Origin of the sequence: Hymenobacter crusticola, assembly GCF_002154225.1 — a bacterium.
GTDB lineage: Bacteria > Bacteroidota > Bacteroidia > Cytophagales > Hymenobacteraceae > Hymenobacter > Hymenobacter crusticola.
On record NZ_MTSE01000006.1, the window covers coordinates 115,343 to 173,013 of the forward strand.

Sequence of the window (57,671 nt, forward strand, 5' to 3'; positions counted from 1 at the left end):
TCCCACAGCAATTGCTTGTCGGTACCGGTTTGCTTTAGCTCCGTCACGAGCACCGGCACAGCTTTCTCGTTTGAGAGATTTACCCAAGCCTGAAGTTTTATCTTTTTTGGAATTTGGGCAGCCACCTTCCCCAACTGCTTGCTATACCCGGCGCTGAACTCAACCGCTGGATCTACTTTTGCCGAATACTTGCCGGAGTGTGCTTGATCCGTCGTGAGCGAAGCTAGGTATTGGTCGCTCCCCATCCACCCATCTAGTTGCTCAAAATCGTTGTGGGTGAGCAGGTTGTCGGGCAATTGCGTTTTTTTCTCGGCACAGGCTGCCACTCCTAAGATAAGCAGGAGACAAAGCAGTTTTCTCATAAAAGAAGTGGCTATTTGTTGGTTAAGCTTTTAAAGTAAGCTAAATGCTGGCACTATCAGCGGACAATAGTGACTTACCTGATGCGGAATATCGACAGCACCCGCCGCCGTCCGGCTTCCAAACGGGCTACTTCTTCTTGATATGGATAAGGGTCTGGGTGCCAACGATAGGTAGTCATGAAATAGTTAGCTTTCTCAGGATCAGCTACAAATTTTACTCGCTCAGCCGCAAATTCATCGAGCATCCAACGGTTGATCTCGACACTTCCCTCCATAGGGGCATTCACATAAATCACGGGGCGGCTGTCGTGACTAGTAATCCATTCTAGCCCCCAACGGTAACTGAGCGACCAATAGTCCATCTCAAACTTCTGCTCGATGTGGCGCCCAGGCAGAAAGTTGAAGTATACCTGCTGCTGCGGATGAAACCACGCTATTTGGGCGGCAGTAGTAACTAGCGTAACGATCAGCACACCCCGAATAAATGTTGACCAGTAGGCTCCCCAAAATGAGCCTTGTGGCTGCCACTGCAATAGCGCGACCAACCCGCGCATGGCAACTAGCAAGAAAGTAGGATAAACAAAGTATAGCTGACGCCAGCCATCGTATAGCACTGAGTGCAGTGCTACTACCGCCAACAAAGGAGTGACTGTAAGACCAAGGAAAAACAGATCTTGCCACTCCTCTTCCGAAGCATATAACGTTAGGCCCCGCCGGACTAGGTCCCATACAATGCGAATGCCCCCGGTCACGAAAGCTAATACATACAGCACGGGGGTAGTGATGCAAATCCAAACTAAAGCGTAATGCCAGGGCAGCTCCGTCGCTGTCACCATATGGCCCATATACAGTACTTGCCCACCCCAGCGGAACTGCGCCATTTTCCGAAAAGCGTCCAGAAAGTTGTCTATTGGAGCATCCCACAGATAGGGCCACAGGGCAACAACCAATGTTGGTAACAGCAGCAGATAGGTACTACTGCCCAGAGCTAAGCGCCCGGTACCTAGCGCCCGGTACTCGTCCCGGATGATGCGTAACGCTAGCATAGCCAAGGTAGCCATTGGCAGTAGCACACCCATGATGCGCACATCAATAGTGATAGCACACGCCAGTGCATGCCAGAAGGCCCGTTTCAGGGTAGGACGTTCAATAAAGCGAATGGCAGTATTCGTTGCTACGGCAAAGAGGGCCATAAACACGGCATCCTTATCATTATAGAACGACTCAGCGAACAAGCGCGGGCTCAATACTAGCAGTAAGGCACCTAACAATCCTAAGCGCCAGTTCTTGAACCTGCGCTTAGTAAGCTGATAAACGGCTCCTACCCCACCCATACAAACCAGGAAGGTGCACAGGTGCCGAAACCAAAAAATAGCCCGTTGGCTTTCCAACCTCAATAGCCGCTCGAAAAACGAGACTGGCATTTCAAAAGCTACTCCATAATCGCGATCATAGTAGTCACGTAAGTCGAACTGTTGGTAGTAGGCAAATGCGTTCTGATCACGTTGCACGAACTCTGGCCAGAACAAGTCGCACACATGCTTCAACGACAGCATGCCATTATGGCGACTCTGGTTTTCGTCGACGGATAAGCCGTAATCACGCACTAGCAATAAACCTACTAGTAGCAATAAACCGAAGAAAGCACCTACTATTGGCCGCCGCCACCGATCAGCTGCGGAGAGTGTATAATTGATCATAACCTCATTACTGTTCTGCAAAGTAACTAGGCTAAGCTTATTTGGCTAGGTATGCGCCGAATTATCCTCCTGTCGCGACCCTCTACACTACTACCTGCTACTTACTAGCTTACCCTTTGCTTCAGCTAGCTTCATTGCATTCAGAATCCTGTTCCTATCTTCGTTCCAGCTCTTTTCTACCTGGCTCGCTTTATCAGCACCACTTCCTGCTAGTTACTAGTTTACAATGTTATTACCCAAACGCTACGCTTCCGCACAGTTCACTTGGGCGGGTATATTCTGCTTCTTCGTATTACTAGTACTTGCTAGCCATTTTTATTTAGAGCGCATCGCTTATCTGGATTTATCGATGCACATGTTTGAATATCTTACCAAGGATCATCTCTTTATTCAGAACAATCGCTTTGTAGCAGCTATAACCCAGATATGGCCCCTGCTAGGGATACGCAGTGGCCTACCCTTGGATGTAGTGTTACGGCTATACTCTCTGGTGTTTATTGGTTACTATTTCGCTGTATTTCTCATTAGCGCCTACTTATTTCGCAATGAACATGTAGCAGTAGCAGTAGCTTTACTATATACACTACTCATATCTAACACCTTTTACTGGGCCCAATCTGAGTTTCCGCAAGCCTTGGCCATGCTGCTGCTATATTATGCAGGCATTTCTCGGCTAGCACCGTTGCCATTCGACTGGCGGACGCTGTTATTACTTCTACTCATTCCTGTCAGTATTTATGGCCACCCGCTACTGCTTTTGCCTTTTCTGTTCTTGTGGGGCTACGATTATCTGCTTACTCGCCGCTTTACCGATTGGCTCTATTATTTAACGGCACTTATCGCCCTGTTTTGCTACTGGCTACGCACGCACAACATCGCAGCTGATTCGTACGAAGGGCAAAGGCTAAACCTGTGGGACAATCTTGTCCAGTTTTACCCCAACTACTTATCGTTAGCAAGCAATCAGGAGCTTTTATTGCTCTGCCGAACTCGTTACTACATGCTTCCGGTGCTGCTGGTGCTTATCACAGGCTATTACATTTGGCGTAGACCCGCCGGTTGGGGACTACGCTTAGTGTGGATTTGGGCATTCGTAATAGGCTACTCGCAGATCGTTGCCATTACGCACCCCGATCATACCGATTTCACCTACCTCGAGAACTTACATTTGCCTTTGGGGCTATTTGTAGCTATACCGCTGGCCATGGAAATACTACCAGCCATAGGAACTCGCTGGTACCGGCTGGCGACCATTGCGCTGGTTGTTGTGTTTTGCGCTCGCTTTTTCGCGATTTGGCAAGCCAATCCTCCTTTCACGAAGTATGTTCATTGGTTAAAGAACACGATTGCTTACACCCGACAATTCCCAGAATATAAGTTTATCGTTGCCCAGGCAAACCTTGATCCTTACCACCAACGATCTGAGTCGTGGGCTCCTTCCTTTGAGTCCCTGCTACTTAGCGCCCGGTATAGCCCCGATTCAGCACGACAGGTATATGTTGCTAATGATGTACCCGACTTTATTGCATATTCAAACGCTACCCCGCCCAATGTTCTTTTAACTCAGTTCGGTGGTAAAATTCCCTACGACCAGCTCCCCTGGCAGTACATTCACTTGCCGTCGTCCTCCTATCGCAACCTTAATACCCCACCTCCCGCTGACTCCACGACGCTTACGACTTATATAGCTGAGCGCCAAGATACTAAATTAACTTTCGTCGAGCTTTCCGCTCCGCTACGGACCAACAAGACCCGTTCGCTTACCCTTCGAATCAGCAGCCCACCTGGCAAGGTGTTGCATTCGGGTTTGCAGACGCCGCATCCTACTGTACTGTCTTACCGCTTCTCATCTTCCGAAATTTGGGCGCCTTCTGCTGATGTACTCACAACGCCGCTGGAGTTAGATATCATAAGCAACTGGACGCAGGATATGACTATTGTGGGTCCTAATGAGCCTGGTGATTACATGCTGGAGGTATTCCTTACCAGTAAGAACTACCATGATTGGCCTGTTAAGCTGCAAATTCCGGTGAAGGTAAAGCCCTAGAAAAAAGATAGCCGCTCATAGAAGCGGCTATCTTTTTTCTAGGGTTATGTTCAGCCTAGTCGGCAATCGTCAGGTTCACATCATCAACGTAAGTAGGCTCGGAACCAGCCCCGCGCCACAAGAATAACCGGAGATGCTGCGTGTATACCAAGTTGTCAGGCAGTGTAATGTCTTTGCTGACCTTTACCCACTTGTTAAACTCCTTCACGTCGCTCTCTAAATAAATACCATCACCAGCAACATCTTTGTTATTCTGCGCTGGATCTACAATTTGAATACCGAGTACGCCCTTGGCATTTGGGTTAGGTCTGAATGCCCAGGCTTCCAAATGAATTTTTTTGAGTTTGCGTGGGCTAATTTGTCCTAGTACTGCATCGTAAGTCAAACTAAAATCGTGGTCTTTATTTACTTCCAGCGCATACTTGCCAGAGTGAGCTCGTGTTTTAGTAAGTGTAGCCTGATCTCCTACCCAACCGGCGAGTGATTCAAAGTCGTTTACTGTAATTGTATTAGGACCGACAGTTAACTTATCGTCAGATGAGCAAGAACTAAATAAGCTTGCTAGCACCAAAAAACGTACAAAGTTTTTCATGCAATGAACTAGTATATTAAAAATGAACAGGCGAAAGTAGGGAGAAAAGCTTCAGAGTCAAAATCCTATTCCTGATAGACTTAAGGTCAAAAAATGAGCTGGCTAGGCTACATCCGTAGGCTCACGTTGGGCCGAAGTAGCCAAGTGATGTAAGTACTGTAGCACAGCCGGCCCATGCTCCGCTACGACCAAAAGGGCAACAAAAGGCAGCAACCATGAGACTCGCCCCTGCAAACGATCGAGCACGTTGGCTAACGCCCCGGTTACAAATGCATTGCTTACGATACCTAGCCCTAGCACCACCACCACTATTAGTAGGTCTAGGCTAATACGCTTGCGCAAAGGGGTAGCCAGCACCAAGCCCAATGCCACCAAGGCCCACAGGTGAGTGCCGTATGTACGCTCATTGAGCGTAGCAAAATTGAGCTGTCCCCGGTTTTGCAGGGAGTTCATGTACTTCTTTAATTCGAACGGGGCAAAATCTCTTATCCGATCATAAGGGGTAGTACCTTCACGACTAACCTGCAATCCATCACCATGGCCAATATGGGTGAGTTGACGCAGTGTAGATTGAATTCCATCTGAGATCAAGTAAGGGTAGTAGCTTGGTGAAGTCAAAATATCTTGAATAATCAGCTTGTATTCATCGCGCACCACATCCCAACCACCTGCCTTATTCATCGGGCTATTGCCGTCCCACAGGAAGGCGATGGCATCATTTGGCAGGTTATCGCGGTAAGGACAAAGACTGTAGCTGTTGGCCGGTCCGCAATTATCCTTCAGGAACTTGTCCATCACGCCTGACTCAACCAAACGCGCCATCAGAAAAGCATGCGACGAGCGCGAAACCGCAAAATCTCCACCCAAAGACTTGTGGAGAGCTGGCAACACAACCCAGCCAGATAGTACGACAGTAGTGACGATCAGCCAAGTTACCCGCCGAACGATTTGCTGCTTGAATAGCTTTTTCACCCCCGCTACTATTCCAAACCCTAGCACTACCATAGTGTAGATGAGCAGATTGGAGTTGTGCATCATCTCTGAGGCCAATACCACAAATAGTAGAAAGCCGGTTTCGGGCTTAGAACGACTGCGCCCTAATAATACCAGTCCGAGGGCTAATAAACCGATGGAGGTAAATATATCGGGCATCAGCTGACTGGAGTACCACGAGATACCGGTTGCCCAAGCAGTAAGTGCTAGCAATGCTACCCGCCAAAAAGCACTGGTAAAACGTGGAACGAATTCTTCCACGTAACGAAGCATCAGCCAAGCGAGCAGCACGCTTTGGGCGAAGATCACAAACCAGAGCGTCTTCTTGAAGAGGCTGGTGTAGAGGATGAACAACCCGTACGTCACGGGGCGGTCATCGGGCACATTGAAGGATAAAGCGCTCTGAACATACGTTCCCGTATCGGGCGTTACGAGCGGGTAGCCATTGTATAAACCGGCACTGACAAGTACTAGTCCACCGAGTAGCAGCCAAAGCAGCTTCGTGGAGAAATTAGAAGGGCGCATAAAAGAATCTGTATAGTCGCTTTAGCAACGGTGCTTCTAGGCAGCTACCACCTAGACTCCGAGCTACCACGTTATTGCTCGTCGGGCTGCCACCAAGATTTAGCTAGCCAGATGATAGAATAGAGCCGCACCCCGTCTGTCTCAAAACTCTTGATCTCGGGTCCTTCAGTGTAGGGTTCAGGGTGCCAGCGGTAGTTTGTTATTAAGTAATCAGCAGGCTCCCCTGACGCAAACTGCACAACCGTTATGCGCTTACGATCTTCGGGAGGCAGCATGTTAACGCTTAGCTCGATGGGCTGCCAAGCAGGCGCCATCAACCTGATTTGGGGCCGATGATCAACGGAAACGATATACTCCACTCCTTTCCGGTAGCTCAGCCCCCAATAATCTACTTCTAAACGGCTCTCGATATTCTTGCCAGCGAAGGCGTTGAAGTACACATTTTGATAAGGATGAGCCCGCACCATACGTAGCAGCACATAGCCCATACTAGCTCCTACAACCAGTAAGACTACGGATGACCAATTTCTTGACAAGAAACCTAGGTTAGTAGGCCGCCAGTGCCATAGCATCACCCAACCCCGCAGCGCAACCAGCAACATTGCCGGGTAGATAAAGTAGAGCTGTCGCCACCCATCATATAGCACAGAATGAAAGAAAATAACGGCGAACAAAGGGCCCACAACCACTGCCAAGAACAGTATATCCTGCATTTCCTCTCCTCCTCGCCAAAGCCGCCAATTGCGCTGCAGCAACCGAAAGAGAATTGCGCCTGCCCCGAGCAGAAACCCGGCTAAGTATACAATGGGCGTAGAGACACTAATCCAAAACAAGGCATAGTGCCAGGGTATATTGGTGGCTGACATCGCCTCCCCGAGGTATAGCACTTGACCGTTCCAACGGAAGTTCTTCATGTTGTTGAAGGCGAGCACCAAGTTGCCTACTGGATCAGGCCAGAGGTAAGGCCAGAAAGCAACTACCAGCGCACTCGTCAGCACGAGATAAAACACCCCTGTTTGTAGTGCCTTTCCTAGCTTCACTTCGCCATGTAGCACCTGCACGATTAGAAAGCTCACGGTGAGCATGGGCAGCAGCACGCCCATGATACGCACATCGATTGCTGCCATGCAGGCTAGTGCATGCCAAGCAGCCCGCTTGAAAGATGGCTGCAACAAGAATCGAACACCTGTATTAATCGCCACTGCGAACAATGACATAAATACAGCATCCTTATCATTGTAAAAGAACTCCGCAAAAAGCCGCGGACTTAGCACAAGCCATACAGCGACTAGCAGGCCAACTCGCCAATCGTTGAAGCGGCGAGCTCCTAGTTGGTAGAGCGCTACCACTCCCCCAAAGCACACAAAGAAGGTCATGAGATGCCGGAGCAAGAATTGGCTCCTAAAATCATCTACATGAAACAGGCGCTCAACGAGGCACACTGTTGCTTCAAATAGAACGCCATAGTCGCGGTCGTGGTAAGTAGCTAGCTCTTCTACATTGTTGAAAGCAGGATCATTGGCCACAAAGGAGGGCGAGATGAGCTTTGCAACGTGCTTGAGCGTTACCATGCCATTATCGCGGCTTATGGCTTCGTCAACTGAAATTCCGTAGTCGTTATAGATAAATAAGCCGAGAATAAATAAGAAGCCGAAGAAGACCAGAACTACTGGATGCCCCCAGCCTTTGTTGCGGTCAAAACTATTCGTCATGGTAATCTTGAATGAAGTAGATAGGCCGGTTCTGGTTTTCACGATAAATCCGGAAAACATATTCACCTAGCACCCCCAGAAACAACAGTTGGATAGAACCGATAAAATAGATGCTGAGCTCTAATGACGACCAGCCGAACGGAGCTACATTCAAGGCTTTACTGACCAACACCCAAATACCCCCCAGGAAAAAGACGATCATGCCGAACAGCCCCGTATAGAGGCAAATCTTAATAGGCAGATCAGAAAAGGAAAACAAAGCGTCGAGGGCTAGCGCAAACAGCCGCTTGTACGACATCTTAGGCAGGGTACCATCATGCCTAGCTTGGCGAGCATAAGGTACGGGCAGTTGCCGAAAGCCAATGAAAGCTCGCAGGCCGGGTAAGTAGCGGTTTTTTTCGTGCAGCGACAGAAAAGCATCCAGCGCTTTGCGGTTCAGCATGGAAAAATTACCCACGTTGTCGCTCTGCTTCATGCGCGAAAAGCTGCTGAAGATACCATGGAACCCTTTAATCAGCAGCTGCCGCCCCCAACCTTCGGCCCGGTCGGTACGCTGACCGTAGGCAATGTCGCATTGGTTTGTACGTAGTAGCTCATACATGCTCGGTAGCAACTCAGGTGGGTCTTGCAGGTCGCCATCCATCATGGCTACGTACTGACCTTTGGCAGCGTGCAACCCAGCCGTGTAAGCCGATTGATGTCCAAAATTGCGTGATAACACTAAAACCTTTAGGCGTGGTTCAGCAGCACGCGCTGCCAGCAAGCGAGGTAAAGTTTGGTCACGGCTGCCATCATCTACGCAAATCAGTTCGAACGCTGCTGTGATACTTTCCAATGCTGCGAAACAGCGTTGAAGCAGCGTATCAATAAGCCCTTCTTCGTTAAAAACAGGGACAATTACTGATAGAAGAGGCTCAGGCATGTAATTTAACAATAAGTAATTATTGGGTAAAGGTAAGCAGACGCATGATATTGAAAGACTTCATCCTAGATCGGAACAGAATATTCGTCCTGCTAAAGCGCTGCTAGCGTGACACAGTATACTTAGTTATGGCCAAAGAACCATTTTCCGGGCACCGATACTCCTTTAAATGTTGTAGCTGAATGCTTCGTGTAAAGTGCCACATCGTTGGCTGACTAGTGCAGAATACACTCGCAAGTAAGCGCGCGACAAATTACGGGCTGCGACCGTGGAGTATTATTCGCTAAAACATTTTAGCTTTAACACTGAAAGCGCTTTTGAGTGTGTGCTGAACGCCTCAACCGTTGCTTACTCCGTATTTTGAAGCGCAAGTAGCACTCTAGTTTTGACGTTACGATCTTTTTGCAAGCCAGCCTTGAAGGAAGAGCGTCCTGCTGCCAGAAACGCTACTTTGGGCACTGGTAAGCTAGATGCTTGGGTCCTATTTTCTTTCGCGCTTTTGCTTTCTACTCAGTTCCACCTAACTATTCTTCCACTCTTTCATGGCTTCTGCACCCCCTGTTCTAAACTCCCGCCCCACTGCTGGTAATGCTTCGGCTCAAACGCAGCGCTACACCTCGGCCCTAGCCGCGGTTACCACGTTGTTCTTCCTGTGGGGGTTTATTACCTGTCTGAACGACATCCTGATTCCTTACCTGAAGGCGATCTTTCAACTGTCGTTTGCCCAAGCAAACCTTATCAACCTGTGTTTTTTCGGGGCCTATTTCTTGATGAGTATTCCTTCGGGCAAGCTAGTGGCGCGCCTAGGGTATAAGAAGGGTATGCTGCTCGGGTTTGTCGTGGCGGCTATTGGAGCTTTCTTGTTTTATCCGGCTGCGGCTCAACGGGCTTATGGGCTCTTTTTAGGGGCGCTGTTTGTGTTAGCTTCGGGCATCACGCTGCTGCAAGTCGCGGCCAACCCGTACGTGGCTATTCTTGGGCCGTCGGAGTCGGCCTCGTCTCGCCTGACGCTGACGCAAGCGTTTAACTCGCTGGGTACCACTATTGCTCCGCTGCTAGGTAGCGCCTTGATTTTGAGCCGACTGCCGAAGCTCGACAGCACCGCTGATGCTGCTAGTATTGATATCAGTGCGGTGCAAATGCCTTACCTCATTATTGGAGGGGCGCTGTTGCTCATCAGCCTTATCTTGAGCCGGATCAACTTGCCAGCCATTGAGCACGCAGCCGAGGACAGCGAAGTGACGGGTGACCACCGCACCAGCGCTTGGCAGTATCGTCACCTTATTCTAGGGGTTGTGGGCATCTTTGCTTACGTAGGGGCTGAGGTGGCTATTGGCTCGCACATTGCCAGCTACGTAGCGCTTCCCGACGTGCTTTCGCTTGATCCGGTGGCGGCTGGTAATAAAGTAGCTTTCTACTGGGGTGCCGCCATGGTGGGTCGCTTCGCCGGCGCGTATCTGCTCAACAAGTTTGCCCCAACCAAACTACTGGCTCTTAATGCGGTAGGCGCGGTTGTACTTGTGCTGATTTCCATCAATACGACCGGTGCCGTGGCCATGTGGTCGTTGTTGGCAGTCGGGTTGATGAACTCACTGATGTACCCCACCATCTTCACGCTGGCTATGGCAGGGCTAGGTCGCCACACAGAAGAAGGCTCTGGTCTGCTCTGCACGGCCATTGTAGGCGGGGCGCTAGTGCCCATGCTGTTTGGCTTTATTGCCGACCACAGCAGCCTTCGCCTGGCCTTACTACTCCCGGTTATATGCTACGCTTACATTATGTGGTACGGGCTCCGGGGCAGCCACCGCAGTGTAGCGTAACAAACAAAGACTTCGACTCTGCACTTAGAAGGCGACTCAGGATGCTATTCCTGAGTTGCCTTTTTATTTGCTTAAACTAACTGCTTGTTCCTACCACCTAGCTACCACCTAGCTAGGCGCCTGCCGGTTTGGCTTTGTACACATAGCGGCGCCGGAAAAATCGAATTGTGGGCAGCCAAAACAGCTGAATAGCGCGCTGTATTTCTTTGCGAAGAGACAGTTGCGACCGGAATGGTATCTTTAAGTTGCCTCCTGCCATTGGTCTCATGGTGATTCGCTTTCAGCCGCCCGCCCCGCCGCTGCAGTCCTTTGTGCAGCACTACTTGCTTATGCACGTGCGCTACGACGGGGACGACCCGGCCTTGGCGGTGAAGCCTATGCCGCCCACGCCGCATCACTGCTTGTACTTTTATCCGCGCGATGCGCGATGCGCTGCACACCCTAGCTCCCGGACAGCCTAGCCCTCGTCGAATACCCCCTAGCTTTGTAGTGGGCCCCCAGGTGAAACCTGTGGAGTTGCATTTCGGCCGCGACCACCTCCTGCTCTGCGTTGTGTTCTGGCCGGGCGGTCTGCATCGCCTGCTGGATGTACCCGTACAGGAATTGGTAGACATAGCGGTAGAAGGGCGGGCGTTGCTCGGTTCCGCAGTGGCTGATGTGGAAAGCCGTCTAGCGGAGCTGACCGACTACGCAGCCATGCTAGCCTCCGCCGAGGCATTCTTGCTAGAGGCCTTACGCCGCCAGCACCGCCGACCGGAACGGCCCCATTGGGTTAACGGTGCTGCGCGACTCCACCGCGGGGCGGCGCTCTCTCGATAGCCTAGCACCACGCAACCCCGTTGTCCTGGCCGTTCCGTGGGGGCATGGCATGATTGTCAACAGCCAAGCCTTACGAGCCCTACAGTTGTCGGATACAACTCCAGATCCGCTCGGAGGTTGGTACGAGCGCCTATCGGGTACCAACTCCCTTGCTGGGCCTTTGTACGAATATGCCCAATTTCCTTTCTGGCAAGTTCTGTCCACGGCCGCCCCCGCAGCATTGAGACATGCACTGCAAGCGTACGCGCAGCAGGAGCTAGCCTTCGGAATAACTACCGTCCAGGACATGAGCAGCTTGCTGTCGGTAGAGGATGCGCGGCACTACATTGGCCAGGCAGCCTTGCCCGTGCGCACCCGCATCATTGCCATGCCGAGTGCCATCGACCAGGGGCGCCGCCTTCAAAAAGGAGCCTTGCCGGCCACTGTTGGCAATCCTCTCATTTATTATTCAGGCATCAAGTACATGGTCGACGGCACGTCGTTGGAGCAGAACGCGTTGCGCACCACACCCTATCCAGGTCGCCCTGGGTGGTATGGACGGCTAAATTTTCCACCGGATACGCTCCAACGCCTGCTACGAGAAGCGCTGACTAGCGACCAGCAACTGCTGCTGCACGTCACGGGAGATAGCGCGACGACCCTCGTGTTGGGGATGATGAAGGGCTTGGCGCCAGCAGCCGTTTGGCGACGCAAACGCGTGCGCCTGGAGCACGGCACCGGCATCAATGCAACTGCCGCCCGCGACGTGCAGAAGCTAGGTATCGTTGTAGTGCATACCCCGCAATACGGCCTAAGAAGCGCCTTGCGCAGCTGGCTCGCGTTGAGTATTCCTGTGGCCCTAGGTCCTGATGGAGTGCCCAATCCCTTTCGGAGCATTCTGCTGGTTACTACCCGGCAAGCCAACCCTGCCGAGAACCTAAGCCGCGAGCAGGCCGTGCGGGCGTACACGGCCGGGTCGGCCTACGCCGAATTTGCCGAGAAAAACAAGGGTAGCCTCCAGCCCGGCAAACTAGCAGACCTAGCTATCTTATCCGACGACCTATTTACTGTTCCGGCGGCACAACTGCTTGCTATCCACAGCATATTGACGATCGTTGACGGAAAAATCGTGTATGAAGGCCCCGCTACAGTGAGCAAAAAACAGCGCTAAGTAGTACAGGTATCGGGGTGAACTGGTAGGTCTATAGGCTGTCGGCAGTTCTTCTGCTTCGTCATTTCGACTAAGACAAAGGGCATTTCGGTTAAGTCGGCTTTTCTAGTAGTGGGGACCTTTGTATCGTCACTAACAAGAATATACCTTCTTATGAAAGCAGTGAGAATTCATGCTCGGTGGACCTGAAGTTCTACAACTGGAAGATATTGAGCGCCTCGAAGCCCAAAAACATCAGCTTCTGGCCATCGAGCAGGAATATCAGTCTACGATCGATCGGTTTAGCAAACAGATTATCACCTCGCATGTGGATAGCTTGCTGAATTATGCCGACCGCTGTTATCATCGCCAGTTCATCACGCGGGAAAAACCAACCACCAGGCGCTGGAACAGGTAGAAACCCTGCTAGATGCGTATTTCAACAACTCTGACTTGGCCGAAAGAGGCTTGCCGAGCGTACGCTACGTGGCCGAGCACATCTGTCGCCTAAGTACTTAAGCAACCTGCTGCGCGTACTCACCGGGCAAAATACCCAGCAGCACATTCACGCAAAGCTGATAGCCAAAGCCAAGGAAAAACTATCGACACCTACCTCACGGTCAGCGAGATTGCCTACGAACTAGGTTTTGAGCACTTACCTTCATTCAGCAAGCTGTTCAAGACCAAAACGACTTTATCGCCGCTGAACTTTAGGGCGTCTTTCAACTGATAAGAGAACAGTCGAAAGCCTAGCTCAGGAGTATATCACGAGATATACACAAATGTGAAGCCGGGGGCGTGCGGCATACACGTGAGAAGCTACCTCAAAGAATTGCCCTAGCTTCTACAAGTGCCGTATGCCTTTGTATGGAAGACGCAAAGTTTCCCCTTGGTCAACGTAGTCGGGATCAACGGCAGGTGTACATTCAGGCAGCCCGGAACATGCTGCTGGCGTCTGGGCCCCTAGGAAAAACGACCGAAGGATTATTCGCGCGCTACGTGGCGGGTGAGCTCACGCTACAAGGTTTTTTGGGTGAGATGGGCAAGCAAAGTACCGGTTAAACGAACTGCCAGTGGGTCCCTTCTGCAAAAAGGTCAAAGAGCACCTACCCAAAGTGAACCTTTGAGCGAAACTTTGTGTTGCTGGCGTATGTCCGACTCCACAAAACGCGCTCGGGTGCGCAAACCCGCTGAATCGCCCACCCCACCGCAGTCTCCGGCCGAGCACTTGGCCGCGTTACAAGCTCGGGAAATGGGCAAAACCATCATGTACCAAGTTGATGCGTGGGGCCACGTGGAAACTCGCTTTGTGCGGTCGCAAAACGTAGCTGCTTGGCAAGCCAAGGGCTTCGTAGTTCGCTAAGCGCGTACTTATTCCTTCACTGTAAAAGCCCCGTCGATGTATGGGGCTTTTTCGTGAACCCGGATACATACCGAAAACCCAGGTTAGGTGCGCTACGAGCACCTTTGCACTGTCCGGATGCAGCCTGATCAGGGTTAAATTCAAATACGATCTATCAAAAAAGCGACCTAGGCATAGTAGCCTAGGTCGCTTTTTTGTGTTGTTAAAAAGTTAATCGGTTCCTTCTACCTAGCGATGCGCTTAGGGCTTGACTATATCCGACTAACATTAATTCTGTGATGAGCTACCTCCGCACGGTGGCAGCAGCGGGCAGCGTTGACGACTGCCGCAGTACTAGTTGCGGGGCCATTTGGAGCTGCGTCATACGGCTGGTTTCCTTGGAGCCGTTCAGCGCCGCCAGCAGCATGCTGATAATTTCTTCTGCCATTGCCTCCATAGGCTGAGCCACAACCGTGATGGGCGGGGTATAAAGCCGGAACAGGTCGTTGTCGTCGAAGGAGATGACGGCTATATCTTCCGGAATGCGTCGCCCCAGCCGCTTGAGCACTTCCAAGCCATACACACCTAGGTAGTTAGTGGTAAACATTACCCCGTGGCAGTTCGGATGCGCCTGGAAAAAGGCTTGCATCTGTTCCATTACTTGTTCCGGGTTCTGTTGAAACACGATTTCTTCTACCAGTTCCGGCAGGTTGTGTTCTCGTAGGGCTTGGGTGTAGCCTTGCCGCCGTGCCAGCATCTGCGTTTGCCCATCCCGAATGGTCATCAGCGCCACGGAGGTAAGCCCTTGTGCTAATAGGTGTTGCGTCGCCTCGTAGGTACCCGTCGCGCCATCCACCACCACGGCATTGGCCAGCACGCTCGCCAGCACCCGATCGAACAGCACGAGGGGCTTGCCACTGCGCACCAAAGCGCTTACTTCCCCTTCCAGGCCATCGGGTAGCGCCAGGATATAGCCATCGACGTGCCGCTCCTGAAACATCGCTAGGATGTCGCGCGTCTTGACGATATCGTTGCTGGTGCTGCAATAGATGATGCGGTAGCCATGCGCCAGCGCCTTTCGCTCGATCAGCCCGGCAATAGTGGCGAAGAACGGGTTGGCAATATCCTCCACCACCAACCCAATCACGTGCGTTTTGCCGGTGCGCAAGCTTTTGGCGAGTTGGTTGGGCTTGTAGCCGACCTCCTCCACGTACTTCAGCACCTTTTCGGCTAGGCCGTCGCTGATGCGCTTTTCCTTCGCCTTGCCATTCAACACTAATGATACGGTCGCGATGGACACGTCGAGGTGCTTGGCGATGTCGTGAATGAGGATTTTCTTTTTCAATGTCAATCAATTTGGCCGCAACAGGACGGCTGCTTCGGCACTGTTACGGTTACTCGTACAATTCGCGCGGACGGTTAGCAGGGGCTGTCCCAAAATTTTGGTTGGGCTTCGGCCCCATGGTTAGTTCAAGCGTGCCGCCGGCTACAATGTCCTTGTGCAACAGATAGCTGTTAGAATAAGGCTTGCCGTTCAACTTCACCGATTGAATATAGGGGTTCTGTGCGCCGTTGCTTTTGGCAGTGATAACAAATGTTTTACCATTTGCCAGCCGGATGGTGGCTTTGTCTATAATTGGGCTCCCCAACACGTAAGCGCCGCTGCTCGGACTCACGGGATAAAAGCCCAACGCTGACAAGATATACCAGGCCGACATCTGGCCGCAGTCCTCGTTGCCGCTAATGCCATCGGGCTTGTCTTTGTACATTTCGCGTAGCACCTGGCGCACCTTCTCGGCCGTCTTCCACTGCTGCCCGGCGTACGGGTAAAGGTACACCGTAGCGTGGCTAGGCTCGTTGCCGTGGGCATACATCCCAATCAGGCCGGAAATGTCGGGCGAGGCGCTTTCGCCTAGGCTTCCTTGCACCACAAACAGGCTATCCAGCTTCTGGGTAAAAGCGGCGTCGCTGCCGAATAGCTTAATCAAGCCCGGCACATCGTGGGGTACGAGCCAGGTGTACTGCCAGGCATTGCCCTCGGTGTAGTTGTTTTGGCGGTGAATGGACTGGATAGGATCGAAGGGCAGTTGAAACTTACCGTCGGAGGTCAGGCCGCGCATAAAGCGCGTATGTGGATCGTAGTATTTCTGGTAGTACTTGGCGCGGGCACTGTACGTCTGGTAGTCTGCTGTCTTTCCTAGCTTTTTGGCTACCTGCGCAATGCTCCAGTCATCAATGGCATACTCCATGGCCTTCGCCACCGACTCGCTTTCCTTATCTGCCGGAATAAAGCCCAATGATTTGACAAAGTTCACGCCCTCATCGTCGCGGGTGCTAGCTGCTTTCAAAGCCGTCATCACCTGTTCGCCGTCGAGGCCAGGCGTGCCTTTCAGGTAAGCTTCCGCCAAAGCCGGCACAGCACTGTAGCCCACCATGGTGTTGGTTTCGTTGCCTAATAGATGCCAGATGGGTAGCTTCCCCTGTTCCTTATAGATTGCCAGCATCGACTGCATCATGTCGTTGACGCGCTCGGGCTGCACCAAAGTGAAAAAGGATTGCTCGGCGCGATAGGTATCCCAGAGCGAGAAGATGCTGTAGTTAGCAAAAGGGGCTTTGGGATACACCTGCTTGTCGGTGCCGCGGTAGTCGCCATTCGCATCGTTGAACAAAGCAGGCGCAAATAACGCGTGGTACATGGCCGTGTAGAAGATGCGCCGGGCCGTAGGGTCCTGCGTCTCGATTGTCATCTTCGCCAGTTCCTTGTTCCAGTCCTTGTCGGCTTGCTGCTGCACGTTGGCAAAGTCCCAACCGGGAATTTCAGCCTGAACGTTAGCCAATGCATTCTCCGTACTTACCGGCGAGATGCCCACCTTTAGCTGCAACGTGCGCGGCACCTTCGCGAAGCTGAATACGCCTTTGATAGCTAGGCCCTTGCCCGATTTGCCGGCGAGTTGCTCCGCGTTGTTATACACCGCAAATTGTGGCACGGGCTCCGACGTCTTGATGGCAAAGTACAAGCGCTGATCGACGGCCCAGCCTTTAGAAAAGCGGTAACCCACAAACGTCTGCGGGTCGACTTGCTCGATGTAGGTGTCGGTAGCTTTGTCGTCGATGCCTTCTTTCAGGTCGATAATAACGTGTGCCTCTTTCTGCCCACTCGGGAAAGTATAACGGTGAAAGCCCACGCGGGCAGTACTAGTCAACTCCGCCCGGATGTTATAATCGTCGAGCGTAACGGCGTAGTAGCCTGGCTTCGCTACTTCCTTTTGGTGCGAAAACCGCGACAGATACCCTTGGTGTGGTGCTTTCTGCTGGCCTTTATCCGTTTTGATGGGCCCAGTATAGGGCATGATCAGTACGTCACCTAGATCGGAGCCACCGGTGCCGCTCAAGTGCGTGTGCGAGAAGCCCGTAATCAGACTATCCGAATAATGGTAGCCGGAGCACCAGTCCCACCCCTTAAATATATTCTGCGGCCCTACCTGCACTGCCCCAAATGGCACGTTGGCGCCTAGAAAAACGTGCCCGTGGCCACCCGTACCAATCATTGGATCGACGTAGGTGGTCAGCTTTTGCGCGGTAGCGGCACTACTAGCCAGCAGCAAGCAACTGCTAAGCAGGCCATAAAGAGGACGGGCAAGTGCCTGCCGAAAGTGGGTAAGAACCTTACGCATGGTAAACTACAGTAAGAAACAGGCTAATGCAGTAGCTAGGGCAACTAGCGCACACAGATAGCACGCGCCGCGGCGTCTAGCAGCGGCAACATTTCAGGTAAAAGAAATGGAAGATTGGCGTGAGCAAATATGCTAAAAGGTTTTAGTATATTTTGGTAGATCAAAATAAAACACAGATATTTTCGCCCACAATCATATCATCGAAGAGGCGCCTCCTTAGTCCATTTCCTTTTCGTTGCCCATCGCTTACTTGCTCTACGACCCTCGTTTCGTGGAGCAGCCTATTGGTTCAAAGCACTTTTACTCTCTAGTCTACTTAGCTGCTTTCATTGACAAACTGAACAGCTTTTCTGCTTGACTTTTATTGTACGCAAAGCTTTGCAGGGCTTCGCTAAATCGTTTAAGTATCTCCTTAGATTAGGCTTTTCACTTGCTGCTAGTCTTCGGGTACTTATCTGCAATCAGTATTTCTTCTCTTTCACTTAAGCCCACCCTATGCCTCACCCTCTATTCATCAAAAGACTATGTAGCATTCCGTTGCTTGCACTCAGCACGGCGATGTTACCCCTCACGCAGGCAACCGCCAATAATGCAGCTGCATCGTTGTTCCGGCGCGTGGATGTAACGGTGCAAGGAACTGTTACGGATGATAAAGGCAGCCCATTGCCTGGCGCTACCATCATCTTGAAGGGCGCTACTGGCGTAGGCGCGTCTTCCGACGCAGAAGGTCGCTTTACGCTAACTGTACCAACCGGCAACGAAACTCTCGTAGTTTCCTCCATTGGCTTTGTGGCTCAAGAAATAGCCCTAGGTGGCAAAACAACTGTTACCATCAAACTGGTGACGGACACCAAAGCGCTGGACGAAGTGGTGGTGGTAGGCTACGGCACCCAGAAGCGCTCCGATATCACTGGTGCCGTGGGTAGTGTAAAGGCCAGCGAGCTGGTAGAGCGCCCGGTGGTGAACGTGGCGCAAGGTCTGCAAGGCAAGGTGGCGGGCGTAGATGTGTCGCTAAACTCGGGGCAACCGGGCGGCTCGCCTACTATTCGGGTGCGAGGCTATTCGTCCATTACGGCCGGCAACACGCCGCTGTACGTGGTCGACGGTGTGTTCTGGGAGCAGGGCATCACGACGCTCAACCCTAATGATATTGAGAGCCTTGAAGTGCTGAAAGATGCCTCAGCTACAGCAATCTACGGAGCGCGCGGCAGCAGTGGGGTTATTCTTATCACTACCAAGCGCGGCCGCAAAGGCAGTCAGATATCCTACGACAACTATGTGAGCGTTAGCCAAATGGCGCGCAAGCTTGACCTACTCAATGCCCGCGACTTCCTAGCCATGGAAGACCTAGGCTACCAGAACGTGCAGAAGTACGACCCTGCCGGCTGGGCAGCGGGTAAGTACGCCAACAAAGACCCACGCATCAAACGCCAAGCGCTAGCTAACCCCAACGACCCCAAGCGCCTGTTCGACGAGAACCTAAATCCGCTCTACGACGTGGATTGGCAGAAACAAACCACTCAGACGGGTGTGGCTCAGAGTCATAACCTATCGTTTTCGGGTGGTAGCGACCAGACTACCTTTGGCCTGTTTCTAAACTATACCAACGCCGAAGGCATCATTCGGGAAACGTATCAGAAGCGCTATTCAGGCCGCCTGACGGTGGATAACCAAGTAAAAAAATGGCTGAAAGTGGGCGCGACGCTGAACTACAGTAACATCGAGGATAAGATTGGTAACAACTTCGTAGGGGGCAACAACATTCCGCGCCTCTTGATTGAGATGATTCCCATCGTCCCGATCAAATACCCCAATGGCACCTACGGCAAGCGCCAGGATTATCCTGACATGGAAGGCGGCGACAACCCCGTTGCCCTCACCCGCGAGGACGTAAACCTCACGCGCAACCAAGTGTTTGCGGGCAACATGTACGCCAACTTTATCTTCTCACCTAGCTTAACCTTCCGCTCGGTATTTGGTGCTAACATCAGTTCGCAATTTAACCCCACCTACGAGAGCAATTTAGTACAGCTACGGGCAGGCACCCAGAGCCTAGCCGGCGTTGGTGCCTACGATGGCAAGAGCCTACAATGGCAGAACTATCTAACTTATAACAAATCCTTTAACCAAGACCACTCACTGAACGTGGTAGTGGGTGTGGATGCGCAGCGCTCTCAGAGTCAAGGCATCTATACCGAAACCCAAGGCCTCTCGGACAATGCTTACCTGTATAACAACCTAGCTGCTGGTGCGACGCCCCAGGTTCAGGGAACATTTAACGGTGTAGCCAATCAGTTTAATGCCAACCAGTTCTTGTCGTTCTTCGGGCGAGCCAACTATGGCTATAAAGACCGTTACCTGCTCACAGCTACGTTCCGCGCCGACGGCGCCTCACGCTTTGGCGCCGACAACCAATGGGGCTACTTCCCGTCGGCGGCGGCGGCTTGGCGTATTTCGCAGGAATCTTTTTTGGCTGATAATTCCACAATTTCTGACCTAAAGCTGCGATTTGGTTACGGTCAGACGGGTAACAGCGACTTCTCCAATTATCAGTCGCAGGCTCGCTTAGGTACTAATAGCTATGCCATCAACGGTATACGAGTGGGCGGCACCACGATTAGCACGCTTGGTAACCCCGACTTGGGCTGGGAGCGTGCAAGTCAGTATGACTTAGGCCTAAACCTAGGTTTGTGGCAAAACCGGTTGACCTTTGAGGCTGACCTATACTCGCGCACTACTACCAAGCTGCTCCTAGCCGCGCCAGTGCCCCGCACCAGCGGCTATGGTAGCATCACGCGCAATGTGGGCAGCGTCCGCAACCAAGGCCTAGAGCTGTCGCTGAACACGGTGAACATAACCGGTAAGGCCTTTACCTGGTCAACTGGTTTCAACATCTCGTTCCTCAAAAACCGGGTAGTAGCCCTCGGACCAGCCGGCGACGATATCTACCCAGGACCTAACTTCTTGAATGAAACCAACGTGCTGCGCATTGGCCAGCCGGTAGGTTCGCTGTTTGGGCTGGTACGCACAGGCACCTGGAGCACTGCGGAGGCGGATGAAGCCAAGCGTTACAACAAGCTCCCCGGCGACCTCAAGTTTGCGGACCAAAACAATGACGGGCAGATTAATGACCTCGACCGGGTGATCATCGGCAAGAGCATCCCAACAGGCTTCGGTTCGTTCAGCAACACCTTCACTTATAAGGGCCTTGACTTGCTGGTGGATGTGCAGTTCACCTACGGCAACGACGTGATGAACTTGACCCACCACTCGGCCCTCGACCGCACCGACCAAGCCAACAGCTACTCGCGTGCCTATACCGAAGCTTGGACGCCTGACCGCCAGAATACGATGATTGCGCAGGTACGTCCTTCTTACGTGTACTACGATTCGCGCATCGACTCCTATAAAGTAGAAGATGGCTCTTTCATCCGGGGACGCAATGCAGTGCTAGGCTATTCGTTCCCAAGCGCTTTAGTGGAGCGTATTAAGCTCTCCCGTCTGCGGGTGTACGTGTCAGCGCAGAATTTCTTCCTGATTACCAAATACAAGGGTTACGACCCGGAGACTTCGACTTACACAAATGCCTTTGCACAGGGCATTCAGTTCTTCGACTATCCTAAGGCGCGCACGTTTACGGCCGGCCTCAACGTAACTCTGTAACCCATTCCCACCTAGCTTCTTATGCTTTCCTATATCCGCTTTCGCACCCAGGCTGCAGCACTTTGTGCGGGCCTACTACTGACCGCTACCGGCTGCAAAGATTTTCTAGAAGAAGACAACCGCTCGTCGCTCACGCAGGAGAACTACTTTACCAACGCCACGCAGGCGCAATCGGCCGTCGATGGACTCTACAACCGCCTGCGTATTATGAACACCGACGTGGGCTACGGCGAGTCCATCTGGGTAGGCCTGGAGTTGATGGCCGGGCATGCCACGACCCTCGGGCAGAGCTTTAACAACAGCCAGCTCATCAACCAGAGCATCGACCCGGCTAACCCGTACTTTTCCAACATGTGGAATACGGCTTATAACGGTATTGCGGCGGCCAACCTAGCCATTGCGCGCATTCCGGCCGTATCCATGGATGAGTCGCAGAAGCAGTCACTGCTCGGGCAAGCGTATTTCATCCGCGCGTTTCTCTACTACCACTTGGTGCGCTTATATGGTGATATACCGCTGCTTACGGTACCCGTCGATGGTTCGAGCCCAGAGCTCTATCCTACCCGCGCGCCGCAAACTGACGTGTATAACCTCATCATTGCTGACCTGCAAGCTGCTGAGCAAGCAGGGCTGCCAGCGGTAGACCGCACGGGTCGCATCTCGCAAGGCGCGGTGAAGGCGCTACTATCCAGCGTCTATCTGACCACGGCTGGTTATCCTTTGCAGATAAAAGCCAACCACCAGAAGGCTGCCGATAAAGCCGCTGAGCTGATTGATGCCAACAGCTACCCGTTGTTTGTCACCAAGACGGTTAAGACCAAGGTGGATTCGGCCGTGTACATCAACCTGCACAACAATGCCAGCAAAAACCAAGGAGAGCTGATTCTGCAAGCACAATATGCTTTCGGTATTGCCACCAATGCCATCAGCGCACTCGTGATTCCCTACTTCGTGGGCATTTCGAAATACAACGACGAATTTGGGGCAGTTATCCCCACGCCTGCTTTCTATAATAGCTACGAGCCGGGCGACCTGCGCACGAAGGAGCAGCAATTCTACTTCTCGAAGTATCCCTCGATCAAGACTGCTGGCCAGACCGTCAACTTCGGTACCCAGGCACTGTACAAGTACTTCCAGGTGGAAAGCGCCACCGGCAACGGCGTAGGCGACGAAAACTGGACTTTGTTGCGCATGCCCGAGGTGATGCTCATCTACGCGGAAGCAATCAACGAAGCCGGCAGCGCAAACGCCAAAGCGTACGAGCAGATCAATGCTATCCGGCGGCGGGCCATGCTGCCCGAACTTCGCGGGCTAAGCCAAGCCCAGTTCCGGGAGGCTGTGTGGAAAGAGCGCTACCACGAGCTAGCTTACGAGAACAAAGCCTACTTCGACATTCAGCGCACCCGCAAAACGTACGATGTGGTGAACAACCGCTTCGTGGACGTGGTAGGCTTCAAGGGAGAAGTAGGACCGGCTTTCCAGGAGAAGTATCTGCTGTGGGGCATTCCATCAGCTGAAATCAACAACAACAAGAAGCTAACCCAGAACCCAAGCTGGTAACCACATAAACGTCATAAACGTCAGGCTAGGACACAAGGCCACGCAAGCGGCAGTTCCGGGAACTTGCTGCCGCTCCGTGGTCTGGTCCGGCCTGACGTTTTAGTACCACGCCGCGGGTAAGCACCCAAGCGTTGGGCGGCGTGCCCTACAGAAGGCTTACCAAGCAACCTCCTCCCCATAACATCATCCTTCAAAAGCAGCTCAGCTAATCGATAACCCTTTAATTCAGGATAAATGAGAAGTAGTCGCTTCGTTTTTCTTCTTACACTAGCATCGTTTTTCGTCCTTAGAACTGGAGTAGCGCGAAACAGCGAAGCGACTAACCCTAGGTCGGATTTCTACGCCAAGGACTCTATCACCAAAGGGGGCTACACGCTTATCTTCATCTCTAAGGATTCTGCTTTTAGCGCGCTTACCAAACAGCGCATGATCAGCACCTTCTTCGTGGTGTATCCGCAGGAAGCCAAGCGGTTCAACCCCAAAACCCTGAAGAAAATAAAGTTCGTGGTGGACCCTAGCTACAAAGGTGTGGCGGCCACCGGCAACGGCATTGCTACTTATAACCCTCAGTGGCTCAAGGATCACCCCGAGGACATTGACGTGGTGACCCACGAAGTAATGCACGTAGTGCAAGCCTATCCGCCCAACTCGGTGGGCTGGCTCACCGAAGGCATTGCCGACTACGTGCGCTATGTGTACGGGGTCAATAACGTAAAAGCAAAGTGGGCGCTGCCTGATTATAAAGAAGGCCAGAGCTACACCAATAGCTACCGGATCACGGCTAGGTTTTTTGCCTGGCTCGAGAAGAATGTGCGCAAAACGCTCATCAATGAGCTAGATGCCGCTGCCCGGGCCGGCACGTATTCGCCCGAAATCTGGAAGCAGAAAACTGGCTTTACGCTGGATGAATTGTGGCATACCTACACCCAGAATCCGACGCTGGAACTCACGTATCGTTGAGTTGTTGCGCGGTACAGATGCAAAATCACCTCTCGGTAACCTATTCCAGGTAGTAGCCGCTTCCTGAACCTGATAGCCACTTTGGGCTAGGTTTTTCTACGCGGCAATTAGTAACCTTACGGCTCCGCCTACCCCGTTTCACTTGCGGTGGGCTCCGCTCCTTTTCACCTTCCTCAACCGAATGTCTAAACTTCTTCCTGCTATTGCGGCGCTGTGTCTGCTGGAAGCCTCCCCAGCCCTAGCCCAAGTCGCGACGCCCGACCGCAACCCCGTGCAGTGGGTGAACCCGCTGATTGGCACCGACTCGAAACCTAGCTTGTCGAATGGCAACACGTACCCAGCTATTGCGCTGCCTTGGGGTATGAACTTCTGGATGCCGCAGACCGGCAAAATGGGTGACGGCTGGGCTTACACCTACGCAGCCGACAAGATCAAGGGCTTCAAGCAAACGCACCAGCCTTCGCCCTGGATGAACGACTACGGGCAGTTTGCCATCATGCCCATCACTGGCAAGCGTGTATTCGACGAAAACGAGCGGGCCAGCTGGTATTCGCACAAGGCCGAGGTAGCCGAGCCCAACTATTACCGGGTGTACCTAGCTGACCACGACATTACCACGGAAATCACGCCCACCGAGCGCGCGGCCCGTTTCCGTTTCACCTTCCCCCAAACCGACAGCGCCTACGTGGTGCTCGACGCCTTGGATAAAGGATCGTACGTGAAGGTGCTGCCCGAGCAGCGCAAAATCATTGGCTACACCACCCGCAACAGCGGCGGCGTACCCAAGAACTTCAAGAACTTCTTCGTCATTGAGTTCGATCATCCGTTTACCAGCACCGCCATCTACAAAGACAAGGCGCTGACGGCTGGCGTGATGGAGGCCACGGCTAACCACGCCGGAGCCGCCGTGGGCTTCAAGACGCGCAAGGGCGAGCAGGTAAATGCACGAGTGGCCTCCTCTTTTATTAGCCCCGAGCAAGCCGAACTGAACCTACGCGAGATTGGCAACAACGACTTCGACGCCATTCGGCAGCAGGGCAAAGCAGCCTGGAACAAGGCCCTAGGTCGCATCGATGTAGAAGGTGGCACCGACGACCAGCGCCGCACCTTTTACTCGTGCTTGTACCGGGCGCTGCTATTTCCGCGCAAGCTGTATGAACTGGATGCCAGCAACAAAGTAGTGCACTACAGCCCCTTCAACGGCGAAGTGCTGCCGGGCTATATGTACACTGACACCGGCTTCTGGGACACCTTCCGGGCGCTGTTCCCCTTCCTGAACCTGATGTATCCCGACGTAAACGCCGAGATTCAGCAGGGCCTCGCCAACGACTACAAGGAAAGCGGCTGGCTGCCAGAGTGGGCTAGCCCGGGTTTGCGCAGTGTGATGGTGGGCAACAACTCAGCCTCTGTAGTAGCCGATGCGTACCTGAAAGGCATCCGCGGCCAGGACATGAACGTGCTCTACGAAGCCCTAACGCACGGCGCCAATAACGCCGGCCCGATGCCGGCCGTGGGCCGCACCGGCGTGGAGTACTACAACAAGCTAGGCTACGTGCCTTACGACGTGAAGATCAACGAAAACGCGGCCCGCACCCTGGAGTACGCCTACGACGACTTCACCATTTATCAGCTCGCCAAGGCACTGAATAAACCTAAGAAAGAAATCAACCTGTACGCCAAGCGCAGCCAGAACTATCGCAACCTATTCGACAAAGAGTCGGGGTTGATGCGCGGCAAAAACCAGGACGGTAAGTTCCAGAAGCCTTTCAGCCCCTTTAAGTGGGGCGACGCTTTCACCGAAGGCAACAGCCTGCACTACACGTGGTCGGTGTTCCACGACGTACAAGGGCTGATGGATTTGATGGGCGGCAAAAAGAAGTTTGTGGCCACGCTGGATACTGTGTTCAAGCTGCCGCCCGTGTTCGACGACTCCTACTACGGCGGCACCATCCACGAAATTCGGGAGATGCAGATTGCCGATATGGGCAACTATGCGCACGGCAACCAGCCTATCCAGCACATGACCTACCTGTATAACTACGCGGGCCAGCCCTGGAAAACGCAGTACTGGGTGCGCGAGGTGATGAACCGGCTGTATCTGCCCACCGCCGACGGCTACTGCGGCGACGAAGACAACGGCCAGACCTCGGCTTGGTACGTCTTCTCGGCCCTCGGTTTCTACCCCGTGTGCCCCGGCACTGATCAGTATGTGCTCGGCGCGCCGCTCTTCCCGAAAGCCACCTTGCACTTGCCTTCGGGCAAGGACATTGTGCTGACTGCCAGTAAAAACTCGAAAGAGAACCGCTACGTGAACCAGCTAACGATGAACGGCCAGGTGTACGACAAGAATTACCTGACCCACGAAGAGCTGCTGAAAGGCGCTACCCTTGACTTCGACATGTCGGCTACGCCGAACAAGAACCGCGGTACAAAGTCTGACGCCGCTCCTTTCTCCATGTCCAAAGCTAAGTAACTTGCCAACCCTGCGGCGCGGCCTGTTCTACAGACCGCGCCGCTTTGCATTCCTACCTTCTACACCTCCCACCGCATGAATCGCAGAACTTTTGCGCAAAGCTTCTCCCTACTCACGGCTAGCGTGTTTCTCAAACAGTACTCCTTTGCGGGCGCGGCACCGGCTTTTCCCGTCGTGCGGCCTGCTGCCGACAAGCGACGCTTTCGCAGCCGCTCCGTGGAAGCAGCCATTGCCGAATTCAAGAAGAAGGTGAAAGACCCCGAGCTAGGTTGGCTATTTGAAAACTGCTTTCCTAACACGCTCGACACCACCGTCACGTACACCACGGCCCAAGGCCGCCCCGACACCTACGTCATCACCGGCGACATCGACGCCATGTGGCTGCGCGACAGTTCGGCGCAGGTGTGGCCTTATCTGCAGTTTATCGACAAGGATACCGAGTTGCGGCAGTTGGTAGCAGGTGTGATTAACCGCCAAACGCGCTACGTGATCAAAGATCCATACGCCAATGCCTTCTACGGCGACGAAAACAAGGTAGGCGAGTGGAAAACCGATAAGACGCAGATGCAGCCCGGCGTGCACGAGCGCAAGTGGGAAATCGACTCGCTCTGCTACCCTATCCGTCTGGCCTACTTCTACTGGAAGAAAACCAACGATACCAAGCCGTTTGACGCGCAGTGGCAGCAGGCCGTTAAAACTACCTTGCAAACCTTTCGGGAACAGCAGCGCAAAACGAGCCTAGGTCCGTACCACTTTCAACGCGAAACGGCTAATTCTACCGATACGCAGCCCATGAAGGGCTATGGCTACCCCATCCAGCCCGTGGGCCTGATTTGCTCGGCTTTCCGCCCCAGCGACGACGCTACGCTTTACTCGTTTCTAGTGCCCAGCAACTTCTTCGCGGTGGTGAGTTTGCGCCAGGCCAGCGAGATGATGACGGCCGTAGCCAAAGACACCAAAACGGCCCAGGAGCTAACGGCCCTAGCTAGCGAAGTGGAAACCGCTCTGCGCAAGTACGCGGTGGTGAAGCACCCCAAGCACGGCGACATCTACGCCTACGAGGTTGATGGCTTTGGCAGCCAAGTGCTAATGGACGACGCCAACGTGCCGAGTTTGGTATCGCTGCCTTACCTAGGTGCCATGCCCACCTCCGACTCTATCTACCAGAACACGCGCAAGTTTCTGCTTTCCACCGAAAACCCGTTCTTCTTCAAAGGCAAAGCGGGCGAGGGCATTGGCGGGCCGCACGTGGGGCAGGATATGATCTGGCCCATCGCCATCGTGACCCGGGGCCTCACCAGCACCGACGACGCGGAAATTCGCGCTTGCGTGCAGAGCCTGAAGGCCACCCACGGTGGCACAGGCTACATGCACGAGTCATTCAACAAAGACGATCCTAGCAAATTCTCACGCTCGTGGTTTGCCTGGGCGAACACCATCTTCGGCGAGTTCTTGTGGAAGGTGTACCAGGAAAAACCGCAGCTGTTAGCTTAGGTCTTCCAATACTGCGGACTTTGTAGCCTGCGCTTGTTCGATTTCACTTGTACTTATTAAGCGCGGACTACAAAGTCCGCGCTACTTGTATACACTAACATTCCGAAAACGCTTCTCCCTAAACGCCCACACGATGTACGCTTTCTCGAAAAAGATCCTCTTGCTTAGTACCCTAGGTAGCCTTTTGATAGCACCAGAAGCTTTTTCTCAAACGGCAACTGCACCGGGCAAGAAAGCGGTAGCACCCTCGAAATCGACTGGTCAGCCGGCCACGTCGGGTAACCCCATCTTCCCTGGTTGGTACGCCGACCCAGAAGGCACCATCTTCGGCAAGCAATACTGGGTGTATCCGACGTACTCTGCCAAGTATGAGCAGCAGGTATTCATGGATGCTTTTTCCTCGCCCGACCTGGTGAAATGGACCAAGCACCCACGCATTATCGATACGGCAAGCGTAAAGTGGGCGAAGAAGGCCATGTGGGCTCCTTCTATTGTGGAGAAAAGCGGTAAGTATTATTTGTTTTTCGGGGCCAATGACGTGCACGAGGGCGAGGTTGGCGGTATCGGCGTGGCCGTGGCTTCCAAGCCCGAAGGACCATTCAAAGACCACCTAGGCAAGCCGCTCATCGGGCAAATTCACAACGGCGCCCAGCCCATCGACCAGTTCGTGTTCCGCGACAAAGACGGGCAGTACTACATGATTTACGGTGGTTGGTCGCACTGCAACATTGTGCGGCTGAAAGACGACTTCACTGGCCTAGTACCTTTCACCGACAGTACTACTTACAAGGAAATTACGCCGGAGGGCTATGTGGAAGGACCCTTCATGTTTCGCCGCAATGGTAAGTATTACTTTATGTGGTCGGAAGGCGGCTGGGGCGGGCCCAACTACTCCGTGGCCTACGCCGTGGCCGACTCACCCCTAGGTCCCTTTAAGCGCGTGGGCAAGATCTTACAGCAAGACCCCACCGTAGCGACTAGCGCAGGCCACCACTCCATCATCCAGGTGCCGGGGCAAGACCACTGGTACATTGTTTACCACCGCCGGCCCTTAGGCGAAACCGACGCCAACCACCGCGTCACCTGCATCGATGAACTTCACTTCGACGAGCAAGGCCTCATCAAACCCGTGAAGATTACAGCTGAAGGTGTAGCCAAACAAGCCCTGAAGTAGGCACCTAGGTAAAACGTTGACCTAGCACTCGGAGAACCAGGGACACAAGTGCGCCGCGCGCAATTGAGAGCAGTTGCAATTGCGTACTTTTGTGGGCTAAAATCCGAATTACTGAGATGGACCTAACGTACGAAGCTAGATACCACCAACTAGAAGAGCAGCATTGGTGGTTTGCTAGCCGGCGCGACGCCGTGTACGACCTTATCAAAGGGTTGCAGCTCCCACTCAATGCTGCCATTCTGGAAATCGGGTGTTCGGGTGGGCCCCTCATGCAGCGGCTGCGAGCAGCTGGGTACACGGACCTGACCGGCATTGACGTTAGCGAGCCAGCGATTGAGCTAGCCAAGGCGCGTGGAGTACCGCACGTTTCGGTGATGGACGGCGCCGACCTAGCATTCGCGAACAACCGGTTCGACTTAGTAATCGCCTCCGACGTGCTCGAGCATATCGAAGACGAAGCACAGGCCTTACACGAATGGACCCGAGTGCTGAAGCCAGGCGGGCGTATGTTGGTATTTGTGCCCGCGCATACCTATCTCTGGAGCGAGCACGACGTGGTAAATCATCACTTCCGCCGCTATTCTCGCCAAAGCTTGCTACGCGCCCTGCAGCAGGCCGGCTTACATGTGCAGCGAAGCTCGTTCTGGAATGCTGCCTTATACTTTCCAACGGCAGTTCTGCGACTCGGTCGGCGGCTACTCGTGGGTCCCACGCCAACGGAGAAAACACCAGGTGCGACCGGCGACTTGCACGACTTCGGGGGGGTGGCTAATAGCTTGATTTTGCACTGGGTGAAAGCAGAAAACGGCTTGTTACGCTGGTTCAATTTGCCCATTGGCGTTAGCGTGTTTGCCCTGGCCCAAAAACCAGCGTAGTTTTCTTTGCCTTTAACTGCTTATCATCTACGTGGAGCTGTCAGTCGTTATTCCAATTTACAACGAGGAAAGCAACATCGGCGAGCTTTACGAGCGCCTACTGCGTGTGCTGGAGCCTATGCCCTTGGCGGGTGGCTTCGAGCTTATTTTTATCAACGATGGCTCGCGCGACCAGTCGTTGCCCCTGCTGCTGAACCTAGCTTCCCGCGATGCGCGCGTGCGTTACATTGACTTTAGCCGCAATTTCGGCCATCAGATTGCCGTTACGGCCGGCCTCGACCGCGCTCAAGGTCAGGCCGTAGTGATCATCGACGCCGATCTGCAAGACCCACCCGAGCTGCTTCCGGCATTGTATCAGAAGCTGCACGAGGGGTACGAAGTAGTTTATGCGAAGCGCCGGTCTCGGCAGGGCGAAAATGTGGCTAAGAAGCTCACCGCACGTTTGTTTTACCGCATCCTAGCCAACATCACGCACATCTCCATTCCGGTCGATACGGGCGATTTCCGCATTATTTCGCGTAAAGTAGTGGAAGGCTTACGCATGATGCCTGAGCAGAATAAGTTTATTCGGGGCCAAATATCCTGGATTGGCTATCGCCAAACGTTCGTTGAATACGACCGCGCCGGGCGGGCCGGCGGCACGACAGGCTACACTTACCGCAAGATGATCCACTTGGCACTCGATGGCATTACTGCTTTCTCCGATGCCCCCCTGAAAGTGGCTACCATTGGCGGTTTCGTTGTGTCAGGCATTGCCTTCCTGGTCGGGCTATACACACTTTACTCCCGTTTTGTCACCCACGATTATCAACCCGGCTGGCCTTCGTTGATGGTCAGTATTTTATTCCTAGGCGGCGTACAGCTTATATCCGTCGGAATCATCGGCGAGTACATTGCGCGCCTGAACGCCAACGTACGCCAACGGCCACTGTACATCGTTTCGGATACGAATATGCCGGCCGCTCGCTCAGCTGGTCAGGAAGCGGGTTCCTAAAAGTCGGCCGCTAGCCGTCAGCTATAGGCCCTAGAAATGAGGCTTGTTTTCTCGTAATCAGGAGCAGTACAAAGAGCGAAGTGAACAGCGACACGGAAGCTAGGTACGTGTAGGGCACAATCAGAAAAGCATAAAAGGTAGCTAAGTAGGCTTTTAGGCTTAGCAACGCAGCCAACCGCGGATCGAAATGGCGACGATGATACCAAAACAAACCGCCGGCTAATACTACAATACCCGTACACAAGGCAAAATGAACTAGTTGAAGTCGAATAATCCGATCTTCTAACGTACCTGACAAGTCATAGAACCAGGGCGCCAGCCCTACTCCGTTGAAGAGGTGAATAGGCCCGAGCCAGGGGGCCGTTGTATCGATCTGCTGCCACGCTGATTTGGCAACATCTAGGTTCTCAAGCTGCGCCCGAAAGAAGATAGTGGGATCATGTAGCAAAAAAGGCACAAACAACGCCACCACCCCAACGACGGTCAAACCAGCGGTTAACCAGCCCCGCCGTGGGTTTTCATAGAGCAACAGTAAACCATAGAGCGGCACCCACAGAGCCAAGGAATAGCGGGAAAGTAAACACAAGGCTAAGCCAGCAGCCTTTATCCAGGCAGAGTTCGAAAAAATACCGGCTGCCAGCAAACAGTAAAAGCCAACGATCAATCCCTCAACCGTCAGGCTGTACATGGGCTTGTCGATAATTACGTTGAAATGCACCAGCAGCACGGGTAACGCGGCCTTCAGTAGCCACTCTGCCCAGGGCAACTCCAAGCGCGCCAGAAGCCACTCGTAAGTCAGTAGGCCTAGTAGCAAGCCGCCATAAGCCCACCACCGGTAATCGATACCTGCTAGGTCAGCACCCACAAACGGCAGCCACTGCATCGACGGGTAGTTTGGCAGAAACGTATAGCCAAACATCGTTAGTGGCTTGTACACCGTTTCATGCTGCAAGAAGCGCTGTACATACACCTGCAACGCCGGCACGATATCAGAAAAGGTACCAATGGGGGCCCGAACCAAGGCCTTCCGAATGATGGATGCCGTCAGCAGCGGACTTGTTGCCAGCAGCGCAGCTCCAACTAAGAACCGATATCTAACGTTGCGCGTCGGCACGAGTCGCCGCAGTTGTAGACCTCGTAGCCGGTAAGCTAGCCCTAGGCAAAGCAGCAATTCCACGCTGTAGAGCAACACTGGGCTCCAATAAGGACCTAGCGACTTACGCCAGAACGTGAAGAATAACACTTCGAGTACAAACAGCAGCCACAGCAACCAAGCCCAAGGCGTACGTGCAGAGAAGTTAAAAAGAGGCATGTATAACAGATAAACGCAGCAATGACGACACTCAAAGTACTGGTTTTCTCCGGACAAAAGATCAGCAAAATACCTTGCCAGCAGGTGAGTCAATCTATTCGATCTACGTTACTCATTGCTTTCAAACCACACCTTCAGCAGTGTATGTAGCAAATGCCGCATCCCCAGCAGTATATTTCTCGCTGTTCAGCTTATAGCAAGCTCCTCAAAACCATTATTCCTGTGCAACTTGCGCTGGCATTGCGGCAAACTTCTGATTATGGCCATTTGAGAGGGCTAGAAGAAGTACGTAATTAAGCTTTGCTTGCCCCGCCCGCTTTGCTCATCCGTACTGAGGTTGCCCACCCTATTTGCCTCCATGACTGCTGCTCCCGCGCTAGCGCTAGTGCTGCCCTGCTTCAACCCCCTACCTGGGTGGGCCAATAACATCCTGGAGAGTCTGTCCCGATTGTACACACTTCTGCCGCCGGATACTCTTATCCATTTGTATCTGGTAAACGATGGCTCTACTCGCAACGTAGACCCGGCCGAGGTAATGCTACTTGAGCAAGAGGTACCGCACTTTACCTATCTCACTTACTCCGCTAACCGCGGCAAAGGCTATGCCTTGCGCATGGGTGTAGAGCATGTCCAGGAACCCATATGCTTATTTACGGACATTGACTTTCCGTACGAGGAGCGCAGTATCGCTAGCTTATACGCCACGCTGCGAGCGGGCGGGTGCGACCTAGCCGTAGGTGTGCGCGATGAGGCATATTATCAGCACGTGCCAGCCACTCGACGCCGGATATCGCACCTATTGCGCGGGCTGACGCGCAATTTGTTGCATCTGCCCGTCAGCGACACACAGTGTGGGCTCAAAGGCTTTAACGCTACCGGCCGGGCCGTATTCCTGCAAACGACTACCGACCGCTACCTTTTCGATTTAGAATTCTTGTTTTTGGCTTCACGCCAACCGCACGTGCGGGTTGAGCCGGTGTTGGTTAGCTTGAAGCCTGGTGTTGTTTTCTCGAAGCTTAACTCCCGCATTTTACTCACGGAAGGAGCTAGCTTTTTGAAAATTTTGCGCCGGCGGATGCTGTAGCTAAACGAAAGATGGGAGTAATAATCAGCGGCAAAAACGCAAGTACTTACCACTTAATCTAGGTCCCACCGATACAGCTGAAGGGTGCCGGCTTGAGCTAATAATTTCAAGTGCTTTTCCCGTATAAACCGAGCGCCTGCCTTAAAAATGCCTTGTGCAGCAGGGTCTTGCTGCGTTGTGACCCAACGTTTGCTGCCATTGTAGAACCCTTGGTCAACCATAACCAGAATTGGCTTTCTGCTTAGCTTCGCTCGCAGTGCGGGCGCTACCCTGTTTGCCCGAAACATACTCAACAGAGCCCGTACCTGCGCGGGAGGAGTACGCGACATTTTACTAGCCAACAAGGGCAAGTGCGTTCGCAATGAGAGCTGAAAGGCTTGGATAGCCTGTCGGTCGTCATCTTCGATCACCAACCCAGGCGCTTCACTTCCTACGTGAAAATAAGGAATAGGCAAAATAGCTTGATAAACGGTTGGATCTAGCTTAGCAATTAGCTCGCTGACAATCGGCTGGTTCTTCGCGCTGGTCAGGATATTAGGCACAAGAGATTTGCGATAATGCTTCAGTGTATCTCTTGTATCGATGTACGCAAGCACAACCAATCCTACTGCTAACAGCCACCGCCACCTTTGCTGGCTCGTACGTAGCCAGTAGTCCAGCCCAGCTAGCACGCCTAGGTTGACCGCCCAGAAAAAAGGCCAGTTGAACCGGGCAAAGGCTCGAAAATGGGCTACCATGTGCGTGATTTTGCTTAAGTAAAAGAACACACTCAAGTAGTTATACACCACAAATTGCCCGGGTACGATTTGGTAATTGGTGCCGACTGCAGCGAGTACTCCTAAAAAGCCAGCAATGCTCAACAGCAGCACAAAGCGAAATACAACCGTTTGCTTCCATGCCTGCCACACCGTTAGCCACGCCTTACGCTTAAAGCAAGCAACTACCAAGGCGACAACAAGGCTCATCAGGGCAAAGGCACCTAGGTATCCGTACGACTCGTAGGCAACAGGTTGAACCGGCTCAATGATAAAGTGGGTCTTCTCGTAAGAATATGGTTTGAAAAGCGCCGAGAACTGAAACATTAGGGAAGGCACTTCATAAAACCCCATGTCGGCGCGTCGCAACGTATAGTAGCCATCAATCAGCCGAACAACAGTGAAGCTAATTAGCAGAGGCACTAGCGTTAGTACAGCCCCAGCAACAAGCAACCGCCACCGGTACCAAATCTTTTGCGAGGCCAACCACAAAACAAAGAACGCCCCGATGCAAAGCCCAACAATGGGCAAGTAGTATAAGTGAATAAAAGCGGCTACTGTAAGCCCCGTGGTTACGACAGCTACTACGCCAGCAATCGGACGCCCTTCGTGCTCACGCTCGTATAGTTGCCATAGCCCCCAAATAGCGAGCAGCAGTACCCAGCTAAAAGACAAATTGAAGTGCCCAATAAGCAAGCGCTCTGTTTGCGGATTGAGCCAAGGCAGCATTACACTGAATACCACAACTAGCACAGCAGAATGCAATATCCTACGCAACAAGACACACAATAATGCTGTACTTAGAAAAATACCGCCAATCAGGATACAGTGATAAATATCTAATGCATAAGCGCTTATATCATGGATATGATGTGAGAAGAGCTTAAGGAAAACGGCGAGAATAGGGGTGTTATCCGTGTAGAAGATGTAATCGCCGAAAGGGTAATTCATATCGCCGAACCACCACAAGCCGCGCGCAAACGGCTGTTGTAAGTAGGCTTGAAATGTAAAGGCGTTTTTAGCCCCGTCGTAAGCGGCACTGAGCATGTACTGGCCCGGATGCAAAAGCAAGGGCCCAAAAGCACGTAGTACCAGCCCGACTTGTAACAACATAGCAATTGTCACGAGCCAGAATGCTTTGTTCTGGCGAAAGGGCATAAGCATAAAAGTAGATTTAGTTACCAAAACAGCTTCGATAACTAAATCTACTTAACTGTAAACCAAGCTACCGGGCGACTTCTATTCGACGGTAGCGATGTTCCTGACCTACCTGTAGGCGACAAATATACTGTCCGGCTGCAGGAAATTGATCGGCGTTTAGCCATACCTCATGGTAACCAACGCTCTGCGTGGCTTGCACCATGGTTTTGAGCAATAGGCCTTGCATACTAAATATCTGCAACGTTACAAAAGCCGCCTTAGGCAGTGTGTAGCCGACAGTACTCGAAAGCGAAAAGGGGTTTGGGTAGTTGGCATTCAGCGAAATATTGGCAGAGGTAAGCGCAGTGGAATCTGCGACATACGCAACGACTTCTGGCTTCTTGGTAGTTGGGTCAGCATTGTGGCGCATGCGGAAATATTGTCTACCTAGCCATTTCAAGTGCGCCTCGTTCCATTCTGTAACTTGCCCAGCTCGTACTTGGCCTTTGCAATAAGCAGCAAACAACAGACTCTGATGCGCTTTTTCATCGGCCGACAGGTTTTCTGGCTTTTTGCTCGAAGCATACTCAACGTACAACAGCTGCCGACAATCTTGATCAGCCGTTGCAATGCGCGCTATTACCCCAGCCATCCGGTGGTCAGGATGGTCATCGGGATTGTATGTTTCATTAGGATCTGGCGTATGCACCCAGGTGCACTTCGTGCCGGCACTTTCGCGTTGAACAATCCGATGAACCGTTTCAGTTAAATCCTCCCAAGTAGCATAAGAAGCCGTTTTATCGATGCTTGTTAATGGCCCACCTTTCCCGTTTTTGAACTGGCGTACGCTTTGAAAATTTCCACGCGCGAATCCTTTCCCGTTGAACCCACCATCTGGTAAGCGCAAGAAGTACGCTACTACATTCTTATGCCGAAAGGTGTGTACTAGGTGCGTGTTGACCGTCTCTTCGCCAAACAGAGAATCAGGTCCCATCTGAGTGGAAAGATCTGCGGCGGCTTGAATAGAGGCACGGCAACCAACTTCGCGACTTTGCCAGTAAGCATCGCCTGGCTCATTTGCCTGGCCAGCGGTGAGACAGATGATGATTACTTTGGTCTTCGGGCGTTGAATATCATCATAGGCATGGCTACCCATAAAGAGTTGCCAATCGTCTTGATGCGCCACGATATAGAAAGCAGCATTTTTTTGTTTGGCGCCGCTTGATTGTGCATGCGCTACCTCTCCCCACCCAAACCCTAAAACAACACTGAATAAAAAAAACCAGAGTAAGCTTTTAACCATGCAGAAGAAAGGTAATAAGCAGTTGACGTCGGGAGAGGGCCGATAAATCGCTGAGCCAGAGGTTATCGTATCGAAAACTACACAATTTCTCTGATTGTACAATATCCGTTCGACAAATAGCCTTATTCACAGGTTAAATTGTCATTTCACACGTTCGCCGATAAATTACTTCCTCTACTCTTAACCTTTACACCTACCTATCGTATAAGCGTGTTCTCGTCGGGAAGCTAGCTTATACTTCCACATAGCTATTGATTTATAATTACTTAAGTGCTATTTATACCTTATCTGGTAAGCTGCACCTAGCTATGTATACTACTTGCAAGAGACTCACCAGTATGGGCACGAAGTAAGGAAGCTAGCCAGAGCGGTAACAGGTCAAGAAAATAGGCGGTGAGGAAAATTTCGACGGCTTGCGCCCGTTGAAGTACAGGACGTAACAGTGTGCGTTGGTCTGTGAGCGAATGCGGGTAGTTTACCTAGCTCACTTCATTGCGCCAGCCGGCTTCTACTTTCGCTTTCTTCCCCCGACCTTTGCACGCTATGCGTCGTTCCTTCTTGCTTCTTGCGTCTTTATTGGTACTTGTGCTTACCGCCTGTGACCCTGGCGTTACGTCGGGTCCTCGCATCGACTTTGTGGGCAGTACCCGCTTTACTAGTTCTAGCCGGGTCTTGACTACGCCCGGCGATACGGTAAGTAGCTTCTTGTATGCCGATAATCGTGACAGGGATACTACTGATGACAAGAAGTATAGTGCTTTACGCCGGCTTGTTGTTACCGTCGTTTACGAACCCGGCCTAGCCCCGTCTTTGTATCCTCTCGGTGCCTTATCGCCTGCTGCGCCTAAAGACTCTTGCATTTATCTGGACTCTACGTTGGCCGACAATACCAATGCTTTCGTTTTCCGACATGATTTCACTAGCCGTACTACCTCTGGGCGTGAAACCTGGCTGTTTAAAATAATTGATGCAGATAATAAAGAGGCTACTCGGCAGTATCGGCTATCGATGCGCCGTACCGATTCGGCAGCCGTCATCCATAACTATAGCACGTTATTGCAAGCACCACAGTCTCATCTTCGGGCTCGCCGCAGTTTTCTAGACGCAACGAATGGGCTAGCTCTTACCGGCTACGCAGCTACTAATCCTGTTTTCCAGCAGCTTATTGATCTGGCGTATGTACCGGGCCCCAACAATGCTTTCGGCCTAGCTGCCCCCAACGCAACGGCTGAAGCAATGAGCAAGGCTGGGACCTCGGCCTGGCCTACCAAGAACAGGACGGAACTGCGTATGACCGGGCTCACCCTTCGCGACTTCAACAATGCCACGACAAATGTAGCGTTGCGAGATGCCTTCAACGATGGGTCTGCTTCGACCTCTTATCTTCCTTCTATTGGCGAAGAAAAGGTTATTGCGTTCCGCACTACTATGGGTGACCAACGGATTGGCCTAATTTACGTGCAGGATATTCTTTCCACGGCAGTCCCAACTGTGCTCTTGCAGATTCGGGTGTCGAAGACTACGGTTCAGTAGTAGCTCCGTCTGGCACCATATTACCTAGGTTTAGGAAAGTCTTGTTGGTAAGCGAGTATATCTATAAGGACAAAAGTGACAGCTATTGTTTTTAATTAGTCTAAATAAGTTTAGGATTCTTGCGGTTTGCATATGAGTTTTGCAGTACGAAACTCATTGCAACACACATGTACGTTCTTACTCTTAAGCGGCTAGGCAAGCCGTCTACATTTTTGCTCACGGTACTAGGGTGCCTGATAGCATGGTCTGCCAGTGCACAAACTAGTACTATCCAAGGTCGTATCAATGCCGCTGGCCAACCCGTAATGGGTGTGTCGATTGGGCTGAAGGGCACTACTATCGGCAGCAACACAGATGCCAACGGCAACTACCAACTCACTCAACTAAAGCCAGGAACGTACACGCTAGGAGTGAGCATGGTGGGCTACAAAACGCAGCAACACCGAGTAGAGGTAAGAGCCAACGAAGCCGTAACCAAGGATTTTACGTTGGAGCAGAGCAACGAGCAGCTGGACGAGGTGGTAGTGGAAGGCCAGCAAACAAACAAATTTGCTCGCAAGCAATCGGAATACGTGGGCAAAATGCAGCTCAACAACCTCGAAAACCCGCAGGTGTATGCGACCGTGGGCAAGGAGCTATTGGCTGAGCAGCTGGTGTTTTCGGTGGATGACGCCACACGCAATGCACCGGGCCTGCAAAAAATGTGGGAGCCGACGGGGCGCAGCGGCGATGGTGGTTCCTTCTATGCTAGCCGCGGCTTTGTCGTGTCGAGTCAGCTGCGCAACGGCGTAGTTGGTAGCGTTACTAGCACCGTTGATGCGGCCAATCTAGAGAAGCTCGAAGTCATTAAGGGCCCCTCGGCTACGCTCTATGGCAGTGCCCTAACCTCTTACGGTGGCTTGCTGAACCGTGTAACGAAGAAACCCTACGAAACCTTCGGGGGTGAAGTAGCTGTGTCGGCTGGCAGCTATGGCTTTCACCGGGTAAGTGCTGATGTGAACACTCCTCTTAACACAGCTAAGACGCTAGCTTTCCGCTTAAACGCGGCTTACAATTACGAAGATAGCTTCCAGAATGCGGGGTACGCAGGCTTCGTAAAGAACCTAGCTATTGCACCAAGCCTGCAATTTCAACCTACGGAACGCCTGACCATCAATCTGGATGCGGAAGTGTACCGCGGCACGAATGTAGGCAAGCAGCTCATATACCTATATTACGGCGATAAAGTTGATAACTTCGGCTTTTCGCGGGCTGACCAAGCTCCGCTCGATTATCGCCAGTCGTACCAAGGACCGGGGCTAACGCAGGACTCCCGCAGCACCAACTTGTTTGGGCAGGTTCGCTACCGCATCTCCCCTAGCTTTACCTCTACTACTTACCTCAGCTCCAGCCGTAGTTACTCGGAAGGCAAAGGGCCCTACTTCTACCTGATATCGGATATTGCACTTCGTAACGACAGCACCTTTACCACGCCAGGCGTAAATAATCTGCTTCGAGCCGACCAATCAACGCAAAACAGCCGCCGCCAAACGTATGAGGTGCAGCAGCTGTTCAACGGCGACTTCAAGCTAGGTAGCCTCCGCAACCGCGTAGTGCTAGGCCTGGATTTCCTGCGGATCGACTCCAACGTTGACTTCTTCGGTGGCACCTTCGACACGGCGCCTCTCAACGTGCCGGGCTACGACTACCGCACCTTCAACGGTGCTGCCGTTGATGCAGCTTACGCGGCCCAAGCGCCTCCACATTACCTGGTTACAACGAAAATTAATACGTATAGCGCCTTCGTATCGGATGTGCTTAACCTCACTGAAAAGCTTAGCGTGTTGGCTGCCGTGCGCGTCGACCGCTACGACAACAAGGGGGGCATCTTGTACTCACCCGTACCGGCTTACGCCCAAACAGCCGTTTCGCCAAAGTTCGGTCTGGTGTACCAGCCGATAAAAGATCGGGTATCACTGTTTGCGAATTATCAGAATAGCTTCAATAACCAAAACGGCAGCTACCAAACACCCGAAGGCCGGTCTTTCGCGCTCAAACCGGAGCATGCCAACCAAATTGAAGGTGGTGTAAAGCTCGACGCAGCTGGCGGCCGAGTAAGTGCCACAGTAAGCTACTACGACATCCGGGTACAGAACATTCTACGTAACCTAGGTACCGTAGGCGGCATTAGTATCGGTGCCCAGGACGGCACCCAATGGAGCCGCGGCGCCGAGCTAAACCTGACAGCCAACCCGCTTACAGGACTAAACGTGGTGGGTGGTTTTGCCTACAACTATTCTAAGTTTGTGGATACCAACGAGGATGTAAACGGTCGTCGCCCCAATACGGCGTCGTCACCTTACTTGGCTAACGCCTGGGTTAGCTACCGCCAGCCCACTGGTACTCTCCAAGGGCTAGGGGTAGGTTTTGGGGGTAACTATGCCAGCGACAACAAGATTCTCAACAGCGTTTCACAGGGCGTCTTTACGCTACCTAGCTACACGGTACTCAATGCCAGTGCCTTTTACGATCTGCCGCATTATCGCTTTGCTGTGAAAGTGGATAATCTCACCGACAAACATTATTGGATCGGTTACACCACCTTCAACGCGCAAAAGCTACGCAGCATCGTAGGCAGCGTGAGCTATAAGTTCTAACTCTAACTCTCCGCCTATGACGGCTAAGCAGCTCGTTGGCAAACTACACCTCTGGCTCGGCCTCGCGTCCGGGCTAGTGGTGTTTATTGTCAGCCTCACCGGCGCCATCTTCACCTTTCAGGACGAAATCCGCGACCTGACGGAGCCTTGGCGCAAAGTGGCAGCGCAAACGACAGCGCCGGTATTGCCTTCGCGCTTGCAGAAGGCAGCGTTGGCGCCGCATCCCGGCATAGCGGCTCAGGATACGTGGGTAACTTACTTCGGGCCCGAACGTTCGGCCACGGTGTTTTTCACGGATAAAGCTGGCAACCCCATGCAGGTGTACCTGAACCCGTACACTGGCAAAGTGCTACACGAGCAAAACCTAAGCACCCACTTTTTCAGCATTGTGCAGGAAATTCACATGACCTTGCTGCTGCCCGAGCCCTTCGCCAAATGGGTGGTAAGTGGTTCCGTCCTAATTTTTGTGGTGATGCTAGGTACGGGGGTGGTGCTGTGGTGGCCCAAGCGCAAGCAGGAGCGTAAGCAGCGCTTCACCATCAAGTGGGGTGCCCGGTGGCGCCGCGTCAACTACGATTTGCACAACGTGCTAGGCTTTTATGCCGCCAGCGTTGCGTTGGTACTAGCCCTCACGGGCCTGTTCATGGTGTTTCCTTGGATGCTTGAGTCGGTAGAGTTTGTGGCAAATGGTGGTCGACAGTACCCGCAGGAGAAAGCCATTCCGAAGATCGACACGCTGCAAACGGTTACGGCTTCTACTCAGCCCCTAGCCGATGTGATTTACCGCACCGCACGCCGCCTTTCGCCCCAAAACGCAATGATCCTTATTGCTCCTCGCGGTACCGACAAAGACCCCGTAGGCTGCTGGACCTACCAACGGGCTCTGCATTATTACTACCGCGACGAGTTCAGCTTCCACCCCGTTTCGGGCCAGCTACTGAAGCAGCAGTTTCACGCCAGCAAAAGCAACGGCACCAAGCTGAACGACGCTAACTATGATATTCATACGGGCCAGATCTTGGGGCTAGGTGGCAAAATCGTAGCTTTCCTAGCCAGTTTGATTTCGGCCAGCTTACCCGTCACTGGTTTCTTAGTGTGGTGGGGCCGGCGGCACAAAACCATTAAACCCAGCAGGCCTGCTCGCGCAACAACGCTACCGGCTAAAGCTTACTCTTAAGGAAGCAGGACTAGCTACTGGCAACTTCTCCATGATAACCCAACAAAAAAGGCGACCTAGCTAGGTCGCCTTTTTTGTTGTTAACACTTCCGCTAAAAAGTGAAGCCGACTGTAGCCGTGGTAGTAAAGCGGTTGGTATTCACCGCAATTACTGGCTGCGCACCACTATTCAAGGTATAGGGGCTGTAGAAACGGTCGTTGGTATTGTATACACCAGTTAAGTCGAGGAAGAAGTTGTTCTGCCGCAAACCTACGCCACCAGTGATGTAATTCTGGGTACGGTCGAAGTCACTGGATTGGAATGGGTCGCCGTAGCGAGCATACCCCAGTCGTAGCCGAAACACGTCGAGGCGAGCTTCTCCACCAACACGAAAGTTGACTGTTGAGCGGTATAATGACTTGATAGCTTGGTTTTCAACATCGTAGCCATAAGCAGGCGTCGAGCTGAAATTGTCGCTGTTGTCGTCGCTGAACTTCGCTTGGCTGTAATTCAGATACTCTACATCTCCCGACAGGAAACCGTACTTACCAATAGTAACTGCCACACCACCTGATGCCCGAAATGGCGTGGTAAGCTGGTAAGTATAGGAACTCGGCTGCGTGTTTACCGTAGCACCTGTCGTTGTTTGTCCGCCCCCGAGGGGAACAGCTGGGCTGTAGTTGGACGTAAGCGTCGTGCTGTAGTCATCTGTTAAGCGCATGAACGTTGGCGTCTGAACGGAAGCGCCAAGCCGCACCATATCGGTTACCCGATAGATAGCCCCCACTCGCAGGTTGAAGCCCGTGCCTCGCGTTTGGTACTGATCAACTAGTGACAAGCTACCGAAGTAATTGGTCACATCATTGTCCGACTCCTGGTAGTTACGGGATTCGTTGTAGCGCGTGTTTATAATACCTAGCCCTATACCTAGGTATAGTTTATCGCGGTAGTTAGCACCGTAACCAAAATCATACTGCGTCTGCGCCCCCTTAGTGATAACCGTTTCGCTCTGGTTGATGGCACCTTGGCGCTCTAGTAATGTAGGCGTGTACGTGCGACCAGTGCGTGGGTCGACATTCGTCAGCAACGCACCATAGGCTAAGCCATCCAGCGTTTCGTAGCTCTGATTATCGTCTTCTTTATAAATCTGCGTGCTGTCGACCCGCTGCTCGCGAAAACGCTGGAAGAGGGAGCGTTGGTCGTCTACACTTCCTGCGTACCGGAAAGAGGTGTTGAAATTATTTACCCGGTTTATTCCGACAGCAAAAGTGCCACTGCGCCAGTCACTATCATCGTTGTCGGGCTTGCGATTAGTAAAAGCAGCCCCAAAGCTCGCAACATGCAGGTTATTGCGTGAAGCGTCTGTTTTAGAGCCGGTGCCGGTGCTACTACTGCTCGTGATACTATAGCCTGGTGAAAAGGAAATTTCTGACTTTTGATATAGGCCTAGCCCAGCCGGGTTGGTTATCAAGCTACCTAGGTCAGCCCCCACTGCTACGCTAGAGCCACCAATAGCTTGCGTACGAGCTGGTCCCCCAAATTGCAACCGCGAATAACGCAAGGCGTCGTCTTCGGTTTGGGCAAAAGCGTGGCTGGCCCAGCCCATAAGAGCTAAGCCAAGCCAGTATTGTTTGTTTTTCATAGAGTTAGAAGGTGACCACTATCTGATGGTCGTTCACCTGAGATAACGCTGCTCGGCAGTTGGTAGTATCTACCGGATGCGGCCACGGCCACCGCCGCCACCACCTCCACCGCCGAAGTTGCCACCGCCGCCACTAGAGCCCCCAAATGAAGGCGCAGGCGACGACACACGCGCTGGTTCTGAGTAGGTACGCGTTGGCTCCGAGTACGTGCGCGTTGGCTGCGAATAGGTCCGCGACTCGTAAGTACGCTGTGGAGTCGATTGGTTTTGGTTGCTCACTTCACTGTTACGGAATACCTCGCTAATGCGGCTCCGGCGCTGTGCCTGCTGATAATCTTGTGGCGTGGTTGAACCAGCAGCGTTCGTGTTATCAACCATCTGCTCCCGACGTCCGCGGCCTGAGTAATCGAGGCGTGGCTGTTCTGTCGACTGTGTGCTAGGATCTATCGTGCGGCGGCTCAACCGACCTTCACGGGCGCCCCGCTCGGTCTCGCTCATCACGCGCTCGTTGAGGTTGTAATTGTTATTGGGAGCAGCTAACCCATTGGTTTGCTGCGACTGATAAGTGCCTGGCTCCGTTATCCGGCCGCGTGCACGTGCCGGAGCAACGCTAGGCCCAGCATTGCCTACCACGCTGGTGTTAGGTGCTACGATGCCGCTGGTATTTGGCGAAGCTGTTAGGCCACCTTGGCTCACGTAACGACCGCCACGGCCCCCACCACCAATAGGTTGGCTAGCTGAAACTGCCTCACGGGCACGATCTACCCGCGGAGCATAGCGTACGTTGCGGCGACCATAGTCACCATTGCCCCCCCAATAACCGGAGTTGCCGTAGGCGTAACCAGAACCTAGCCCGTAGTAACCGCCACCGTACAGGCCGCCGTAGTACGGGTTGTAAAAGCTATCATAGAAGCCTCCGTAGCCGAGGCCATAAGGACGGTACCCTCCGTAATTACCGAAGCCTAGGCCGAGGCTCAGATAAGAGCCGCCAAAGCCGTAACCGAAGGGGCTATAGAATGAGCTGTAGAACGGATCGTAAAATCCGCCGTAGCCAGTGCCTAAGCCATAGTAAGGAGAAAACGCGCTGCCGTAGCCACCGCCTACGAAGTAAGGATCGGTGTACACGGGGCTGTAATAGCTCAGCCCGCTATAAGAAGAGTTATTGAAGCGACCTAGGCGCGAAGCATAGCTGTCATCATAGTACTCCGAGGAGCCACTCGACGAGCTGTTTTGATTGCCGCTATATTCAGGATTGGTGTCTTCGTCAATGCCTTGTCCTTGAACGGCGTATTGATCATCCGTCGCGGTAGAAGCCGTGGCCACTTGCGTCGTCCGATCCTTGGATGAATAATAGACGCCGTCGTTCTCCGTAGAGGTTATGCCCGAGGTACTGGCGCAGCCACTCAGGGCGAGCAGCGCTACCGCGGGAACTAGGGTGGTTAATTTATTTTTCATGGCTGCTTGCGCGTAAAGAGAAACCCAAATAATGGAGAACGAATGAGGTCCCGTAGTCTGAATTCTAAAAAGAAAGCTACTCAGGGATAATAACGTAAATTTACGCCGAAACGGTGCTTTTTTACTATCAAATCTTGTACCGATACAAGAACCGCTTCGACTACTCAAAGATACTCTAAAACATGAGCAAAAGTTTGCCTAAGCGTAGCGAGGATTACTCCTTGTGGTACAACGAATTAGTAAAGCGTGCTGGCCTAGCCGAAAACTCCGCCGTACGCGGCTGCATGGTCATTAAGCCCTACGGCTACGCCATCTGGGAGAAGATGCAACGCCAGCTCGATGACATGTTTAAGCGTACAGGTCATCAGAACGCTTATTTTCCGCTTTTCGTGCCCAAAAGCCTGTTTGAAGCGGAGGAAAAAAACGCCGAAGGTTTTGCTAAAGAATGCGCCGTCGTAACCCACTATCGGCTCCAAACAGACCCCGATAATCCAGGCAAGCTACGCGTTGATCCTAACGCGAAGCTAGAGGAAGAGTTGATTGTACGGCCGACCTCAGAAGCCATCATCTGGAGCACCTACAAAAACTGGATTCAGAGCTACCGCGACCTACCACTTCTCATCAACCAATGGGCTAACGTGGTGCGCTGGGAAATGCGCACGCGCCTGTTCCTGCGTACGGCTGAGTTCTTGTGGCAAGAAGGACATACAGCCCACGCCACTGCCGAGGAAGCGCTAGCCGAAACCCGGCAAATGCTAAACGTGTACGCCGAGTTTGCCGAAGAGCACCTAGCCCTGCCGGTAGTGCGCGGTGTGAAGACAGAAAACGAGCGTTTTGCGGGTGCTCTGGAAACCTATTGCATCGAAGGCATGATGCAGGATGGTAAGGCGCTGCAAGCCGGTACCTCGCACTTCCTAGGGCAGAATTTTGCCAAAGCGTTCGACGTGCAGTTTCAGACGAAAGAAGGCCAGCTAGAGCATGTGTGGGGTACAAGCTGGGGCGTGAGCACCCGCCTGATGGGTGCCCTCGTCATGGCGCACTCCGACGACGAAGGCTTAGTGCTGCCACCCAAGCTAGCTCCTATTCAGGTGGTCATCGTGCCAATCTACAAAACGGGCCAGCTCGATGAGCTGCTGGAGCGTATCCGCCCGATCCAGATGGGGTTGATTGAACGCGGCATCAGCGTGAAGGTAGACGACCGCGACACGGAGCGTCCTGGCTACAAGTTTGCCGAGTGGGAAATGAAGGGCGTACCAGTGCGTCTAGCAGTTGGGGCCCGCGACCTAGACAACGGCACCGTCGAAGTAGCGCGCCGTGACACCAAAGAGAAGATGAACCTGCCGCTGGCCGATATCGTGAACAGCATCGATCAGCTGCTCACCGACATGCAAGCCAACATCTACCGCAAGGCCCTTGCCTACCGCGAAGAGCACACCACGCGCGTCGACACCTACGACGAGTTCAAGCAGGTGCTCGATACGAAAGGCGGCTTTGTGGTGGCGCACTGGGATGGCACCTCCGAAACCGAAGAGCGCATCAAAGACGAAACCAAGGCAACCATCCGGTGCATTGCCCTCAACGAACCCGACGAAGAAGGCACGTGCATCCTGACGGGCAAACCCAGCTCTCGCCGCGTTTACTTCGCCCGGGCCTACTAGGCAAACAATGCGACCTTTGTTGTAGCCTGCGCCTGAACTACCTACGAACGCGGACTATGAAATTCACGATACAGCAACGCCCCTGAGTAACTCAGGGGCGTTGCTGTTAGAAATAATCCCTACTTTGTCCGAACCAGGACCTAGCTAGATTTTCTGGTGCGCTAGTATTCTATTCTATACCTCACCAAAATCAGCTTGACGGGATGAGTGCTCCTCAGCTTAATCGTGCACTTGGGTTGCGCCTCGTGATTGTAGTCGTGATTGGTAACATTCTCGGCTCGGGCGTGTACAAGAAAGTTGCGCCCATGGCCGCGGAGCTGCACTCGTCGGGCTGGATTTTGATTTGTTGGGTACTCGGGGGCATTATTACCTTGTTTGGGGCGCTGAGCAACGCCGAAGTAGCCGGGCTTTTGGCCGATACCGGCGGCGACTACGCTTATTTCCGGAAGATTTACAACCGCTTTTTTGCCTTCATTTTTGGCTGGTCGTTATTCACGGTCATCCAGACGGCCACTATTGCTTCGTTGGCCTATGTCTTCGCGCAGTCGTTGGCCAGCATTGTGTCCTTACCGCCCGTCCTGACTTCCCTGGCTGATTTTAACCTCGCCGGTGTGTTTTACCCTTTTGCCGATTTCAATGTAAAGCTCACTGCCATTCTGCTCATTACGCTGCTTACTTGGCTCAATACAAAAGGCATTAAGACCAGCGCGAGTGTGAGCACGGCCATTCTAGCGCTGGTCTTTATAGGCATTTTTGTCATTGTGGCGTTCGGTTTGGCGCACAGCCCCAAGAGCCTAGGCAGCGTCGTATCGACCCAGACCACTGATCCGGGGCACAGCGTCACACTAAGCAGCATTTTTACGGGCATGCTGTCGGCGTTCTGGGCGTACCAGGGCTGGGCATCTATTGGGTATATCGGGGGCGAAGTGAAGGATGCCAAGCGCAATATTCCGCGCGGCATTGCAGTCGGGGTATTTATCATCATTGCCCTGTACCTGCTGGTCAATACTACCTATCTGTCGCTCCTGTCTATTCCCCAGCTGGAGCAGATCTACAAAACCGGCAATCAGATAACCGCCATTGAGGCTGTCCGGAGCTTTTGGGGCACAAACGGCGCGCTGTTTATCTCGGTGCTCATTCTGGTTACAACCCTAGGCTGTACCAATGCTTCCATCCTATCCGGCTGTCGGCCTTATTTTGCCATGGCCCGCGAAGGCCTGTTCTTTTCCAAAGCCGCCGAGCTAAACGAAGCGCGCGTACCGGCCAACTCGTTGCTTTTTCAAGGCGTGTGGTCTTGCTTGCTGGTGCTCTCCGGCACGTTCGATCAACTGACGGACATGATCATCTTTGCCGTCTTTATCTACTATGGCGCTACTACACTTGGCGTCTTTATTCTGCGCAAGCGTATGCCCGACGCTCCACGCCCCTATAAGGTATGGGGGTACCCCATCGTGCCCGCCATCATGATTTTGTTTTGTATCGCCTTGGTTATCAACACCACCTTTGCTCGCCCACGGGAAGCAGCCATTGGCCTCGTGCTGATGCTTACTGGCGTACCGATGTATCTCTGGTTCAACCGGAAAGAACGCGCAGTGTTGCAGCAAGAGCCAGCCTAGCTTTTTCTGCTGCCTACCTTATTGCGCCGCTGCAATAGCCGTCAGCAGTTCTTCGTCGGAGAGGTCGTCGTACCAATCACTTTTCAATTCCAGTCGCACGGTTTGGGCGCCGCCAGTGGGTGTGCATACTACAGGCACTGAGCCGTCGTCGGTCTCGGCTAGTTTAGCGGCTTTATCGGCCACCTTTTCCTCTACGCCGGCATACGCTTGCACGCAGGTCCAGGTGGTCTTGTGCGAGTCAGTTACATCACGTTGTTTCATCGTGGCTGCTTATACGCAGAGGCCAGCTTTTTGCTGCCAATAAGCCTAGCCGATGCTCACACAACCAACGCCAAGCTGGCGCGAACGGCTTGCTGCTTGGTGCGCAGGGCTTGCTGTACGTGTCGCTCCTGGTGGCGCACCACAAATTCCAAGGCTTCTCCGACACCTAGCTTTAGCAAACGGAAGAACTCGACCGGCACGGCCTTCTTATTGAGGTCGGTTTTCTGCGCGTCGGTGAGCAACACTAGCAGCTGGGTTTGGTGCGCTAAAAATTCGGCCAGTACTTCGCGACTGAGGGCGCTACCGGCGGGGTTCATGTGTTTCACGGTTTTATATTGCTTGCCGTTGCCTGGCTGCATCATCGTGATAGATTTTCGACCTAGCCAACTGTAGCGCACCAGCGTGCTCTGCGTCGCGCTAGCTACTTGCTGCACGGCCTTGCCAAGGGCCGGATTGTAGTAGCGACTGTAGCGGTTCAGGTGCTCTAAACACTCGAGCACGCTCCATTGCTCGGAGGTAGGTTTGAAATTAAGGGCAAAGTCGTCGAGCGAAGCTAGCTCTGTTTCGACGGCGGCTTGCAAGCGGCGCACGGCGGCTTGTAGTTGCACAAGGAAAGTGGTGGTATCCATAGCGTTGCTTTGTTTTTGACAAAGGTTGTGGATACCAGATTCCGAAACCTTGATTAGCCTCAAGATTTACCGCAGCCGGCTTAGCGTCTCGGGGGTCATGCGCAGGTACGAGGCAATGTACTTTTTCGGGATGAGCTGGAAGAGGTGCGGACTGCGCGCCAGCAGCCGCTGTAGGCGACGTTCAGGCTCGGGCAGCAGCAGGTCAATTTCGCGTTCGATGCGCCCCACTAGTACGCGTTCTAGCTCCATGCGCCAGAACCGCGCAAAGTTGGCGTTGCTGTCGAGCAAAACCAGAAAGTCGGCGCGGCTTACGGCCAGTAGCTCCGTCTTTTTCAGCGCCTGAATGCAATAGTCGGAAGGTCGATTTTCTACAAACGATGGGAACGAGCAAATCAGGCTAGTTCCGTATGCAAACCCTACGCAGATTTCTTCCGAGGCATCGGGCAGATAGATGCGCATGGCGCCGCTGGCCACAAAGTACAGATGATGTTCTACTTGTCCGGCCCGAATGAGAAAATCATTGCGTTTCAGCGTTACGGCCTTCGTCCAGAGCGGCAAGCACGCAGCAATATCTGCCTCGGTTAAGTAGGGTATGCGGCGCAATAAAGTAGCCAGCAAGGCTAGCTTGTCCGCACGATTAAAGGGTTGATGGTGAGCAAATTCGACGGCCACGTTCGCAAACAGCTTGTTGGAAGAGCAAAGTAGGAAATCCCGACCTTGCCTGCGTGGACGCCTAGCTATTTTCTGCGTATATTCCAGAGTATTCCTCTCTTTTACCCTTCTCCGATGGATTGGCTAAGCATTGCGGCTCTTTTACTATTCGGTTTGCTGTTTGTGGTAGCCGAAGTGGTGTTTATTCCTGGCACTACCCTGGTGGGCTTGGTCGGCTTCGTCCTGCTGACTGCTGGTATCTGGTTGGGTTACCGCGACCTAGGCACGACAGCTGGGCACGTGGCGCTGGGCGTATCCGTGGTGCTGGTCAGTGTGATCTTGTACATCGGGCTGCGGCCGAAGAACCTAGCCAAAATGGCCCTAACGGACGTGAACTACGCCCGCGTGCGCGACGTGCGCCAACCCGATGTGCAGCCCGGCGTTACGGGCCGCGCCCTTTCCGCTTTGCGCCCTGCCGGCACCGCCCTGTTCCTCGACGACCGGCGCGAAGTAGTCACTCGCGGTGAGTTTTTGCCCGTTGGCACTACGGTGCGCGTACTCGGCATCGAGCACAACCGCATTGTGGTGGAGCAAGCTGGCTAGCTTGCAGGTATCATGCTGTGAGCGGTGAAGTTATACGGCCGAGCTACCGAAAGCTGCGGTAAAAGATCGTACTTGCTACCGTTAATCGTTAGACTCAACAGCTTATGCAAATACCTTTCTTGCCTATAGTCATTGCAGCCGTTGTGCTGCTTGTCTTTCTGTACTTCTTCCCGATAAGTCTCTGGATTACGGCCATCTTCTCCGGCGTGCGTGTGAGCTTATTTCAGCTCGTGCTGATGCGCGTACGGAAAGTGTCGCCCACACTCATCGTTAACTCTTTGATTACTTCTACGAAAGCGGGACTGGAGCTAACTTCGAATGACCTAGAAACGCACTACCTAGCCGGGGGCAATGTACCTAGCGTTATTAAAGCGCTGATTTCGGCCGACAAAGCCAACATTCCGCTATCCTTTAAGCAAGCCACGGCTATCGACTTAGCAGGCCGCGACGTATTCGAGGCCGTCACGACTTCCGTTAACCCTAAGGTAATCAACACGCCCAACGTAGCGGCTGTCGCCCAAGACGGGATTCAGCTCATTGCCAAGGCTCGGGTTACGGTGCGCGCCAACATTGCCCAACTCGTCGGTGGCGCAGGGGAAGAAACCATTCTAGCGCGCGTCGGCGAAGGCATTGTAACGAGTATCGGTTCGTCGCGCTCCCACAAGGAAGTGCTCGAAAACCCGGATAAAATCTCGAAGTTGGTACTCAGCAAGGGCCTAGATGCTGGCACCGCCTTTGAGATTCTGTCCATTGATATTGCCGATATTGACATTGGCGAAAACATCGGGGCCAAACTTCAAATCGACCAAGCTACCGCCGACTTAAAGGTAGCTGAAGCTAAAGCCGAGGAGCGCCGCGCCATGGCTGTGGCCGTCGAACAAGAGAACCGCGCTAAGACCCAGGAAGCAAAAGCCCGCGTCGTCGACGCCGAAGCCGAAATTCCCAAAGCCATGGCTGAGGCCTTTCGCTCCGGCAACCTAGGTATTATGGACTACTACAAAATGCGCAACATCCAATCCGACACCGACATGCGCGACTCCATTGCCAACCCCGGTGGCCAAAATAAGCCTAGCTAGCGCAGTCTGTATTTCACACAAAAAAGCCTCGCTAGGTAGTCTAGCGAGGCTTTTTTTATGTATTTGGAGTAAGTACTGTTTACTTTTTTGTAATCCGGAATTCTACCCGCCGGTTGAGTTTGCGGCTCTCCTCTTGTTCGTTGCTGGCAATCGGCTTGCTCCCACCGAAGCCTTCTGTCGTGATGCGGTTGCTGCTGATGCCGTGTTGCACAAGGTACTTCTTCACCTCGTTTACGCGGTCTTGGCTGAGCTTCACGTTCAGGGCCGGGTCGCCTTGGTTATCGGTGTGGCCCTCCAACTTAATCTCGACGGTTGAATACTCTTTCAGAATCCGGATCAGGCGCTGCAACTCAGGGTAAGAGTTTTCGCGCAAGAAGAACTTACTCTGCGCAAAAAAGATGTTGTTGAGCTTAATCAGCTGCCCCACTTGAAACGGCACCAAGTACAGGTCTTGGTTTACTTCTGAATACTTCTCCCGATCTGTCACGTCGAGGTTGTCGCTTTCCGACAAGTAGTTGGCCGCTTCGGCCCGGTACCCGTAATGTGCACCCGAAGGCAGCACAATAGTGTACGAGCCATCTACCGGGTTGGTATCTGCCACTCCTATTTCCTCACCAGTCAGCAGGTTTTCGTAGCGAATCTTAGCGGCCACTGGCTTTTTAGTCGCGGCGTCCAGCACTCGCCCTTTTACCAACGTTACGACCTCAGGCTTAAACTGGGAAGCTAGGTTGATGCGGAAAATGTCCCGGGAGTTGTCGGTGCCGTTGCGCGAAGACACCAAGTATGCATCTTCGCCCGCAGCCGAAATGGTATAGTAGGCGTCGAAGTCCGGCGAGTTCACGTTCGGACCTAGGTTGCGCGGCTTAGTCCACTTGGTCCAGCTTTCATCCAGGCGCTTGCTGTAGAAAATATCACTCTTGCCGTAGCCGCCGTGGCCCTCTGAAGCAAAATAGAGCGTCTTCCCGTCGGCGGCTAAGAAGGGGGCGAACTCTGGCTTTTTGGTGTTGATATCTGCTCCTAGGTTGCGCGGCTTCCCCCAGCTTTTTCCGTCTTCCTTCAGGAAGCTTACGTAGACATCTTGCCCGCCTTGGCTGTCTTTGCGCTGCACAGCCATTAGCAGCACTTTGCCGGAAGTAGCCAGAAAGTAGTCTACGTTCTCTGGATCATCATTGTAGAAATCTTCAATCTCTACCTTCACTGGCGCGCTCCACCCAACTTGACTGCGGCGGGTGAGACTGGCGCCTTTCGGCTCCATTGAGCCATCAGGTCGATACACGTTGATAAGCAGAGCCGTATTCCCATCCGACGACACCGAAGCTAGACCATTGGGGCCCGGCGTATTGATGGGCCCACCGATATTTTTAGCTGGATTCCACGCCTTCGTTTTGGGGTTGGCAATGGTGGCGTACCACACGTCCTGCGGGTCTTTAGCGCCGCCAATGTTCTGCGGGCTGCCTTGGCGCGCAAAAAATAAGCTACGGCCATCTGGCGAAATCACTGGGTGCGTATCCACGTACCGCGTGTTCACGTTCGGCCCTAGGTTAAACATGGAAGAGTCGTAGCTGGCCGGGTTGGGCTCCGACTTAAAATCCTGTTTCACCATTGTGTCTACCACGTCGGCCATACCGATAGCATCAATTTGGTTGACGCCGTTGACTTTGGCTGTGTTCATCGTTACTACCACCCCAATTGTGCGGTAGGCAGCGGCCTCAAACGTGACTTGCAGCGAGCGAAAAAGCTCCGGCAATGGGCCCGGGTTCTTGTTTTCGTACACTTGGTGCCGTTCGCCCCGGGTGTCGACTAATTCAATCTTAGTGACAGAGCCCGGATTGAAGTTTTCCACAATCGTCACCTGCCGTGCTAGCATCGACCTGCCGAACCGCACTTCGATAAATTCGTTTGCGCCTTCTTTACGCGGTATCCATGCTTCGTTGCTCACCTGGCCGAGTGGTTGAGCATTGGGTTCTCCTAGCACCTTTTCTGGCGAAAAGGCTTCTTTGCCCTCTGCCTTCTGCGATGACACATCTACTATTTTGCTTGCCCAGATGGCTCGTTGCGCTGATGCGCTCCGACCAACTCCCACCACAATACCTATTAGTAAAAGAAGCGTACGACTATTCATAGTTACTGAACCAAATCTTGGCACCACATGGGAGGCTTAGCACTAGGCCTGAAAGTCAGAGACATTTTAAAGGCTAGTGAAGTTTCGGTGCTCCGCGAAAGCCGGGCCAAAAGTCATCGTATATCTAGTCTAATACATATAGTAACAAGCTGAGCTAGCCGTCTGTAAGAGTATTTCTTATACATGTTAGCTTGCTACGACAATAAAACCGGCATTTTTGCCAGCTTTGGGCATACAAACGGTGCTATGACTAAGCAAAAAAGGCCCGTATACTCAACAGTATACGGGCCTTTTTTATGAATAAATTGTTGCTGCACTTATGGTTGCAGGGTGAACGTACGAGTTACAGAATTATAAGGCCCCGGGATTAGCGTGCCATGGTCATCTACCAATTCCAGTTTCACTGTATTTTGTCCCATCGGTAGACCTTCCATCATGTAGGGCGCCCACTGCTCAAGCACGAACTCGGTGCCATTGATAGTGGCGCGTACTTTGTTCCCCTCAGGCGAAAGATTAGTGTTTACCAGGTAAAAATCCAGCATTACCTTCTTGGTGTCGTTGCCAGAATACACATCTTTTGGACGGCTGTAAAACAGGTTTGGCGCCTTCGTATCAAAAGTGAGCGGAGTAGCTGGAGCGTTTCCGACAGTAATAACGCGCAAATCGTAGGCGCCGCGGTGCTTCAGGCTCTCGTGGTAAGAGCGCGACAGGAACGACAATACTACGTGCTGCCCGTCGGGAATATTTTTGGTAAACTCTGTAGTATAATGCGCCGTGTAAGGCTCGTTGTCCACGATGTTGTGGATGTGCTGGCCTTTGGCCGAATTAGCCATATCGCCGGCGTGCATTCCGCCGGTCATTTTTGTAAGCTGAAAGTTGCTCAAATCATAGTCGAAAGCAACAGCGCCACTTGGCGCCACGGAGCCAACGACGGGAGCAACGACCCGTAGCTGCGACTCCGGATACTTGGGAGAGTCATTGAAGGGAGTAAGCCGGATGCCATTCTTCTCCATGCTCGCTGCATTCGCCGTTGTTACCGCTTCGGCGGTAGACTGGGCACTCGATTCCTTTTGCTGTTTGGCTGTGTCACAAGCACTTATTGCTACAAATAAGGCGCTACCTAGCAGTAAAGTAGATACTTTCATAAAAAGAGTGGAATGGATTAAACTATCGGCCTCCGGACCGCCCATCTAGCAAGACCTGGGGGCAAGGTAACAAGTGATTTTTTAAGTACCTTGCACAAACGTAAGAATCTCCAAAAGAATATAGTTTTCCCTCTATGGAATCAGCATTGTTGGAAGAAATTCCGTCGCTTGATTTAGCTGACTTCCGTTCCGGCGACCCGGAGCGCAAAAACCGGTTTGTGCAGCAACTCGGTGAAGCCTACCAAAGCATTGGGTTTGTAGCTCTTAAGAACCATGGTTTAAGCGACGAACAAACCAAGCGCCTATATACTGATGTGCAGGCTTTCTTCTCCTTACCCGATGAGCAGAAGCTCCGCTACGAGAACCCGGCACTGGCGGGTCAGCGGGGCTATGTGGGCAAAGGCAAGGAGCACGCGAAAGGCCGCAACACCGGTGACCTAAAGGAATTCTACCATGTGGGCCAAGTAGTAGACGACCCCACCGACCCAGTTGCTAGCGAGTACCCCGACAATATTTGGCCAGCAGAGGTACCTAGCTTTCAGCAAAGCACGACAGAAGCGTACAAAACGCTAGAAGCGGCCGGCACAGATGTGCTGCGTGCCATCGCGTTGTATTTGCAGCTCCCCGAAAACTACTTCGATGATAAAGTGCGCAATGGCAACTCCATCTTGCGCCAAATTCATTACTTCCCCATTGAGAATCCGGATGCAGTGCCTGCTGATGCCGTACGCGCGGCCGAACACGGCGACATCAACCTGATTACCCTGCTGATGGGCGCTTCGGCCGATGGCTTGCAGGTACTACGCCGCGACGGTAAGTGGATTCCTATCACCGCCCTACCCGACCAGATTGTGGTGAACGTGGGCGACATGCTTCAGCGCCTGACCAACGGCGTACTGAAGAGCACGATTCACCGCGTAGTAAATCCGCCCCGCGAAAAGATGAACTCTTCGCGCTATTCCGTACCCTTTTTCATGCATCCGCGCTCGGAGATGAGCCTTGCGGCGCTGGAAAACTGCATCACGCCAGACAACCCCAAGCAGCAGCCCGACGTGACGGCTGGTGAGTTTCTGAATGAGCGCCTCATCGAGCTAGGGTTGAAAAAGAAATAAGCGTCTTGTTAGCCTTGTTTGTTGCCAGTGAGCAGTTATCTACCTGACTCACTGGCAACTTTTTTTAAGCTCACTGCATGCTTTTCACAGTTTACAATGCACATCTAGCAACCAATAGCCGGCCCTAGTCACCTGTGGAAGAAATCAAGCTAGCCCCGCCGCCGCGCCGTAGTGGCGCCCGCACCAAACGGGTACGCGGCATTATTTTCTTGAAGGACGTGGCTACGCTCGGCTTAACGGCTTTTGGTGGCCCCCAGGCGCATATGGCAATGATGCTACGGCTGCTGGTGGCAAAGCGCCGTTACCTAACGGCCGCTGAGCTCCTAGAAATAACGGCTCTGTGCCAGATTCTGCCAGGTCCCACTTCCACCCAAACGGTTACTGCTATTGGCTTTCGCCTTGGAGGCCCCAACCTAGCCTATCTGACGCTGCTGGTTTGGATGCTGCCCGCTGTGACTATTATGACGATGGCGGGGCTTACCATGAGCTACCTCGACAAAGATCAGGTAGCCCGCCTGGTACAATACGTGCAGCCCATTGCCGTGGGCTTTGTGGCCTACTCGGCCTACCGGGTGTCAGAAAAGGTAATTCACACCAAAACCTCGGTGGGCATTATGGTTGGGTCGGCGCTACTCGCTTATACCTTCCAATTGCCGTGGATCTTACCGCTGCTCCTACTCACGGGAGGCCTAATTACCACGTTTCGGTTTCGCAAAATGCCCGTGCAGACGGATAAGCTACCTCTTCAGGTAGAATGGTCCAACTTCGTTTTGTGGCTCGGAGTACTTATCGTAGCCGCGTTGCTGGGCTCTTACACGCACTTGCTGCCGGTGCGGTTGTTTGAGAATTTTTATCGCAACGGAAGCCTTGTTTTTGGCGGTGGACAAGTCTTGGCGCCCTTGCTATTCACTGAATTCGTTGAAGCTAAGAAGTACCTGTCACCGCAGGAGTTCCTTTCGGGGCTAGGTTTGGTGCAAGCGCTGCCCGGCCCTAATTTCTCCTTTGCCTCTTACGTAGGATCCTTGGCTATGCGGCGGGCCGGTACCGGCGTGGGCGGACAGCTGCTCGGGGCATTGGTTGGGGCCGCGGGTATTTTTATGCCTGGTACGCTGCTCATTTTCTTTCTAATTCGTTTCTGGGACCGACTTAAGCAGTACCGGGTCGTGAAGGCTTCCTTGGAAGGTATCAATGCTGTGTCGGCTGGCTTGGTGTGCGCGGCTACTTTCCTGCTTTATCACCCGTTGCCCGACACGCCCCTTAACCTACTCTTGGTAGCCATCACATTTCTATTGTTGCTGTGGGAGAAAGTTCCTTCTTATGTTATCGTTGGGACTGGCTTACTAGCAGGGATGATTTGGTAAATAGGTTAGCTAGCTTTTTTAGCGGCTACGTCGCATAAAACAAAACGCCGTCGTTCTCTGGAACGACGGCGTTTTGTTTTGTATCGAGGAGGCTGGCTTATTCTTCAAGCAACAGTGTTCCTGGCAGACCCATTAAGTAATCGCCGTAACCACTCTTACGCAGCGGCTCCGCAATTTTGCGCAGTTGCGCCGCCGTAATGAAGCCCTGGCGGTACGCTACTTCTTCGATAGAGCCCACCTTCAAACCTTGGCGGTGCTCAATAACGCGTACGAATTCCGAAGCTTGCATTAACGATTCGAACGTGCCAGTATCGAGCCAAGCTGTACCGCGACCTAGGATACCTACTTTTAGCTTTCCCCGGCGCAAGTACTCTTGGTTCACATCTGTGATTTCGTACTCCCCACGCGGGCTAGGCTGTAGGTTTTTCGCTATGTCAATTACTTCATTATCATAGAAGTAAAGGCCGGGCACGGCGTAGTTGCTCTTCGGCTGCTTAGGTTTTTCTTCGATGCTGAGAGCCTTTTTGTTTTGATCAAACTCTACAACTCCGTATCGCTCAGGATCATGTACGTGGTAGGCGTATACCACG

Annotated in this window: 44 protein-coding genes and 1 pseudogene (2 of these 45 running past the window's edge); 26 read left to right on the forward strand and 19 right to left on the reverse strand. The window is 52.9% G+C overall.

What is annotated here, in order from left to right; all coding sequences use genetic code 11:
* Together BXP70_RS13435 and BXP70_RS13440 are read right to left on the reverse strand one after the other, a co-directional pair.
* Window positions 1-362, reverse strand: partial view of a carbohydrate binding domain-containing protein gene (locus BXP70_RS13435; protein ID WP_143436493.1) — the 5' portion only. Its footprint begins 175 nt before the window's first position; the window shows 362 of its 537 coding nt (coding positions 1-362); its start codon is at window positions 360-362; the stop codon falls past the left edge of the window.
* 74 nt (window positions 363-436) lie between these two features.
* Window positions 437-2,062: a glycosyltransferase family 39 protein gene (locus tag BXP70_RS13440; protein ID WP_086594616.1), complete on the reverse strand. Its 1,626-nt coding sequence runs from the start codon at window positions 2,060-2,062 to the stop codon at window positions 437-439.
* Window positions 2,063-2,288: 226 nt separating this feature from the next.
* Between BXP70_RS13440 and BXP70_RS13445 the strand changes: the two genes are divergently transcribed.
* On the forward strand, window positions 2,289-4,109 hold the full coding sequence (locus tag BXP70_RS13445) for a hypothetical protein (RefSeq protein ID WP_143436494.1): 1,821 nt from the start codon (window positions 2,289-2,291) through the stop codon (window positions 4,107-4,109).
* Window positions 4,110-4,164: 55 nt separating this feature from the next.
* On the opposite strand, the gene BXP70_RS13450 is transcribed toward BXP70_RS13445, so the two are convergent.
* The 4 genes from BXP70_RS13450 to BXP70_RS13465 all read right to left on the reverse strand — a co-directional run bounded on the left by BXP70_RS13450 (window position 4,165) and on the right by BXP70_RS13465 (window position 8,853).
* Entirely contained in the window at window positions 4,165-4,701 is a 537-nt protein-coding gene (locus tag BXP70_RS13450) for a hypothetical protein (protein WP_086594618.1), read from the reverse strand.
* A 102-nt stretch (window positions 4,702-4,803) separates the two neighbouring features.
* Window positions 4,804-6,219, reverse strand: a complete 1,416-nt coding sequence (locus BXP70_RS13455; RefSeq protein ID WP_086594619.1) for a hypothetical protein — start codon at window positions 6,217-6,219, stop codon at window positions 4,804-4,806.
* Between the two features lie 71 nt (window positions 6,220-6,290).
* Window positions 6,291-7,931 (reverse strand): hypothetical protein, encoded by a 1,641-nt coding sequence (locus BXP70_RS13460; protein ID WP_086594620.1) that lies wholly within the window; start codon window positions 7,929-7,931, stop codon window positions 6,291-6,293.
* On the reverse strand, window positions 7,921-8,853 hold the full coding sequence (locus tag BXP70_RS13465; protein ID WP_086594621.1) for a glycosyltransferase family 2 protein: 933 nt from the start codon (window positions 8,851-8,853) through the stop codon (window positions 7,921-7,923). The genes BXP70_RS13460 and BXP70_RS13465 overlap by 11 nt, the downstream gene beginning before the upstream one ends.
* A 542-nt stretch (window positions 8,854-9,395) precedes the next feature.
* Here BXP70_RS13465 and BXP70_RS13470 point away from each other — a divergent pair.
* From BXP70_RS13470 to BXP70_RS13500, 7 genes and pseudogenes are all read left to right on the forward strand, one after another.
* Window positions 9,396-10,673, forward strand: coding sequence for a sugar MFS transporter (locus tag BXP70_RS13470; RefSeq protein WP_086594622.1), 1,278 nt, complete (start codon window positions 9,396-9,398; stop codon window positions 10,671-10,673).
* A gap of 266 nt (window positions 10,674-10,939) precedes the next feature.
* Window positions 10,940-11,134, forward strand: a complete 195-nt coding sequence (locus tag BXP70_RS13475; protein ID WP_086594623.1) for a hypothetical protein — start codon at window positions 10,940-10,942, stop codon at window positions 11,132-11,134.
* Window positions 11,094-11,492, forward strand: coding sequence for a DUF6597 domain-containing transcriptional factor (locus tag BXP70_RS13480; protein ID WP_143436495.1), 399 nt, complete (start codon window positions 11,094-11,096; stop codon window positions 11,490-11,492). The genes BXP70_RS13475 and BXP70_RS13480 overlap by 41 nt, the downstream gene beginning before the upstream one ends.
* The gene (locus BXP70_RS13485; protein ID WP_179197689.1) at window positions 11,452-12,642 is read left to right on the forward strand and encodes an amidohydrolase; all 1,191 of its coding nucleotides are present in this window, start codon (window positions 11,452-11,454) and stop codon (window positions 12,640-12,642) included. The genes BXP70_RS13480 and BXP70_RS13485 overlap by 41 nt, the downstream gene beginning before the upstream one ends.
* A 247-nt stretch (window positions 12,643-12,889) precedes the next feature.
* Window positions 12,890-13,351, forward strand: a pseudogene (locus tag BXP70_RS13490) (helix-turn-helix domain-containing protein); the annotation flags it as partial.
* Window positions 13,352-13,488: 137 nt separating this feature from the next.
* On the forward strand, window positions 13,489-13,683 hold the full coding sequence (locus tag BXP70_RS13495) for a hypothetical protein (protein WP_086594626.1): 195 nt from the start codon (window positions 13,489-13,491) through the stop codon (window positions 13,681-13,683).
* Between the two features lie 88 nt (window positions 13,684-13,771).
* Window positions 13,772-13,984, forward strand: coding sequence for a hypothetical protein (locus BXP70_RS13500; protein ID WP_086594627.1), 213 nt, complete (start codon window positions 13,772-13,774; stop codon window positions 13,982-13,984).
* Window positions 13,985-14,267: 283 nt separating this feature from the next.
* On the opposite strand, the gene BXP70_RS13505 is transcribed toward BXP70_RS13500, so the two are convergent.
* A complete protein-coding gene (locus BXP70_RS13505) occupies window positions 14,268-15,308 on the reverse strand; it encodes a LacI family DNA-binding transcriptional regulator (protein ID WP_179197690.1) in 1,041 nt (346 codons plus the stop codon).
* Between the two features lie 49 nt (window positions 15,309-15,357).
* On the reverse strand, window positions 15,358-17,637 hold the full coding sequence (locus BXP70_RS13510; protein WP_086594629.1) for a GH92 family glycosyl hydrolase: 2,280 nt from the start codon (window positions 17,635-17,637) through the stop codon (window positions 15,358-15,360).
* Between the two features lie 495 nt (window positions 17,638-18,132).
* Between BXP70_RS13510 and BXP70_RS13515 the strand changes: the two genes are divergently transcribed.
* The 8 genes from BXP70_RS13515 to BXP70_RS13550 all read left to right on the forward strand — a co-directional run bounded on the left by BXP70_RS13515 (window position 18,133) and on the right by BXP70_RS13550 (window position 30,830).
* Entirely contained in the window at window positions 18,133-21,300 is a 3,168-nt protein-coding gene (locus tag BXP70_RS13515) for a SusC/RagA family TonB-linked outer membrane protein (protein WP_086594630.1), read from the forward strand.
* A gap of 21 nt (window positions 21,301-21,321) precedes the next feature.
* Window positions 21,322-22,860, forward strand: coding sequence for a RagB/SusD family nutrient uptake outer membrane protein (locus BXP70_RS13520; protein ID WP_086594631.1), 1,539 nt, complete (start codon window positions 21,322-21,324; stop codon window positions 22,858-22,860).
* Window positions 22,861-23,094: 234 nt separating this feature from the next.
* Window positions 23,095-23,820 (forward strand): basic secretory protein-like protein, encoded by a 726-nt coding sequence (locus BXP70_RS13525; RefSeq protein WP_086594632.1) that lies wholly within the window; start codon window positions 23,095-23,097, stop codon window positions 23,818-23,820.
* 181 nt (window positions 23,821-24,001) lie between these two features.
* Window positions 24,002-26,293, forward strand: a complete 2,292-nt coding sequence (locus BXP70_RS13530) for a GH92 family glycosyl hydrolase (protein WP_086594633.1) — start codon at window positions 24,002-24,004, stop codon at window positions 26,291-26,293.
* Between the two features lie 75 nt (window positions 26,294-26,368).
* Window positions 26,369-27,787 carry a glycoside hydrolase family 125 protein gene (locus BXP70_RS13535; protein ID WP_086594634.1) on the forward strand — a complete coding sequence of 473 codons (1,419 nt, stop codon included), beginning with the start codon at window positions 26,369-26,371 and terminating at the stop codon, window positions 27,785-27,787.
* A 133-nt stretch (window positions 27,788-27,920) separates the two neighbouring features.
* Window positions 27,921-28,961 (forward strand): glycoside hydrolase family 43 protein, encoded by a 1,041-nt coding sequence (locus tag BXP70_RS13540; RefSeq protein ID WP_086594635.1) that lies wholly within the window; start codon window positions 27,921-27,923, stop codon window positions 28,959-28,961.
* A 116-nt stretch (window positions 28,962-29,077) separates the two neighbouring features.
* Window positions 29,078-29,836 (forward strand): class I SAM-dependent methyltransferase, encoded by a 759-nt coding sequence (locus tag BXP70_RS13545; protein ID WP_086594636.1) that lies wholly within the window; start codon window positions 29,078-29,080, stop codon window positions 29,834-29,836.
* A 31-nt stretch (window positions 29,837-29,867) separates the two neighbouring features.
* Entirely contained in the window at window positions 29,868-30,830 is a 963-nt protein-coding gene (locus BXP70_RS13550) for a glycosyltransferase family 2 protein (protein ID WP_086594637.1), read from the forward strand.
* Between the two features lie 10 nt (window positions 30,831-30,840).
* Here the strand turns inward: BXP70_RS13550 and BXP70_RS13555 are convergent, their stop codons facing one another.
* On the reverse strand, window positions 30,841-32,142 hold the full coding sequence (locus tag BXP70_RS13555; protein WP_143436496.1) for a hypothetical protein: 1,302 nt from the start codon (window positions 32,140-32,142) through the stop codon (window positions 30,841-30,843).
* 358 nt (window positions 32,143-32,500) lie between these two features.
* Between BXP70_RS13555 and BXP70_RS13560 the strand changes: the two genes are divergently transcribed.
* On the forward strand, window positions 32,501-33,226 hold the full coding sequence (locus BXP70_RS13560; RefSeq protein WP_086594639.1) for a glycosyltransferase family 2 protein: 726 nt from the start codon (window positions 32,501-32,503) through the stop codon (window positions 33,224-33,226).
* A gap of 53 nt (window positions 33,227-33,279) precedes the next feature.
* Here the strand turns inward: BXP70_RS13560 and BXP70_RS13565 are convergent, their stop codons facing one another.
* On the reverse strand, window positions 33,280-35,145 hold the full coding sequence (locus BXP70_RS13565) for a hypothetical protein (RefSeq protein WP_143436497.1): 1,866 nt from the start codon (window positions 35,143-35,145) through the stop codon (window positions 33,280-33,282).
* A gap of 61 nt (window positions 35,146-35,206) precedes the next feature.
* Window positions 35,207-36,424 carry a PIG-L family deacetylase gene (locus BXP70_RS13570; protein ID WP_086594641.1) on the reverse strand — a complete coding sequence of 406 codons (1,218 nt, stop codon included), beginning with the start codon at window positions 36,422-36,424 and terminating at the stop codon, window positions 35,207-35,209.
* A 543-nt stretch (window positions 36,425-36,967) separates the two neighbouring features.
* Between BXP70_RS13570 and BXP70_RS13575 the strand changes: the two genes are divergently transcribed.
* From BXP70_RS13575 to BXP70_RS13585, 3 genes are all read left to right on the forward strand, one after another.
* Window positions 36,968-37,957, forward strand: coding sequence for a hypothetical protein (locus BXP70_RS13575; protein WP_143436498.1), 990 nt, complete (start codon window positions 36,968-36,970; stop codon window positions 37,955-37,957).
* 167 nt (window positions 37,958-38,124) lie between these two features.
* On the forward strand, window positions 38,125-40,593 hold the full coding sequence (locus BXP70_RS13580) for a TonB-dependent receptor (RefSeq protein ID WP_086594643.1): 2,469 nt from the start codon (window positions 38,125-38,127) through the stop codon (window positions 40,591-40,593).
* A gap of 16 nt (window positions 40,594-40,609) precedes the next feature.
* Window positions 40,610-41,770, forward strand: coding sequence for a PepSY-associated TM helix domain-containing protein (locus tag BXP70_RS13585; protein WP_086594644.1), 1,161 nt, complete (start codon window positions 40,610-40,612; stop codon window positions 41,768-41,770).
* Between the two features lie 92 nt (window positions 41,771-41,862).
* Here BXP70_RS13585 and BXP70_RS13590 read toward each other — a convergent pair whose 3' ends face one another.
* Both BXP70_RS13590 and BXP70_RS13595 read right to left on the reverse strand, forming a co-directional pair.
* A complete protein-coding gene (locus BXP70_RS13590; protein ID WP_086594645.1) occupies window positions 41,863-43,392 on the reverse strand; it encodes an OmpP1/FadL family transporter in 1,530 nt (509 codons plus the stop codon).
* A 69-nt stretch (window positions 43,393-43,461) separates the two neighbouring features.
* Window positions 43,462-44,847 (reverse strand): hypothetical protein, encoded by a 1,386-nt coding sequence (locus tag BXP70_RS13595; protein ID WP_086594646.1) that lies wholly within the window; start codon window positions 44,845-44,847, stop codon window positions 43,462-43,464.
* Window positions 44,848-45,029: 182 nt separating this feature from the next.
* Between BXP70_RS13595 and proS the strand changes: the two genes are divergently transcribed.
* A complete protein-coding gene (gene proS, locus BXP70_RS13600; RefSeq protein WP_086594647.1) occupies window positions 45,030-46,505 on the forward strand; it encodes a proline--tRNA ligase in 1,476 nt (491 codons plus the stop codon).
* Between the two features lie 203 nt (window positions 46,506-46,708).
* On the forward strand, window positions 46,709-48,121 hold the full coding sequence (locus BXP70_RS13605; RefSeq protein WP_086594648.1) for an APC family permease: 1,413 nt from the start codon (window positions 46,709-46,711) through the stop codon (window positions 48,119-48,121).
* 18 nt (window positions 48,122-48,139) lie between these two features.
* Here BXP70_RS13605 and BXP70_RS13610 read toward each other — a convergent pair whose 3' ends face one another.
* From BXP70_RS13610 to BXP70_RS13620, 3 genes are all read right to left on the reverse strand, one after another.
* Window positions 48,140-48,382 carry a hypothetical protein gene (locus BXP70_RS13610; protein WP_086594649.1) on the reverse strand — a complete coding sequence of 81 codons (243 nt, stop codon included), beginning with the start codon at window positions 48,380-48,382 and terminating at the stop codon, window positions 48,140-48,142.
* Between the two features lie 56 nt (window positions 48,383-48,438).
* The gene (locus BXP70_RS13615) at window positions 48,439-49,011 is read right to left on the reverse strand and encodes a DinB family protein (RefSeq protein ID WP_086594650.1); all 573 of its coding nucleotides are present in this window, start codon (window positions 49,009-49,011) and stop codon (window positions 48,439-48,441) included.
* A 66-nt stretch (window positions 49,012-49,077) separates the two neighbouring features.
* The gene (locus BXP70_RS13620; protein ID WP_179197691.1) at window positions 49,078-49,683 is read right to left on the reverse strand and encodes a Crp/Fnr family transcriptional regulator; all 606 of its coding nucleotides are present in this window, start codon (window positions 49,681-49,683) and stop codon (window positions 49,078-49,080) included.
* A 114-nt stretch (window positions 49,684-49,797) separates the two neighbouring features.
* Between BXP70_RS13620 and BXP70_RS13625 the strand changes: the two genes are divergently transcribed.
* Both BXP70_RS13625 and floA read left to right on the forward strand, forming a co-directional pair.
* On the forward strand, window positions 49,798-50,265 hold the full coding sequence (locus BXP70_RS13625) for an NfeD family protein (protein ID WP_086594652.1): 468 nt from the start codon (window positions 49,798-49,800) through the stop codon (window positions 50,263-50,265).
* 104 nt (window positions 50,266-50,369) lie between these two features.
* Complete coding sequence (floA, locus tag BXP70_RS13630) at window positions 50,370-51,341, forward strand: flotillin-like protein FloA (RefSeq protein ID WP_086594653.1); 972 nt, start codon at window positions 50,370-50,372, stop codon at window positions 51,339-51,341.
* A gap of 79 nt (window positions 51,342-51,420) precedes the next feature.
* Here the strand turns inward: floA and BXP70_RS13635 are convergent, their stop codons facing one another.
* Complete coding sequence (locus BXP70_RS13635) at window positions 51,421-53,463, reverse strand: OmpA family protein (protein WP_086594654.1); 2,043 nt, start codon at window positions 53,461-53,463, stop codon at window positions 51,421-51,423.
* 317 nt (window positions 53,464-53,780) lie between these two features.
* Entirely contained in the window at window positions 53,781-54,608 is an 828-nt protein-coding gene (locus tag BXP70_RS13640) for a hypothetical protein (protein ID WP_086594655.1), read from the reverse strand.
* A gap of 134 nt (window positions 54,609-54,742) precedes the next feature.
* Between BXP70_RS13640 and BXP70_RS13645 the strand changes: the two genes are divergently transcribed.
* Complete coding sequence (locus tag BXP70_RS13645) at window positions 54,743-55,720, forward strand: isopenicillin N synthase family dioxygenase (RefSeq protein ID WP_086594656.1); 978 nt, start codon at window positions 54,743-54,745, stop codon at window positions 55,718-55,720.
* A 134-nt stretch (window positions 55,721-55,854) separates the two neighbouring features.
* On the forward strand, window positions 55,855-57,081 hold the full coding sequence (chrA, locus tag BXP70_RS13650; protein ID WP_086594657.1) for a chromate efflux transporter: 1,227 nt from the start codon (window positions 55,855-55,857) through the stop codon (window positions 57,079-57,081).
* 97 nt (window positions 57,082-57,178) lie between these two features.
* On the opposite strand, the gene rfbA is transcribed toward chrA, so the two are convergent.
* Window positions 57,179-57,671, reverse strand: the 3' portion of a protein-coding gene (rfbA, locus tag BXP70_RS13655) for a glucose-1-phosphate thymidylyltransferase RfbA (protein WP_086594658.1). Its footprint extends 386 nt past the window's final position; 493 of the gene's 879 nt are visible here — the last part of the coding sequence; its start codon lies off the right edge, out of view — the gene reads right to left on this strand; it ends in the stop codon at window positions 57,179-57,181.

Excerpts from the sequence above, each read along its gene's own strand:
- BXP70_RS13440 (WP_086594616.1), bottom strand. The coding sequence starts at position 2,062 with ATGATCAATTATACACTCTCCGCAGCTGATCGGTGGCGGCGGCCAATA.
- BXP70_RS13445 (WP_143436494.1), top strand. The coding sequence starts at position 2,289 with ATGTTATTACCCAAACGCTACGCTTCCGCACAGTTCACTTGGGCGGGT.
- BXP70_RS13450 (WP_086594618.1), bottom strand. The coding sequence starts at position 4,701 with ATGAAAAACTTTGTACGTTTTTTGGTGCTAGCAAGCTTATTTAGTTCT.
- BXP70_RS13455 (WP_086594619.1), bottom strand. The coding sequence starts at position 6,219 with ATGCGCCCTTCTAATTTCTCCACGAAGCTGCTTTGGCTGCTACTCGGT.
- BXP70_RS13460 (WP_086594620.1), bottom strand. The coding sequence starts at position 7,931 with ATGACGAATAGTTTTGACCGCAACAAAGGCTGGGGGCATCCAGTAGTT.
- BXP70_RS13465 (WP_086594621.1), bottom strand. The coding sequence starts at position 8,853 with ATGCCTGAGCCTCTTCTATCAGTAATTGTCCCTGTTTTTAACGAAGAA.
- BXP70_RS13470 (WP_086594622.1), top strand. The coding sequence starts at position 9,396 with ATGGCTTCTGCACCCCCTGTTCTAAACTCCCGCCCCACTGCTGGTAAT.
- BXP70_RS13475 (WP_086594623.1), top strand. The coding sequence starts at position 10,940 with ATGGTGATTCGCTTTCAGCCGCCCGCCCCGCCGCTGCAGTCCTTTGTG.
- BXP70_RS13480 (WP_143436495.1), top strand. The coding sequence starts at position 11,094 with ATGCGCGATGCGCTGCACACCCTAGCTCCCGGACAGCCTAGCCCTCGT.
- BXP70_RS13495 (WP_086594626.1), top strand. The coding sequence starts at position 13,489 with ATGGAAGACGCAAAGTTTCCCCTTGGTCAACGTAGTCGGGATCAACGG.
- BXP70_RS13500 (WP_086594627.1), top strand. The coding sequence starts at position 13,772 with ATGTCCGACTCCACAAAACGCGCTCGGGTGCGCAAACCCGCTGAATCG.
- BXP70_RS13510 (WP_086594629.1), bottom strand. The coding sequence starts at position 17,637 with ATGCGTAAGGTTCTTACCCACTTTCGGCAGGCACTTGCCCGTCCTCTT.
- BXP70_RS13515 (WP_086594630.1), top strand. The coding sequence starts at position 18,133 with ATGCCTCACCCTCTATTCATCAAAAGACTATGTAGCATTCCGTTGCTT.
- BXP70_RS13520 (WP_086594631.1), top strand. The coding sequence starts at position 21,322 with ATGCTTTCCTATATCCGCTTTCGCACCCAGGCTGCAGCACTTTGTGCG.
- BXP70_RS13525 (WP_086594632.1), top strand. The coding sequence starts at position 23,095 with ATGAGAAGTAGTCGCTTCGTTTTTCTTCTTACACTAGCATCGTTTTTC.
- BXP70_RS13530 (WP_086594633.1), top strand. The coding sequence starts at position 24,002 with ATGTCTAAACTTCTTCCTGCTATTGCGGCGCTGTGTCTGCTGGAAGCC.
- BXP70_RS13535 (WP_086594634.1), top strand. The coding sequence starts at position 26,369 with ATGAATCGCAGAACTTTTGCGCAAAGCTTCTCCCTACTCACGGCTAGC.
- BXP70_RS13540 (WP_086594635.1), top strand. The coding sequence starts at position 27,921 with ATGTACGCTTTCTCGAAAAAGATCCTCTTGCTTAGTACCCTAGGTAGC.
- BXP70_RS13545 (WP_086594636.1), top strand. The coding sequence starts at position 29,078 with ATGGACCTAACGTACGAAGCTAGATACCACCAACTAGAAGAGCAGCAT.
- BXP70_RS13555 (WP_143436496.1), bottom strand. The coding sequence starts at position 32,142 with ATGCCTCTTTTTAACTTCTCTGCACGTACGCCTTGGGCTTGGTTGCTG.
- BXP70_RS13560 (WP_086594639.1), top strand. The coding sequence starts at position 32,501 with ATGACTGCTGCTCCCGCGCTAGCGCTAGTGCTGCCCTGCTTCAACCCC.
- BXP70_RS13565 (WP_143436497.1), bottom strand. The coding sequence starts at position 35,145 with ATGCTTATGCCCTTTCGCCAGAACAAAGCATTCTGGCTCGTGACAATT.
- BXP70_RS13570 (WP_086594641.1), bottom strand. The coding sequence starts at position 36,424 with ATGGTTAAAAGCTTACTCTGGTTTTTTTTATTCAGTGTTGTTTTAGGG.
- BXP70_RS13575 (WP_143436498.1), top strand. The coding sequence starts at position 36,968 with ATGCGTCGTTCCTTCTTGCTTCTTGCGTCTTTATTGGTACTTGTGCTT.
- BXP70_RS13580 (WP_086594643.1), top strand. The coding sequence starts at position 38,125 with ATGTACGTTCTTACTCTTAAGCGGCTAGGCAAGCCGTCTACATTTTTG.
- BXP70_RS13585 (WP_086594644.1), top strand. The coding sequence starts at position 40,610 with ATGACGGCTAAGCAGCTCGTTGGCAAACTACACCTCTGGCTCGGCCTC.
- BXP70_RS13590 (WP_086594645.1), bottom strand. The coding sequence starts at position 43,392 with ATGAAAAACAAACAATACTGGCTTGGCTTAGCTCTTATGGGCTGGGCC.
- BXP70_RS13595 (WP_086594646.1), bottom strand. The coding sequence starts at position 44,847 with ATGAAAAATAAATTAACCACCCTAGTTCCCGCGGTAGCGCTGCTCGCC.
- proS (WP_086594647.1), top strand. The coding sequence starts at position 45,030 with ATGAGCAAAAGTTTGCCTAAGCGTAGCGAGGATTACTCCTTGTGGTAC.
- BXP70_RS13605 (WP_086594648.1), top strand. The coding sequence starts at position 46,709 with ATGAGTGCTCCTCAGCTTAATCGTGCACTTGGGTTGCGCCTCGTGATT.
- BXP70_RS13610 (WP_086594649.1), bottom strand. The coding sequence starts at position 48,382 with ATGAAACAACGTGATGTAACTGACTCGCACAAGACCACCTGGACCTGC.
- BXP70_RS13615 (WP_086594650.1), bottom strand. The coding sequence starts at position 49,011 with ATGGATACCACCACTTTCCTTGTGCAACTACAAGCCGCCGTGCGCCGC.
- BXP70_RS13625 (WP_086594652.1), top strand. The coding sequence starts at position 49,798 with ATGGATTGGCTAAGCATTGCGGCTCTTTTACTATTCGGTTTGCTGTTT.
- floA (WP_086594653.1), top strand. The coding sequence starts at position 50,370 with ATGCAAATACCTTTCTTGCCTATAGTCATTGCAGCCGTTGTGCTGCTT.
- BXP70_RS13635 (WP_086594654.1), bottom strand. The coding sequence starts at position 53,463 with ATGAATAGTCGTACGCTTCTTTTACTAATAGGTATTGTGGTGGGAGTT.
- BXP70_RS13640 (WP_086594655.1), bottom strand. The coding sequence starts at position 54,608 with ATGAAAGTATCTACTTTACTGCTAGGTAGCGCCTTATTTGTAGCAATA.
- BXP70_RS13645 (WP_086594656.1), top strand. The coding sequence starts at position 54,743 with ATGGAATCAGCATTGTTGGAAGAAATTCCGTCGCTTGATTTAGCTGAC.